37 protein-coding genes and 2 tRNA genes (2 of these 39 running past the window's edge) are annotated in these 57671 nt (G+C 34.3%); 9 read left to right on the plus strand and 30 right to left on the minus strand.

Going from position 1 to position 57671, the window contains the following annotated elements; genetic code table 11:
- On the minus strand, window positions 1-161 hold the 5' end (the start) of the coding sequence (locus tag DKT72_RS07880) for a MerR family transcriptional regulator (protein WP_111308190.1). 739 nt of this gene lie to the left of the window's left edge; only the first 161 of its 900 coding nucleotides appear in the window; the start codon lies at window positions 159-161; its stop codon lies beyond the left edge, outside the window.
- 67 nt (window positions 162-228) lie between these two features.
- A tRNA-Leu gene (locus tag DKT72_RS07885) sits at window positions 229-313 on the minus strand.
- Window positions 314-513: 200 nt separating this feature from the next.
- Here DKT72_RS07885 and DKT72_RS07890 point away from each other — a divergent pair.
- The 3 genes from DKT72_RS07890 (at window position 514) to DKT72_RS07900 (ending at window position 10115) form a co-directional block, all read left to right on the plus strand.
- Complete coding sequence (locus DKT72_RS07890) at window positions 514-4650, plus strand: hybrid sensor histidine kinase/response regulator transcription factor (RefSeq protein ID WP_162623266.1); 4137 nt, start codon at window positions 514-516, stop codon at window positions 4648-4650.
- A 401-nt stretch (window positions 4651-5051) separates the two neighbouring features.
- Complete coding sequence (locus DKT72_RS07895) at window positions 5052-8192, plus strand: SusC/RagA family TonB-linked outer membrane protein (protein WP_111308192.1); 3141 nt, start codon at window positions 5052-5054, stop codon at window positions 8190-8192.
- A 9-nt stretch (window positions 8193-8201) separates the two neighbouring features.
- Window positions 8202-10115, plus strand: a complete 1914-nt coding sequence (locus DKT72_RS07900; protein WP_111308193.1) for a RagB/SusD family nutrient uptake outer membrane protein — start codon at window positions 8202-8204, stop codon at window positions 10113-10115.
- 468 nt (window positions 10116-10583) lie between these two features.
- On the opposite strand, the gene DKT72_RS07905 is transcribed toward DKT72_RS07900, so the two are convergent.
- From DKT72_RS07905 to DKT72_RS08020, 23 genes are all read right to left on the minus strand, one after another.
- Window positions 10584-11741 carry an alpha/beta hydrolase-fold protein gene (locus DKT72_RS07905; RefSeq protein WP_111308194.1) on the minus strand — a complete coding sequence of 386 codons (1158 nt, stop codon included), beginning with the start codon at window positions 11739-11741 and terminating at the stop codon, window positions 10584-10586.
- A 113-nt stretch (window positions 11742-11854) separates the two neighbouring features.
- Complete coding sequence (locus DKT72_RS07910) at window positions 11855-12958, minus strand: alpha/beta hydrolase-fold protein (RefSeq protein WP_111308195.1); 1104 nt, start codon at window positions 12956-12958, stop codon at window positions 11855-11857.
- A 20-nt stretch (window positions 12959-12978) separates the two neighbouring features.
- The gene (locus DKT72_RS07915; RefSeq protein ID WP_111308196.1) at window positions 12979-14145 is read right to left on the minus strand and encodes an alpha/beta hydrolase-fold protein; all 1167 of its coding nucleotides are present in this window, start codon (window positions 14143-14145) and stop codon (window positions 12979-12981) included.
- A 39-nt stretch (window positions 14146-14184) separates the two neighbouring features.
- Window positions 14185-15315 carry an alpha/beta hydrolase-fold protein gene (locus tag DKT72_RS07920; RefSeq protein ID WP_111308197.1) on the minus strand — a complete coding sequence of 377 codons (1131 nt, stop codon included), beginning with the start codon at window positions 15313-15315 and terminating at the stop codon, window positions 14185-14187.
- A 19-nt stretch (window positions 15316-15334) separates the two neighbouring features.
- A complete protein-coding gene (locus tag DKT72_RS07925; RefSeq protein ID WP_111308198.1) occupies window positions 15335-16483 on the minus strand; it encodes an alpha/beta hydrolase-fold protein in 1149 nt (382 codons plus the stop codon).
- 17 nt (window positions 16484-16500) lie between these two features.
- Window positions 16501-17760, minus strand: coding sequence for a family 8 glycosyl hydrolase (locus DKT72_RS07930; RefSeq protein ID WP_111308199.1), 1260 nt, complete (start codon window positions 17758-17760; stop codon window positions 16501-16503).
- An 11-nt stretch (window positions 17761-17771) separates the two neighbouring features.
- Window positions 17772-18692 (minus strand): alpha/beta hydrolase, encoded by a 921-nt coding sequence (locus DKT72_RS07935; protein ID WP_111308200.1) that lies wholly within the window; start codon window positions 18690-18692, stop codon window positions 17772-17774.
- 56 nt (window positions 18693-18748) lie between these two features.
- Window positions 18749-19603 carry a sialate O-acetylesterase gene (locus DKT72_RS07940; RefSeq protein WP_111308201.1) on the minus strand — a complete coding sequence of 285 codons (855 nt, stop codon included), beginning with the start codon at window positions 19601-19603 and terminating at the stop codon, window positions 18749-18751.
- A 35-nt stretch (window positions 19604-19638) separates the two neighbouring features.
- Window positions 19639-21729, minus strand: a complete 2091-nt coding sequence (locus DKT72_RS07945; RefSeq protein WP_111308202.1) for an alpha-glucuronidase — start codon at window positions 21727-21729, stop codon at window positions 19639-19641.
- A 407-nt stretch (window positions 21730-22136) separates the two neighbouring features.
- The gene (locus tag DKT72_RS07950; RefSeq protein WP_111308203.1) at window positions 22137-24518 is read right to left on the minus strand and encodes a glycoside hydrolase family 31 protein; all 2382 of its coding nucleotides are present in this window, start codon (window positions 24516-24518) and stop codon (window positions 22137-22139) included.
- A gap of 30 nt (window positions 24519-24548) precedes the next feature.
- Window positions 24549-26288: a glycoside hydrolase family 43 protein gene (locus tag DKT72_RS07955; protein WP_111308204.1), complete on the minus strand. Its 1740-nt coding sequence runs from the start codon at window positions 26286-26288 to the stop codon at window positions 24549-24551.
- A 31-nt stretch (window positions 26289-26319) separates the two neighbouring features.
- The gene (locus DKT72_RS07960; protein WP_220628099.1) at window positions 26320-27660 is read right to left on the minus strand and encodes a family 43 glycosylhydrolase; all 1341 of its coding nucleotides are present in this window, start codon (window positions 27658-27660) and stop codon (window positions 26320-26322) included.
- A 31-nt stretch (window positions 27661-27691) separates the two neighbouring features.
- A complete protein-coding gene (locus tag DKT72_RS07965; RefSeq protein ID WP_111308206.1) occupies window positions 27692-29044 on the minus strand; it encodes a glycoside hydrolase family 43 protein in 1353 nt (450 codons plus the stop codon).
- A 5-nt stretch (window positions 29045-29049) separates the two neighbouring features.
- Window positions 29050-30981 (minus strand): glycoside hydrolase family 97 protein, encoded by a 1932-nt coding sequence (locus tag DKT72_RS07970; RefSeq protein ID WP_111308207.1) that lies wholly within the window; start codon window positions 30979-30981, stop codon window positions 29050-29052.
- Between the two features lie 15 nt (window positions 30982-30996).
- Window positions 30997-32313: a glycoside hydrolase family 43 protein gene (locus tag DKT72_RS07975; protein ID WP_111308208.1), complete on the minus strand. Its 1317-nt coding sequence runs from the start codon at window positions 32311-32313 to the stop codon at window positions 30997-30999.
- 108 nt (window positions 32314-32421) lie between these two features.
- Complete coding sequence (locus tag DKT72_RS07980) at window positions 32422-34341, minus strand: glycoside hydrolase family 97 protein (protein ID WP_111308209.1); 1920 nt, start codon at window positions 34339-34341, stop codon at window positions 32422-32424.
- A 5-nt stretch (window positions 34342-34346) separates the two neighbouring features.
- Window positions 34347-36638 (minus strand): glycoside hydrolase family 127 protein, encoded by a 2292-nt coding sequence (locus tag DKT72_RS07985; RefSeq protein ID WP_235841644.1) that lies wholly within the window; start codon window positions 36636-36638, stop codon window positions 34347-34349.
- Between the two features lie 109 nt (window positions 36639-36747).
- Window positions 36748-39366: a xylan 1,4-beta-xylosidase gene (gene xyl3A / locus DKT72_RS07990; protein WP_111308211.1), complete on the minus strand. Its 2619-nt coding sequence runs from the start codon at window positions 39364-39366 to the stop codon at window positions 36748-36750.
- 46 nt (window positions 39367-39412) lie between these two features.
- Window positions 39413-40981, minus strand: coding sequence for a glycoside hydrolase family 43 protein (locus DKT72_RS07995; protein ID WP_111308212.1), 1569 nt, complete (start codon window positions 40979-40981; stop codon window positions 39413-39415).
- Between the two features lie 23 nt (window positions 40982-41004).
- Window positions 41005-42990: an alpha-L-arabinofuranosidase family protein gene (locus DKT72_RS08000; protein WP_111308213.1), complete on the minus strand. Its 1986-nt coding sequence runs from the start codon at window positions 42988-42990 to the stop codon at window positions 41005-41007.
- On the minus strand, window positions 42990-45305 hold the full coding sequence (locus DKT72_RS08005) for a glycoside hydrolase family 127 protein (protein ID WP_220628100.1): 2316 nt from the start codon (window positions 45303-45305) through the stop codon (window positions 42990-42992). Before DKT72_RS08005 ends, DKT72_RS08000 begins: the two co-directional genes overlap by 1 nt.
- Before the next feature lie 38 nt (window positions 45306-45343).
- Entirely contained in the window at window positions 45344-47809 is a 2466-nt protein-coding gene (locus tag DKT72_RS08010) for a glycoside hydrolase family 95 protein (RefSeq protein WP_111308214.1), read from the minus strand.
- A 474-nt stretch (window positions 47810-48283) separates the two neighbouring features.
- Window positions 48284-48356 (minus strand) — tRNA-Lys (locus DKT72_RS08020).
- A gap of 126 nt (window positions 48357-48482) precedes the next feature.
- Between DKT72_RS08020 and DKT72_RS08025 the strand changes: the two genes are divergently transcribed.
- On the plus strand, window positions 48483-49004 hold the full coding sequence (locus DKT72_RS08025) for a shikimate kinase (RefSeq protein WP_111308215.1): 522 nt from the start codon (window positions 48483-48485) through the stop codon (window positions 49002-49004).
- Here DKT72_RS08025 and DKT72_RS08030 read toward each other — a convergent pair.
- Both DKT72_RS08030 and DKT72_RS08035 read right to left on the minus strand, forming a co-directional pair.
- A complete protein-coding gene (locus DKT72_RS08030) occupies window positions 48996-49499 on the minus strand; it encodes a phosphoribosyltransferase domain-containing protein (RefSeq protein ID WP_111308216.1) in 504 nt (167 codons plus the stop codon). The genes DKT72_RS08025 and DKT72_RS08030 overlap by 9 nt on opposite strands.
- Before the next feature lie 86 nt (window positions 49500-49585).
- A complete protein-coding gene (locus tag DKT72_RS08035) occupies window positions 49586-49969 on the minus strand; it encodes an RNA-binding S4 domain-containing protein (protein ID WP_111308217.1) in 384 nt (127 codons plus the stop codon).
- 171 nt (window positions 49970-50140) lie between these two features.
- On the opposite strand from DKT72_RS08035, the gene DKT72_RS08040 reads away from it, so the two are divergent.
- Window positions 50141-51154, plus strand: coding sequence for an FKBP-type peptidyl-prolyl cis-trans isomerase (locus DKT72_RS08040; RefSeq protein WP_162623267.1), 1014 nt, complete (start codon window positions 50141-50143; stop codon window positions 51152-51154).
- Window positions 51155-51217: 63 nt separating this feature from the next.
- On the opposite strand, the gene DKT72_RS08045 is transcribed toward DKT72_RS08040, so the two are convergent.
- The 3 genes from DKT72_RS08045 to DKT72_RS08055 all read right to left on the minus strand — a co-directional run bounded on the left by DKT72_RS08045 (window position 51218) and on the right by DKT72_RS08055 (window position 53921).
- Window positions 51218-51832, minus strand: coding sequence for an outer membrane beta-barrel protein (locus DKT72_RS08045; protein ID WP_111308219.1), 615 nt, complete (start codon window positions 51830-51832; stop codon window positions 51218-51220).
- A gap of 173 nt (window positions 51833-52005) precedes the next feature.
- Entirely contained in the window at window positions 52006-52959 is a 954-nt protein-coding gene (locus DKT72_RS08050; protein ID WP_111308220.1) for a transketolase family protein, read from the minus strand.
- A gap of 116 nt (window positions 52960-53075) precedes the next feature.
- The gene (locus DKT72_RS08055; RefSeq protein WP_111308221.1) at window positions 53076-53921 is read right to left on the minus strand and encodes a transketolase; all 846 of its coding nucleotides are present in this window, start codon (window positions 53919-53921) and stop codon (window positions 53076-53078) included.
- Between the two features lie 271 nt (window positions 53922-54192).
- On the opposite strand from DKT72_RS08055, the gene tgt reads away from it, so the two are divergent.
- The 4 genes from tgt to DKT72_RS08075 form a co-directional block, all read left to right on the plus strand.
- Window positions 54193-55323 carry a tRNA guanosine(34) transglycosylase Tgt gene (gene tgt / locus DKT72_RS08060; protein WP_111308222.1) on the plus strand — a complete coding sequence of 377 codons (1131 nt, stop codon included), beginning with the start codon at window positions 54193-54195 and terminating at the stop codon, window positions 55321-55323.
- Between the two features lie 58 nt (window positions 55324-55381).
- Complete coding sequence (locus DKT72_RS08065; RefSeq protein ID WP_111308223.1) at window positions 55382-56458, plus strand: LptF/LptG family permease; 1077 nt, start codon at window positions 55382-55384, stop codon at window positions 56456-56458.
- Between the two features lie 197 nt (window positions 56459-56655).
- Window positions 56656-57336, plus strand: coding sequence for a DMT family transporter (locus DKT72_RS08070; protein ID WP_317048429.1), 681 nt, complete (start codon window positions 56656-56658; stop codon window positions 57334-57336).
- 153 nt (window positions 57337-57489) lie between these two features.
- Window positions 57490-57671 carry the start of an acetyl-CoA carboxylase carboxyltransferase subunit alpha gene (locus DKT72_RS08075; RefSeq protein ID WP_111308224.1) on the plus strand. 772 nt of this gene lie beyond the right edge of the window, so only the first 182 of its 954 coding nucleotides appear in the window; it begins with the start codon at window positions 57490-57492; its stop codon lies off the right edge, out of view.

Here is a 57671-nt window from a genome sequence, read left to right on the forward strand (position 1 = left end):
AGTTTTTGAAAACTCGCTAAACTATAATGTCTTATATTAGTATCGGTTCTATTTGGTTTAAGTAAATTATAGCGTTTTTCCCAGATTCTAATCGTATGTGCTTTTATCCCTGTTAGATTTTCTAAATCTTTTATGCTAAAATTTACCTGGATATTGTTCATTTATACCTTATAACAGTTGAACAATATTAATTAAAATTAATTTAAGAAAAAATTGAATTTATGTAAGTGCGCACGAGAAGACTCGAACTTCCACATCCTAAACGGATACCAGCCCCTCAAGCTGGCGCGTCTACCAATTCCGCCACGTGCGCATTAAGATTTCGGCAAAAATAGAAAAAGTTAATTAATTAAACTTGTTTTTTTATTTTTCACTTTAAAACACTAATTTTTACTCTTGTAATATGATATTTGTCAAGATTGACATATAATAAATTGTCTATATTTATACTATATTGCAATATTAAAAACATCATTTAACTTAATTTTTATAATAATCATAATGATCTTTAAATTGGAAAGAAAGCACTCGTTGTTAAGATTGGTTTTGTGGACTTTTATGTCTTTGGGGTTACATGTCTATTCGCAATCTGAGCGTACTAAGTTCATTCCTGTAGCACCTGAGGAGCTATCGAATTCATTAGTTAGATGTTTTCTTAAAGATAGTAAAGGGTACATGTGGTTCGGTACAAATGATGGACTGATACGCTATGATGGAGTTAATACTTATAATTATGTGCATGACCCAAAAAATAATAAAACAATATCCAATAATACAATAAATACCATTATAGAAGATTCACAACATAAACTATGGATAGGAACTGCCCAAGGTCTTAGTAATTATAATAGGCAAACAGATAATTTTACAAACGTTGATTCAATACCAACCAACAAAAATCACTTAAATAATGGTTATATTACAAGCTTAGCATTTGATGGGGAAGATAAACTATGGATAGGTACTTATGGTGGAGGTATTAATATATATGATCAGAAAAACTCCTTGTTTTTTTATTTAGGGGGTTTTGATATTCATAACAGTCCTCTTGCAAAAAACTATGCAACTTCCGTTTTATATGCAGACGGACTTATTTGGTTTGGAACTAAAGGGGGCCTTGAGGTTTTTGACCCTAAAAAAAAAGCGGAAGTAACAGCTAAGCTTTTTACGGAAAGCTTACCAGATAAACAAATTACTCAATTAGTTCAGGATATTTATGGAAATATCTGGTTTTCAACATTAGGGGGAGATATAACTAAAATAAAAAAAAGCAATTCAAATTACTCATTTGAAAAAATAATTTCTAAAGATTCTTCACCACAGGTGAGATGGAGTGAAATTTTAACGATGGCTACTGATGATAAAGGAAATATTTGGGTTGGTGGGCAAAACTCAGCGTTAAGTTATTTCAATACAAAGACTAAAAAAATTACTTATTTCGATAATAAATATAAAAATCCCCAAAGTATACAAACTAATTCTATAAGATCGGTTTTTGTTGATAAAAACGGACTTACATGGATAGGAACTTTTAATAAGGGGGCTTACCTAATAGATAAGAATGTGGGCAAGTTTGATTCTTATCAATTAGGTGATTTTAAGCAAAGTGATCTTGAAGGTAAAGAAATAAGAGGATTTGTTGAAGACAAAAAAGGAGACATATGGATTGCTTGTGATGGCATTGGAGTTATTAAATTAGAATCTAAAACAAATGAATTAAAACGTTGTGATGACATTAACAGTAAACTGGAAACCAAATCTATTACAGCTATGACGTTTGATAAGCATGGGGATATTTGGTTTGCCTCATGGGCTGATGGTATATATAAAGTTAATTTACAAACTAATAAAACTATTAAGTATTATTTGAAGTCTGGTGGATTTGGTGATAACAAAACATACTTTTTGTATGAAGATAAAGAGGGGACTATATGGGCAGGAAGCAATGGGAGCGGATTATTTTATTTTGATGATAAAAAGGAACAATTTACACTTCTTACTGAAAAAGATAAGACCGATTATATAACTAAGACATCCTATGTTAGTTCAATGGTTGAAGATTCTGAGGGTGTTTTATGGGTGGGTACGATGTATGGTTTATATAAATTGACAAGAACTGGAAAAGGTTCGTTCAATTACAAACTATATAGACAGGATGCAAAGTATGGAAATTTTAGCAGTAACAATATACAATATATTTATGAGGATTCCTCAGCGAACATATGGTTTGCAACAACAGACAATGGTTTGATTTTAAAACCTAAAAACAGTAACGAATTCAAGATTTTTCAAAAGAAAGATGGATTGGTAAGTAATACTATTAGATCCATATTACAGGATTCGATTGGCAATATGTGGATTAGTAGTAATATGGGCATATCCAAGTTAGATCTTCAAACAAATAAATTTACAAATTATAATAAATCAGACGGTCTATCATCAAACAATTATAATTCAAGCTCAAGTATTGTAAGTAGCAAAGGAAAAATATTTTTTGGAAGCAATAATGGATTTAATGCATTTTATCCAGATAGTGTTCAAACTAATTTAGGGCGACCATTGGTCTATTTAACAGACCTAAAAATTAATAACAAGTCCATGGGCATTACGGATACAGGATCACCTCTAGATAAAGATATTAGCCTTACATCCAGTATAAAGCTTAATTACAATCAACGATCCTTTGCTATCGATTTTGTTGCCATTAATTATGGTGAGACCTCTCCTTATGAGTATTGTTATATGCTGGAAGGTTTTGATAAAACTTGGAATTGTGTCGGGGCCAATCATACGGCGACATACACTAATATAGATCCAGGTGAATATGTGTTTTTGGTAAAAGCATCTAATTCAGACGGTATGTGGACCAATACTACAGAGCCTTTAAAAATTAAAATAAAGCAAATATGGTGGAAGACATGGTGGGCCATCTTCATCTATATTATTTTCATTGCTGGAATTATCTTTTTTCTTTTCAGGATACGTATGGAGCGTGTTCGTATGAAGAACCAATTGATTATGGAGCGTTTAGCTCGTGAACAAGAACATGAACTAAGTGAATCAAAAACACAATTTTTTACCAATATTTCACATGAATTTAGGACACCATTAAGCTTAATTTCCATGCCTTTAGAAAGCTTAAGTGCTATGGAGGGGTTGCCAACTAGCGTTAAAGAAAGAATAAGTTCAATTAGATCGAGTTCAGACAAAATGCTGCGTTTGGTTAACGAATTAATGGATTTTAATAAACTAGAAAATACCAAATTAAAACTTCAAATACAACAAGGTGAATTAGTTGAATTCATTACAAACATTGCAGGTACTTTTAATGATATTTCTAAAAAAAGAAATATTCATTTTGGGATTCACAGTATGGTAGGTTCGCTTCATGGGTGGTTCGATCATGATAAACTTGATAAAATATTGGTAAACATCCTTTCAAATGCTTTTAAGTTTACTTCAGACAAAGGGAAAATAAATATCATTATTAATTCAAAAGAAGCTATGATTATAGCAAGTGGAGAGAAGTCACGCTGTTTGGAACTTAGTATTGTTGATAATGGTATTGGTATATCGGAAAAGGAATTACCTTATATTTTTGATAAATTTTATCAAGCTAAGTCTTCGGCAGCTATAGCCAATTCAGGAACAGGTATAGGTCTATCTTTAACAAAAGGGCTTGTAGAATTACATCAGGGAACTATTAAAGTTGAAAGTAAACCTAACCATGAAACGTTATTTGTTATTTTAATTCCTATCGATAAAGAAATATATGCAGATGATTGTATTTGTGAAATTTCAGAATGTATTGATACGGCTACAAAGCCAATCAGTTATATGGAAACAGAAGATGCTCCTGATAATAATTTATATCAAGAAGATGAAAGTCATGATAAGCCACAAATCCTTATTGTTGAAGATAATGATGAACTAAGAACATATTTGGCTTTAGAGTTGAGGGAACAATTTCATGTTATAGAAGCGAATAATGGCCAAGAGGGGTTAGACATGGCTTTGGAAATAAGTCCAGACTTAATTATTAGTGATATTTTAATGCCGATAAAGAATGGAATTGATTTGTGTAAGGATATAAAAACTAATTTAAAAACTAGTCACATTCCCTTTGTTCTTTTAACAGCACGAACAACAGTTGATGACCAAATTACAGGAATTGAGACTGGAGCAGATGTGTATATTACTAAACCTTTTAGTATTCGTTTTTTGATAGCACAAGTAAACCAAATTATTGAATCTCGTCAAAAATTATATTCTCAGTTTAGTAAAGATGTTTATTTGCTGCCTAATAAAGTGGCACAAAATGAAATGGACCAAGAGTTCCTTCAAAAGGCCATTGATTATATTGTTGAAAATATACAAAACCCTCAATTAGGAGTTAACTCCATAGCCGATCTTTTTAATTTAAGCCGTATGCAAGTTTATAGAAAAATTAAAGCGCTTACGGGTAAGTCGGTTGTTAATTTTATCAGAATGGTTAGAATTAAACAAGCTTTAAAGCTTATGGATACTCAAAAATATGCCCTTGCAGAGATTGCTTATCTAACAGGTTTTAATTCTGCTTCCTATTTTACTACATCTTTTAAAGAGGAATATGGTAAAGCACCATCTGAATATTTAGATCAAAATCTTTAACAGCTATTTGGATTAAAAAATTTTCTTTCTTGTTTTTTTGGACTCTAATAGTAAGATGTTATGAATGTTATTTTAATAAAAAATAACGCTATAAATTCCAATAACGTATTTAACAGGGTTTTTTATATCAAATTCTCATCTATGTTTTAAATTTTAAAGAGAATGTTCATTTACTGATAATGCAAACCAATGTTATATATGATATTTGGTAGCCTTTGTTTCTAAAATTTATTCCACCTAAAAATTAAAGAAACGGTAGGAGTTTTTGTGAAGGTTTGTTTGAAATTATATTGTAAAAATTAAATCTGAATTTTAAATAATGTGATTTTATTAACTTTTATGGGACTCTTTTAAAATTGAATTTTAACTAAACTTTATTAATATTAACTAAATTTTATTTTATGCAAAATGTAATTTTACTATTTAATTCAAAGAGAAGCCGTCCTTGGTTTCTCAAAATCATTTGTTCAGCAATCGTATTTTTTACTATGATTGTTAGTGCAAATGCACAGAAAACTGTTACTGGAACAGTAAAAGACGATTCAGGTATACCTATGCTTGGGGTTAACGTTATCGTTAAGGGTACCAGTACAGGTACCAACACAGACTTTGACGGAAATTATTCTCTTAATGTGTCTGGTAATAATGCTGTGTTAGTGTTTTCTTACTTAGGTTATATAACCAAGGAAATGACTGTTGGAGCACAATCCGTCATTAACATTGCTTTAGATCAAGATGTTGCAGCACTTAGCGAAGTGGTTGTGATTGGTTATGGAACTCAAAAGAGAGAATCTGTAACAGGTTCGGTGGTTTCTATTAAAGGAGAAGAATTGGGAGAAGTTCAATCTGCTAACTTCCAACAGGCACTTCAAGGTCGTGCTGCAGGTGTACAAATATCAACAACTGATACCAAACCTGGAGCTGCTCCCCAAATTCGAATTCGTGGTGTGCGTTCGTTATCAGCAACTAATGACCCTTTAATTGTGCTTAATGGTATTCCTTTTTCTGGAGGTCTTAGTGATATCAACATTAATGATATTGAAAGCCTAGACATATTAAAAGATGCATCAGCTACAGCTATTTATGGTTCTAGAGGTGCAAATGGTGTTATTTTAATAACAACAAAGTCTGGTAAACAAGGTCAAAAAGCAAGATTTTCGTACAATACATATTATGCAACTAAAGAGGTTTTTGCCAAGTATCCTATGATGGATGGACCACAACTTTTAGCTTTACGTCAAGCAGTTGCTAATCACCCTGATCGAGGAGGTAGCCCTATTTATGATACTGCAAAAGATGAAGACCCTAATACTAATACTGATTGGCAAGATTTATTTTACGGCCCTGGATTTCAAACCAGTCATGATATAAGTGTGCAAGGTGGTATGGAAGGTGGTTCATACAATTTAGGTATGGGTTATTTTAAAGAAACTTCAGTTGTACCTGGTCAATATTATGAAAGATATTCTTTACGTGCACAGGTTGATCAGGAAATTGGAGCGTTTCGCTTTGGTTTAAACTCTGTAATGAGCTTTAGCAAAGCTGGTTCTATTGCAGATGTTGGAAGTATACTAGGTGCATCACCGCTTCTTAATCCATACAATTCTGATGGAACAATACAAGAGCGTTTTCAAACACAAGCAGAAGACAGTTGGATTCCTACAAGAGACGTAATAAATGGTGTTGGACTAGGTAGAGTAAACGAGCAATTAGATTTTGGTACTTACAATAACATATATACTGAGGTTGAAATACCAGGCGTTGAAGGGTTAAAATACCGAATGAATATTGGTTTGAATTTACGTGTATCTAGAGATGGTGACTTTACGGGTAAAGGAGTATTTAATTATAACGAGAACAATCCATCTTCTGCTAGTTATGGTACTTCTCTTTCACAAGACTATGTTATTGAAAACCAATTGCTTTTTGATAGAACATTTGCAGATAAGCATAAAGTAAATTTTGTTGGTCTATTTTCTTCTCAGAAGTCCAAATATGATAGTTCATATTTAGGTGTTCGAAATGTTCCAAATGAACAATTTTTGTTCTACAACTTAGATGCTGCACTAGCGGAAGATATTACTGGTTATAGAACTGATTTATCAGAAACAGGGTTGCTATCTTATATGGCTAGAGCCATGTATCAATATGATAATCGTTATATGATTACTGGTACAATACGTTCTGATGGGTCTTCTAGATTAGCACCAGGACATAAATGGGTTACTTATCCCGCGGTATCTGTAGGTTGGAATATAGCTAACGAATCGTTTATGAAAAATGTTGGGTTTATTGACCAATTAAAATTACGTGCAGGTTACGGACAAACGTCTAACCAAGCTATTAATGCTTATTCTGTTCAAGGAACATTACAACCAAGAGACTATAACTTCGGTGATACATTTGCAACAGGTTATTATGTAAGTAAACTACCCAATCCAGAATTGGGGTGGGAATTTTCTGAGACCTACAATTATGGTTTGGATTTTGGATTGTTCAAAAACAGACTTTCTGGTACGGTTGAATACTATACTACCAAAACAAATGATATTCTTTATGATCTGGGGCTTCCCATCACATCTGGTGTAAGTAGTGTTTCAAGTAATATTGGTGCAACAGAAAATAAAGGTCTTGAAATAACTCTTAATGGAGTTATTATTGATAATCCTGACGGTTTCTCTTGGGAAGCAGGAATTAATCTGTATACCAATAAAAATAAAATTACATCCCTAGCTAGTGGTGAAACAGAAAATGTTGGTAATCTTTGGTTCGTAGGCAGTCCTATTAACGTAATTTATGACTACAAGAAAATAGGGCTTTGGAACACAACAGATCCAGATTACCAATACTTGCAACAATATGAGCAAGGAGGTAATGCAGGAATGATTAAAGTACAATATACGGGTGATTTTAATCCTGATGGGTCTCCCACTAGATTAATAGGAGCAGATGATAGAATAGTACAAGATCCCACACCTGATTTTGAAGGAGGTTTCAATACCCGATTGACTTACAAAAATTTTGATTTAAGTATGGTAGGAACCTTTAAAAGCGGAGGTATATTGGTTAGTACACTATATAGTTCTAATGGGTATCTTAACCTGCTTACAGGTAGAAAAAACAATGTGAATGTAGATTACTGGACACCAACCAACACGGGGGCTAAATATCCAGCGCCTGGTGGAGTCCAAAGTAGTGATAACCAAAAATATGCTACTACTTTAGGATATTTTGATGCGTCGTATCTTAAAGTTCGTACAATAACTATAGGGTATAACTTTACCCAAGATGTACTTAGTAAAATTGGTTTGGAAAAACTTCGTTTATATGCTACTGTTCAAAATCCATTTGTATTGTTTTCACCATATAAAAAAGAATCTGGAATGGATCCTGAAACGAACTCTGGAGTTAACAGTTGGGATGGAAGTAGACAAAATGTTGCAGTAAATACTGATAGTACTATTTCAAAAGGTATTCCTACGATTGGTACTAACACACCAACCACACGTAACTATATGATAGGATTAAACTTAACATTCTAAAAAAAAGATATGAAAAAAATATTTAAAATTAAAATTTTTGCCACGGTATTAATTGCTGTGTCATTATTAATGGCTTCCTGTACGCAAGATATCTTGCAGGAATCGCCAAGAAGTTCTTATACTCCAGACTATTTCCAGACAGAAGAGGGTGTACAGGGAGGTATTACTTACTTATATTCGCAATTAAGGTATATATATGGACAACCTTATTATTACAATTCGCTTGAAACAGGTACTGATGAGTACACTTATGCGCAAAGTGCTGATGGAAATTTTAAGGATAGTGATTTGTCTGGTGTGGGTGTTATCAATTCAGATAGTCACCCAAGTAGTATTCCTTGGGATAATTGTTTTCCATCTATTAACACAGCAAGTGGTATCATAGAAAATGCTGCTGCAGTTGGACTTAGTGATGCTTTAATTGCAGAAGCTAGATTTTTCCGTGCTTTCGATTACTTTTTGTTAGTACAAACTTATGGAGGTGTGCCATTAGATTTGGGTGCAGGTAACTTAAAATTTAATACGTCGGTATCAAGAACTTCGGTGCGAAACACAGTGCCAGAGGTTTATACTATAGGTGTATTCCCTGATTTAATTCAGGCTGTAAACGATTTGCCAATTACTGCCCGTTTAACAGGAACTGTAACTAAAAATGTTGCCAGATTGTTTTTGGCTAAAGCTTATTTAACATATGGCTGGTGGTTGCAAAATCCAAACAATATTCCAACTTACCCAGATACTCCACGAACAGATCCTGACGGGCATGATGCTGCTTGGTATTTTCAACAAGCTTATGATTTGGCTGCAGAAGGAATTGATAATCCAGGTGATTATAAATTATTGGATTATTTTTACGACGTTCATGTAGCAACTAATGATCGCCATGCAGAAATGATGTTATATGCAGATCATACTGAAGCAAGTACACAATATGGTGGGTATGCCTCAGGTTATAATGGAACTGATCCTGGTACTAATACATCGGTTTGGATGGTAACGTCTAACTACACACGTATAAGTGTAGGTGGGAAATCTATACAACGTGAAGCGGCACAAGATTATGGTCGTCCATGGACACGTATGGCACCAACTATCAATGTATTTGAAGAGACGTTTGCAGATAAAACTTTAGACTCTCGCTATGATGGTACATTTGTATCTACTTATAGAGCAAACTGGGATAAAGCAGGAGATACAAATTCAGCAACAGGTGCAAATGGTTTATCTATAGCTCCTGGTGAAGCTGTGCTTTCATACATAGATTACAATCCAGCAGTAGTTTATGGTGATAATGCCGGTGTTGGTGCAGGTGTATTACCTGGAAGAGCAGATTATGTTATAAACCTAAATGAAATTAACAGAAAAAACTATCCTGGCTTATGGAAATTAGGGACCTATCGTACCGATAATAATGGTGGTTTAGGAGAGCCAAACAGTGCTGTAACACGACCTTACCCAATTGCTAAATTCTCTGAATTTTATTTCATAGCTGCAGAAGCTGCTGTTAAAGGTGCTACCACACAAGGTGGAAAAAGTGCAAGAGAGTTAATTAATGTGATTCGTGCTCGTGCGGGTAAATGGCGTTTTGACCATAACGGAAATGTACCAAAATTAGAAGATAATAGTGCAGCAATGGTGTTAGCAACACCTGCGGTAGTAGATATTGACTATATTTTGGCAGAACGTTCTCGTGAATACTTTGGTGAAGGTTACAGATGGTTTGATTTAGTTCGTACTCAAAAATGGACTGAATATGCATCTAGCTATGAAATAGCAGGTACTAATGACACGGATCATTCGCCAGTGACGGTTAGTAGAACCATAGAGAAGTATCATTATTTAAGACCAATACCACAAGGTCAAATGGATAAAATGCTAGCTACTGATGCAGAAAAAGAAGCTTACCAAAATCCTGGGTATTAATTATAAATCAATATTTTATGTTAAATAGGATTGGGGTTACATAACATTTGTATGTAACCCCAATTTTTTTTAAAGATATATTTAAGTTTAACTTAAGCTGTAATTAAGTTTTGAATATTTACAATAAATCATGTATGCTTAAATGAACTGTCAGGTTGAGCGCGGTCGAAACCCTCTCTTAAAGACGTTAGTTTTTATAACGACCTAAATGCAAAACACATGCAATTGATAAATTTAAAAAATAGTCCTTATTTATTTATTGCCAACAATGATAGACCATTAGTGATTTTCAAAATAAATCAGTAACCAAAACATTATTTAAAATCAAATGTTGGTTAAGCAACATATTTAAGATATTTCTGCTTTTTTAAAGATAAGAAGTAAATGGAGAAGAATAACAAAAGTTTTAAATGACAAAAAAGCCTTGAAAATGCATCAAGGCTTTTTTGCCATTTAGATATGTTTTATTTATTTAAATAATAAACGGGCAAATTCTTTGAGGTCTCGTCTCCAAGTTAACCATTCATGAGCGGTATTAGGCGACTCGTAATATATATATTTAATACCTTGTTTGTCTAGCATAGCTTTAAAAGCACCCACTGATTCTGGGAAAGGAGCTGGTTCTTTGGTCCCTAAACCAAGCCATAAAACTTTAAGTTGCTTGTTTACTATTTTACCGTCGTTAAACGCTCCATTTAAAAATAAAGAAGGATCGATAACCTCTGAACTTGGATAATTTGATGTACCACTAAATCCACCATAATACGTAAATGTGTTAAGATTGTTGATGACGATACGCATGGTTTGGTTAGCTCCCATAGACAGTCCAGCGATTGCTCTATGTTCACGGTCGGGGATGGTTCTAAATTTAGAATCAATCATAGGAATCACTTCATTAATAATCACTTCTTCAAATACTGAAACTGGGCGCGCATTACTTTCTTGAGGTTTATAAGCATAGCCATTGTCCATCACAATAATCATTGGAACAGCTTGTTTTGTAGCAATTAAATTATCAAGGATTAGATTGGCTTTCCCTTGAGATGCCCATCCTGTTTCATCTTCAAAACTACCATGTTGTAAATAAAGAACAGGATAGCGGGCTTTTATATCATTAGTGTAGCCAGCTGGTGTATAAGCAAAACACCTTCTAAAAGAGTTTGTTAATTTGGAGAAGTAAATAGTTTCACTTACAAGTCCGTGAGGGACATCTTTAACAGCATAAAAATCGCTATCTGAAGCAGGGATTTCTATCCCGCTACCCCAATGGCCTGCACCGTAAAAATACAATGTGCCAGGATCTGGAACTGATGCACCGTCAATATTAAGTTGATAATAATGAAAACCTGAGTCTTGAGGTTCTGATTCTCCTGTCCAAACTCCCTTGTCGTCTTTTACCATATCATATTTTACACCACCAAGATCCAGTTGGATTTTATTGGCATTGGGAGCAGAAATACTAGCACGAACACGACCTTCAGAATTTATTTGAGGATACTCTTTACCAGGTTGATTTACCGATGAAGGTTTAAAATTTTCAATGGCTTTGGATTGGTTTGATTGAGCAAGATTGACATTGTAGGTTAATAGAATTAATACAAGGAAAGCGATGCACTTATAATTCATAGAAATGATTTTAGATAATAGAAAAACCCGCAATGTGAAATGGTTTAGTTGTTAGTTTTTTTTTTAGCTTCACAAAGCGGGTTTTAGAAAAAATTTAGTTTAGTTGGAAAAGTTTATTCTTTAAAAAGAAGAGGAGCTAGTTCGTGTAAGCTACGACGCCAAGTTTGAAACTCGTGAGCCGTACCTTCAGAAACGTAAGAAACGGCATTGAAACCAGCTTCTTTAAGAGCAACAGCAGCGCTTTTAACGCCATCAGGTCTCTCTTTGCTACCACAACTCAAGAAAATAAGTTTTACTTTAGATTTATCTTTGATATCCTCAGGAGCATATGTGCCACCACTTAAAAGTGCATAATGAGAGAATACATCTGGATTATTAAGGGTGATCGTTTTAGTTTCCATACCACCCATTGAAAGACCTCCCATAGCTCGGTGTGGTTGGTCTGCGATTGTGCGGAAATGAGAATCTACGTAAGGAATTAATTCTTTTACCAGCACGGTTTGGAATGGATCAATTTTGAAATTTCTCATACCACCCATTCTCACTTCATTTGTCATTCCATAAGTCATAACAATAATGAAAGGTTTAGTTTCGCCTTTTGCAATCATGTTATCCATAATTAGATTGGCATGTCCTTGGTTGCTCCAAGCAGTTTCATCTTCGCCCCAGCCATGTTGAAGGTATAATACAGGATAACGTTTAGATGGATTTTCATAATATCCTGGTGGGGTATATACAAAAGCACGTCTTGATGTTTCTGTACTTGGCGATGGGAAAAGTACTTGCTGAACATGACCATGGGGTACATTCTTTAATGCATAAAAATCTTGATCGTGGGCAGGTATTTCAATGCCACTTTCCCAACGGATAGAACCATAGTAATTTAAAGCTCCTGGATCATTAAATGTTCCACCATCCATATTAATATGGTAGTAATGAAATCCTTCATCCATAGGACCAGCAGTAGTTCCCATCCAAACACCTTCAGCGTTTTTTTCTAATTTGGTACCGCCTTGTCCGCCTAATCCTAGACTTACTCTAACGCTATCAGCAGCAGGAGCTACAATTTTAAAACGCGCATACCCTTGAGAGTTTACTTGTGGATATTCTTGTCCAGGTTGGTTTTTACTCGATGGTTTAAAATCTTCTTTAATTTCTTGTGCCTGTGCTAAAAAAAGCGATCCAGACAAAGCAAGTAGTAATACTAATTGTTTCATAATGTTTAATTTAGTTGTTTTTATTTGAATATTAATTGCGCAAATTCATGTAAACTTCGTCTCCAACTTTGCCATTCATGAGCTGTTTGAGGAGATACATAAAAATGTGTATTCATACCAGCCTTTTTAAGGGCTTCTGTATTTACTTTTGGGTCGGTACTACCTTGTCTTGGGTTTTCTAATTCACGACTACCATAGCTAACAAATAATAATTTAATCTTATCTTTAAAATCAGGTACTTTTTCAATATCTTCTATACTGATACTGCCCCCACTAAAAATACCAACTTGTGAAAATGCATCTGGATTTGCTAATGTAATAGCACGAGTCTGCATACCACCCATAGATAGCCCTGCCATGGCTCTGTGTTGTTGGTCTGCCACCGTACGATAGTTGGAATCAATCATTGGAATGATGTCATTAAGCAGTGTGTTTTTAAATCCATCAGCCCAACCGTCAGGAGGCCAATTACCTGCAGGACGACCACCTCCTTGTTGTGGAGCACCGGCAGGTCTTGGCATTGCCCAAGTTCCGTTATCCATAACAATTATAAAAGGATTGGATTTACCATCTGCTATAAGATTGTCCATAATTAAATCAGCATGTCCCTGACTTGCCCAACCTGTTTCATTTTCACCACCACCATGCTGTAAATATAAAACAGGGTAACGTTTGTTGGGGTTTTGATTATATCCTGGAGGTGTATAAACAAAACAACGACGCATCGCGTTATTGGTTTTAGAAAAATAGTGATGTTCGCGTACTTCTCCATGAGGTACATTTTTTAATGCATAAAAATCCTGATCTTTTGCAGGAACTTCAATACCGCTTCCCCAGCGACTAGCACCATAAAAATAAAGACTTCCTGGATCTGGTACAGAAGCACCATCAATGTTTAGTTGATAATAGTGAAATCCTTCATCTTGAGGCGCAGATTGTCCTATCCACATACCTTTTTCATCTTTTGTTAAATCATATTTTACACCACCAATGTCCAATTGAACTTTGTGGGCTTCTGGAGCTAAAATTTGAGTACGTACACGTCCTTCGGAATTTACTTGAGGATATTCCTTGCCTTCTTGTGTCGTTGCAGATTTTTTGAAATCTTCAACGACTGTTGATTGTGAAAAACTTATTCCGCTAATAAGTAACGATGAATAAATAATTACTAAAGATTTGTAATTCATTTTATTTTTAATTTAGTTTAGAAGTTTTATGATATTAAATTAATCTTTAAAAAGAAGTTGGGCAAAACCATACAAACTTTTTCTCCATGTTTGGAATTCGTGGGCCGTTCCTGGAGCTTCATAGTAAACGTTTTTAATACCCGCTTTATCCAATTCTTCATGGGTACTTCTACCCGAACGCGCTCCTTCTTTAGATCCCATGCTTACATAGAATAATTTCACTTTTTTAGCAAATTCTTCAGGCTTTTTAAGCAAACCATTATAACCTGTTTCAATACCCGGAAATCCAAATGGGGCACTGAAAATTCCAATGTTGCCGAATTTATCAAGATTTGATTGTGAAATTTGATAGGTTTGAGTGCCTCCTAACGATAAACCAGCAATGGCACGATGTGAACTATCACTAAGTGTACGGTAATGGCTATCAATATTTGGGATAAGATCTTTAATCATGATATCCTCAAAACTATCCCAGAAATTTTTGTCTTGAGGTCGTTTTGGGCTACCGAATCCTTGGGCTATACCACCATCTTCCATAACAATAATCATAGGTTTGGCTTTGCCTTCAGCAATTAAATTATCTAAAATAAAATTAGCACGTCCTTGATTACCCCAAGCTCTGCGGTCTTCACCCATACCATGTTGTAAATATAAAACAGGGTAACGTTCTTTGGTGTTTTTATCATATCCAGGTGGTGTGTAAACATATGCCAAACGCATGTTTCCAGTTGATTTTGCTAGATACCAATGAGACTCAATATTCCCATGAGGCACATCTTTAATATCATAAAAATCGACACCATCTTCTGGTATTTCAATACCACTTGCTATACGACTCATACCATAGAAGGTTTCACTGTTAGGGTCGTCAACATCGACACCATTAATTTTTAAAGTATAATAATGAAAACCAGGGTCTAAAGGTTTTGTTACTCCTGTCCAAACACCTTTTTCATCTTTTGTTAATGCAAGGTTTCCCAAGCTGACAGAGATACTATCAGCGGCAGGAGCATTAATTCTAAAGTATGCTTTGCGCTCTGAGTCTATACGTGGATATTGAGCACCAATCACATTTGTTGATGCGGGTTTTGTGCCTTCAGGAAATGTGTTTTCTTGAGCATAAGAACTTATAACTCCTAAAAAAGTTATGATTAAAAATACGTTTTTCATTTTTAAGTTTAGTTTTATATTATTTGAAAAGTAATTGTGCGAATTGATTGAGCGATCGTCTCCATGTTAACCACTCGTGAGCTGTTCCTGGGGATTCATAATAAATATGTTGAATACCTGCTTTTTCAAATTCTTTATGAACATTATTGACCGTTTGATACATACCAGCAGGTTCTTCGGTGCCTGTGCTTATATACACTAATTTAGCTTTTTTATTAAACGCATCTACATCTGCATATATACCATTATATACATTTTGGATAGTAGTATCAGGGCCTCTCATTAAGGCAGGGCCGCTAAAACCACCTATGTAGGCAAACTTATCAAGATTGTACATTGTGGTATGGAATGTTTGAAAACCACCTAAAGAGAGTCCTGCCATAGCTCTGTGGTCTCTGTCGGCAATAACTCTAAAGTCCTTTTCAACCATGGGGATAATGTCGTTTATAAACACTTTTTCTAGCGTTTCGAAATTAAAACTAATACCAGATCTTTGTCCTTCAACAGGTTTTGTATTTGGATCGGTAGCTGCGCCTTTATCCATAACAATCAGCATAGGTTTTGCTTTTCCTTCAGCAATTAAATTATCTAAAATAAAATTGACTTTACCTTGATTTGCCCATCCTGTTTCATCTTCACCACCACCATGTAAAAGATAAAGTACTGGATATTTTTTATTGAGATCTTTATCATATCCAGGTGGTGTATATACAAAGGCTCTCCTCCAATCTTGGGTAATTTTTGAATAATAATATTTAATTCTGATATCACCATGGGGAACATCTTTTGGAAGATAATAATCTACATTTTTTTCAGGAATTTCAATTCCACTAGCCCAACGGCTCATTCCATAATAGGTATTACTATTTGGATCTGTTGTGGCTACTCCGTCAGCAATTAATGAATAATAATGGAAACCTTCAACGATAGGATCGGTGGTTACGGTCCAAATCCCCTTATCATCTTTTACCATATCATATTTTTTGCCTAAGTCAATCTGTAAACCTTTAGCATCTGGTGCATTGATTTGAAAGATGACACGATGGTCCGGTAATACTTTAGGGTACTCACGACCTTGAACATTGGTTGAAGCTGATATGCCATTATCTTGGGTATAGCTTTCAAAAAACGATATAAAAGTGATTAGTATTAAAAGAGTTTTTTTCATTTTATTAAGTGCGAAATTTAATTAGGCAATATAATTTGGTAGTTACCACTTAAGTGCATTAAACTAAAAAGATATAATAAACCATCATAGTAGGGGTCAAAATAACCGTCTTCATATGGCTCCAGTTTAGCATCCCATATAGCATGCACAAAATCTAGACTACTTTTATCATTACTTATAAGAGCCGTAGTGGCTGCAGTAGAAACTAAACCAATAGAATGTCGTAGTTTTGGTTCTTTACCAGCTTTAAGTATGAATTCAGGTCGTGAGCCATCTAAGTTAAATTGGTCTTCATAAGTGTCTAATCCTTTAGATCTTAAGAAATTTTGAAAGCGTTTAGCATACCCTTTTTGCCAGTCTTTATCTTTACCAAACCAAACATAATCCATTGCAATATTCATAGGAACACGCCAAGAGTCGTAACGAAAGCCCGCCGGCATCCAACGAGTGGGATGTGGTTCTCCACTAAACTCCGTGTAATCAGAATTTAGAGCTGTTACTGGATGTGTAGCTCTGTGTAAAAATACGCGAGAAGTATCGGCACATGCTTTATAAAATTCTTCATGACCATCTTTAGCATAGGCTGCCCAAATTTCATAAAAAGCAGGTAGATGATACGATGGATCTGTCCAATTATAATTGTTGCCTTCTGGAACAAATGAAATCTGCTTATGCTCCGTATTAATAAGGTTATAGATGTTTCCAGTGCCATCTTTTTTCCACATAGCATCTAATATTCTTCTTGCTTCTTTATAATAATTAATGCCAGTGTTATTTCCCCATTTGTTTGAAGCGAAAATGAGGCTAGTGATATAATATAACTCCCCATCAGAAGCTGAGCCAGGTGAATTTTTCTTCATGGTTACGGGATTAAAACTCCATGCAAAATAGCCTTCTCTTGGTCCCGATTGGTGCTGCATATACGTTTTGGAAAACCTCCAAATACGATCAAAAACTTCTTTTTTATTTAGTTGCACGGCAATCATCATACCATAAGACATGCCTTCCGTTCTAGCATCTTTATTTTTGACATCCGATACGTAAGCCATGGAATCACCAACCTCAAAGTAGACACGGTTTGGTCCTTCAAAAATATCATAATAAGCTTTTGAGAGTTTTTTATTAATATCAGATTTTTTGTAACCAGCTTCTAAAAAGAGATTTTTATATTTAACATTTTTAAAAGTTGACTCAGCCTTGTTTTGCGAAGTAACTACTAAGGAACTTAAAGTGAATATTATAAATATTGAAAAGATATTTTTATTAAATATTTTCATCTTCTTAGTTTTTAATTCGTCCAGTTATTTCGTTTCAACCATGAAAACAAAGGATCCATCCATCCTTGATGCCTAAAAATAAAGCCGTGTCCACCTTTTGGATAAATATGCATTTCTGCATCAACTTTTTTGTGTCTCAGGTGTTCAAAATATTCAATAGTGTTATCTACATCAACTGTGGTATCATCTGCGGTATGTGTTAGGTAAGCAGGAGGTGTGTTTTTATTTATTTGTAATTCATTTGAAAAAAGTTCAATATCTTCTTTACTTGGGTTTTTACCTAATAAAGCATCTCGAGAACCTCCATGTGTTAAGCTATCGGTCATACTAATTACGGGATATACCAAAATTTGAAAGTCGGGACGTAAACTAGTATTATTTGAATTTTCAATGTATGATTTTTCAAAATGAGTCGCAGCAGTAGATGCTAAATGGCCTCCAGCTGAAAAACCCATAATGCCTATCTTATTTTTATCTAATGCCCATTTTTCAGCATTTTCTCTAACTAATTTTATAGCTTGTTGAGCATCTTGTAGGGGACCAATTTTTTTATTAATCATGATGTTGTCGTCAGGCAAGCGATATTTCAATACAAAGGCAGCAATGCCTTTTTCCGCAAGAGCTTTCGCATTGACAACACCTTCGCCTTGATAAACTACAACACTATAACCACCACCTGGCACAAGAATAATGGCAGTGCCTGTTGCTTTTTCTGGATTTGGTTTGAAATATTCTAGTGTGGGATGGGTAACATTTCTATACATGCCCTCTCCAGATTCTTTTATATCTGAAGGTTTTGAGTTTGGTATAGTTGAAGGATATAGATTGATGATTTCTTGAGCATGAATCAATTTACATGTAAATAAAAATAAAACAGTAAATATAAAAACAACCGATTGCTTGCTGATGGAAATGTTAGCCGATTTTTGCATGGTGGTATTTTTAGTTTAGTTGGTTTTTTAGGTGGTAGTTTTTAAATGTTTTAATTCTAGTCTGTGGTAATGTTATTGTAACCTAATAAAGATAACATCTTTGCAGCATACCTCTTCCCAAACATTCTATAACCTTCCGCATTAAAATGAAGATTATCAGGGCCATCGGGACAACCAGCAGAAGAAATAACGAAGGAGTTAGGAATAGTTTCTGGTAATGTTGCTATAATTTTATTCATGCTAGCACAAACACCACCTTGGTCTTCATTAACAACTTCACCAGCTAATAAGGGAACGTCTTTTGGATTAAGATTTAAATCTTTAATTAAATTATCATATACGATTTTCACTTTTTTGGTCCAAAGTGTATCATTGGTATTTGATTCTCCTTGGTGCAAAAGAATGCCTTTAATAACACCATCTTTTTGCGCTATTTTAGCCATTTCAACAAGTCGTCCATAAGGATCGCCATCATATTCATTTACCATATTGGTCATCCATCCTGGTACATCAGTCAAGTATTCTTTATACTTGTCTTTATCAAATAATTCAATTTTACAACCTCCTATGGATACATTGATAACACCAACTTTAACATTTTCCGGAAGATTTTCAATCATAGTTCTGCCAAAATAATCAGTAGGGGTAAGGCCTGTTCTGCAACGACATAAAGGAGGAACTGCTGTGTACCATTTCCCTTTTTCTCGATTTAGATTAGGACAGTCAACAGCCTCTAGAACCTGAAAACGCTCATTGATGTTTACAGTGTCTTGGGGTTGAATACGTGCATTTCCTTCCATATTAGATTGTCCGAAACTTAAATAGATCTGGAAATTTGTGTCTTGGGAATACATGGTGCTAACTGATGCTAGCAAAAACGTAAATATGAATGATTTTAGATTTTTTTTCATTTTAAAATAATGTTTTACAGACTTGCTTAGTATTGTTATTTATAGTTTAAAGGTCTTTTCATGGTGCTGATTTTTAAATCTTCCAAATCATGTATAGGACGTTCAATATCATATGGTATGGGCATCTTACTGAATTCTTGGAAATACAATAAACAGCCATCTTTCCATACTTGGGCATTTCTGCTTTGGTCACGAAGCTTGCTTTGAACTTCATAAAACCGTTCGCTATCTACATAAGGCTTTGTCTTATCCCATATTTTTTGAAATTCTCTAACTTTTTGTAATCCAGCATCATAATGATAACACAGATTATCCCAAAGTGTTTTGCCATTTTTCATTTTATAATCCCATGATACATGATGAAACCAAAGTAGTAGATTTTCTGGACAAGTTTCTATATTATTGAATTCTGAACGAAGTGGTTCTTCATATTGGCTAACGGCGTTGCTCCCAGTTTCAGTTCTATCAAAACCAATTCCTAAACTATCAGCTTTGTGATAATAAGGAGGTGTCCAGTCCTTTCTTACCCTAGCTGGAGCATACCAAGGCCCTGGGCCATAATGCTCATTTGCTGAGAAAATATGATGTAAACCAAGTGGCATCATATAATCTACAACGGCTTCTCGGCTATCAAGCATCATATGTTTTACTGGTTTAAGAAAATGATTGCTCCAATCTTGTTTTGAAAAATCGATTTTTACTTGACTATTTTCAACATCAAAAGGAGAGAAAGTTAATGTAATCCATTCCTCGGTAATTTGATCATTTGTTAATTCATGATTCCATGCCAAACGACCAAACGCATACCAGTTAGATTGTGCAAAGGTATGCCCCGTCCAATTAGTGTCTAGACCTATATTTGAAACGCCTGCGATAGCAGATATTTTTTGATTATAAAGACTACCATCTGTAGATTTTGCAACCGTGCTGCCTGGTCCTTTTTGATATGTATCACTTTCTAAAAACTCTTTCCACATGGTACCTAAGTAAGCTAAATGCGTGGAGTGTCCCAAATATTCTTGAGTAATTTGTAGTTCGGGCATGATGATTGTTTTTTTAAGTGCTCCAAAAAGCGAGCTAAATGGTTCTCTAGGTTGAAAATCAACAGGACCATTTTTAACTTGAATGATCACATTATCACGAAATTGACCATCAAGAGGAACAAACTCTGTATATGCTTGTTTTGCTCTATCTACATCATTGGAACTATAAACAAATGCTCGCCACATTACAATACCTCCATAAGGTTTAAAAGCGTCTGCCAACATATTGGCACCATCGGCATGTGTACGACCATAATCTTGTGGCCCTGGTTGCCCTTCGCTACTAGCTTTTACCAAAAAACCACCAAAGTCTGGAATTAATTTATAGATTTCTTTTATTTTATTGTTCCACCATGTAATGACTTCTGTATCCAATGGGTCTGAGGTTTTTAAACCACCAATTAAAGAAGGTGAAGAAAATTTAATGGATATATAGGTTTTAACACCATATGGACGTAACACTTCAGTAATAGCTTTCACTTTTTCTAAGTACCCAGCAGTTAGCATCATGGGAGATGCATTTACATTATTAAGAACAGCACCATTAATACCAATTGAAGCGTTTATTCTGGCATATTCTTTCCATAATTTTATGTCACCATCTGTGACAGCTAAAGAATCTTTACCATAATGCCAGAATATGGATTTTCCAGCATAACCACGTTCTATACTTCCATTTGGGTTGTCCCAATGGTTTAGAATTCGTCTGTCGTAAGAAGGATTAATTATTTCTTCTTTAATGGAAACACCTGTTTGTTGTCTTCTTAAAAGTTCATAAACACCATATAAAAGTCCTAAATCTGTATTGGCTTGGATGCTATTTTCACTGATTTTAAAACCATCAGATTTTAGAGATTTATTGCGTTTAATCCTTAAAGTGACCGTCGCACCTTCGGTTCCTTGCCAACTTTGTATAAGTTCATTTTTAGCAATAGAAATGGTAGGTGATTGTTTTGAGGTTATGACATTAACTGTTTTTGCTTTTTTTGGACGAAGCCATGCATCATGGCCGTTTTCTGAATGACCAACAAAAGATAAAACTATGATTGTAAATAAAGAGATAATTTGTTTTGAGAAATTCATTTAAAATTTTTAATTAATTATCGTTTGAATTCAATTCTAATAGCAAATCCAAAAATATTTAGTAGGTAGCTAAGACATGGTATATATTAGACTGTTAATTTTAATAAAAGTCAATTTTAATTCTTGAATTTTAACAAATTAATTATTTATTGTAGGTATTTAAACTTACCAAGTTAATTGGATGAGCGAGACACTTTGTCTTGGTAAATCAAATTTTAAGTATGTTTTATAGCTTAACCTATCAATAATTTTGCTATGTATGTTTTATGATACCATTACGTTTTTTGTAATCAAAAAGAGATCACAAAGGTTTATCACCCTACAATTTTATATAAGCTTAGAATCATATTTATAGGCTTTTTATGAGTAATTGCATATTGAAAAAAAAGTTGTAAGAATCAAAATTCTTACAACTTTACTTCTAACCTTTCACCGTTGTAATCAATAGTTTTAGATAAGGGTTCATTGTGTGAATTTATAAAAACAATATTAAAAGATCGGTTTTTCAACATACCATCAAAAGTGCCTTCTCTTTTATTTATTGTAAGTTTTTTATTGGAATCATCCCATTCAAAACTGATTAGAGAAAATGCTCCTTTTTCGTAATTATAATTGTCTTTTTCATCCTCATATAAACTGAATTCACCATTGGCTCCAGTGTAAACTCGTATTTCTAGATTTGACCAATCTTTTTCTTCAGCAAATTGGACTTTAGGACCAAAAGGGATGATACTACCAGCTTTAACATATAGCGGCATCATATCAATAGGTGTTTCTTTACTAATGGTTTTACCGCCTACCAATTTTTCGTTAGTCCAGAAATCATACCATGTAGTATTTGCAGGTAAATAAATTTCAGTCGATTTCGTTGTGCTAAAATCTTGAACTTTGTTATGTTCATTAACATCTTTTGTATACATAGGGTCTGTCACAGGAGCTACTAATATGGATTTTCCAAACATATACTCATTATTAATATCATGCGTGTTCTTATCTTCAGCAAAATCCATTACTAAAGCCCGAGTTATAGTGGACTGATTCGCCGTTACATCATATGAAGTCGCATAGATATATGGTAATAGGCTATAGCGTAAGTTGATAAACTTATCGATAGCATCATAAATAGGTTCCCCCTTTTTTCCAAATTGATATATTTCACGTGGGGCATCGGCTCCATGTGAACGCATCATAGTACTAAAGGCTCCAAACTGAACCCAGCGCGCATAAAGCTCCTTGTAATTTGGGTCGTCCAGTTTTTTTGGAAATTTTGATAGGAAGAAGCCTCCAATATCTGTGTTCCAATAAGGTATCCCAGTCATTGAAAAATTGAGACCCGCTGGAATTTGATTTTTAAGAGCTTCCCAAGAAGACGTAACATCTCCAGTCCATGTATTGGATCCATATCTCTGTTGTCCTGCAAAAGCTGAACGTGTTAGGATGAAAACACGTTTATCAGATGTTTCTTTGCGTTGATGATCGTAAACACCACCAACGGTCATTAAAGGAAAGGCATTACGTACTTTCCTGAAAGAACCAAGGTAGGTTTTATTGTCTAAATCTTCAGGTTTGGCATTCATATGGTCAGGTTCTGTGGAGTCCATCCACCAGCCATCAATGCCTAAAGAAAATAGACCTTTTTTAAGATATTTCCAATAAATATCTCTTGCCTCAGGATTATAAGGGTCGTAAACCACAACGCCAGATGGATAATTCATATCTGGAGGCCAAACATCTTTGCCCGATAAGGGCCACGTGCCAAAATCCATCAACATACCCTTATCTTTTAATTCTTTATATTCATTAGTTTCAGGACCAAAAGAAGACCAAATGGAAATAATCATATGGGCATTTAAATTATGAACATCATTGACGAATTTTTGTGGATTTGGGAAATTCGGGTTTAAAAATTCCATAGCATTCCAATGGTAATTATCGCCCCAATATTGCCAATCTTGAATAATACCATCAAGAGGCACACCCAATTCACGATATTTTTCTACAACACCAACAGTTTCATCTTGACTTTTGTAACGTTCCTTACTTTGCCAGAAACCAAATGTCCATAAAGGAAACATAGGTGCCTGACCCGTAAGATTTCTCATTTCAGCAATAACGCCATCTGCATTACCACCAAGCATGAAATAATAATCAATGCATTTGCCAACTTCAGAACTAAATTGAGTCCCATTCTCATCATCTTTAAACGTAGTGGGTGAGTAATTATCCCAAAAAAGACCATACCCTTTTACCGATTGGAAAAAGGGTACGTAGTCTTGAGTATTGCCTTGAACCATGAAGACTTCTTGGTTTCTTTGAGACATTTTACCTTGTTGAAGAATACCTAAGCCATAAATGGCTTCATCTGGCTCTAATTTGAATGATTGAGTCACTTTAAAAGTGTTCTCTCCTGCATCACTGGTAGGAGTAAAGTCGTAACTAGGTGCTTCAGTAAATAGTAAATCACCATTTAAATCAGAATATGAAATTTCACCCGATTTTCTGTTTAATCTTACTTTTAAGCTATTACTACTTATAGTGAAAAAATTGTCATCTTCAGAAATATTTAAATCTAACTTTTCTGGAGATTTAATAACCGAAAGACTTTTTTTATCAATGACTGAATCTTGTGGGTATTTTAAAACTCTAATAATTTTAGGGGAAAAAAATTGAATGTCTACAGTAGTAGAATCAATAATTGTTTTTAACCCTAAGTCTGTTTTGTCATAAGCTTTTGTACCACAGCTAACTATAAATAATGACAGTAAACCTATCCAATAAATGCATTTCATATTTATTCAGTTTAATTATTTTTTACATTTCTATTCTGGTACAGCATCGTTTGATGAAGTAACATAAAGACCTAATAAAGCGCCTGTAAAACCTCCAGCAACATCTGTTGAAAGAATATCACCAGAAACAGTACCTCCTACATTTACAAAATCGATTCCATTTGTTGAGTAACTAAACTCATACTTATCTCCATTCGCTTTTACTTGAAGTTTTATAGGATTTTTTAAATCAATTTTAGTACTGCCAATAATAGTAGATTCTGTATCACGACTTCTAGGTTTTCTATTGTTCTTTTGTAGCAATAAGAAATAATCACTGCCTTTTTTTGTTACACCAAAAGCATAGTTTGAATTTTCGTTTTGATAAGCTACAATACCAGCTAAATCTTTTTCTGATTTTGGTTTATATTCTAAAGTTGTAGTAAATGAAAAACTATTATGTTGTTGTCTAAGAAATAGAGTAGAAGTAGGTTTCAACTCTTTGATGTTAGTATCAAACGGATTGATTTGTAAGCCTTTTTTTGTTGTTGAAATGAAGGCTTCACGTGGCCCTCTTAAACCAATCCAACGATAATCTAGTTTGTCGGAAGTAAAGTTATCTGTAATTGTAAAGTTGCCATTAGGTACGAATCCGTCTTGTCCTGTTTTGTTTTCAACACCCTTAGGCATTTTAAGTTTGGGTTCTATTGGAATTAATCCATTTTCAAAAACAGGAAATTCTCCAGACCAATCTACTGGTAATATAAAAGTTTCACGACCTGTGTTTACTCTGTTTTCTTCATTAGGTCGAACCGCTAAAAAGACACCATAATATTTGTCGTTCGGTCCTTTAACTAAATCGGCATGTCCAGCCCAATCCACTTTGTTTTTTCTGTCTCTAGGAAAAAATCTTTGTGTTAAAATAGGGTTGCTTGGTGCTGGAATAAAAGGACCTTTAGGGCTATCACTTTTGAAAATAACTTCCGTATGATTACCACCAGTGCCACCTTCGGCACACATTAAATAATAGCTGCCATCTTTTTTATAAAGATGAGGTGCTTCTATCCAAATTGGTTTTTTTGAAAGATCAACACCACCATCAACAATAATTTTATCTGTTCCAGGAATCACCTTGTCATTTTCAAGATCATATTCCCAAACTTTAATGACGCGATGCCCATTGTATAGCTCTTTTCCTTGATCAGGGGCATCGTTATGCACAATGTAGCCTTTGCCATCATCATCAAAGAAAATAGAGGGATCTATACCGCCAAAACCGAGTTTAATTGGGCTTCCCCAGCCTTTCATAGGGTCTTTTGTTTTTACAATAATATTTCCAAGACCACCTGAAAATGCTGTTACAATCATGTAGAAGGTATCGTTATGAGGATTGTAAGTAATGCCAGGAGCATAAACACCTTGGCTAATGCCAGTATCGTGAGGATTGAATTCATCAACATTATTTAATATTCCTCCTAAGTCTGTCCAGTTAACTAAATCTTTTGAGTGGAAAATTGGCACACCCGGAAACATAGCAAATGAAGAACAAACCATGTAATAGTCATCACCTTTTCTAGTAATGGCAGGGTCTGGATAGCAACCTTGTAAAATAGGGTTGTAAAACTCATCTGGTTTTAATGGATTGTCTATGTACACTTTATCAGTTCCTTCATAAACAGCATTTGAAAAAATGGCTGGATTTTTTGATGTCTTTTTTGTTTGACTATTTACTCCAGTAAAGGATAATAACCCCATAAATGAAGATAATAGTATTAGTTGCGTTTTTTTCATTGTTTAATATATTAGTAATTGTTTTATAATTTTATTCAAATTTTACCCAGTCTGTTTCTATTTCATTATCATTTTTTGAAATAGTGAAAAGGTTTTGATTATTAGATTCATATTTTTTTAAAGGTACTTTTATTTCTTTCCAATCGGTGCTTTTAGGTATGTTTACTTCAGCTATAACAGGACCATTTATAGCTTGACTTCTAATTTCCAGCATGCCACCAGTATCAGATTTCGCTTTTACAATGATGGATTTTAATCGTTTTTTACCAAAATCAACATCATTGTATTTTGTCCATGCTCCAGATTTATTGAATACCGTTTTCCAACCTTTAAAAGTATTCAAAGTATCTAAAAAAGCAATAGAAGTACCTTGTTCACTTATGTCACTATATCTATCAATTTGGATTTCTTTTTTAGCGTCTGTAATACCAATGCCTCTTAAAGTAGGAATCACTTTTTGAATCGTACCATCGGCATTAAAGTTTAATTTATCTGCTCTAACCGACCGGGCTTTATCAAAACTTGGTGAATAATCATTATGATGGTAAAAGAGATACCATTGGTTTTTGAATTCGAGGATAGAATGATGATTGGTCCAACAACCTGTTGGCGATTCATCCATAATAACCCCTGTTACTTTAAAAGGACCAAGTGGATTATCTGAAATAGCATATTCCAAACGTTCTATGGTATTTTCAACATGTGGATAGGTTAGATAATAAATCCCGTTTCTTTCAAACAGATAGGGACCTTCTTTCAATCCTTTAGTTGGGAGTTCTCCAAGTGTTTTCACTTCAGAATCTAACTCCAGCATATTGTCTTTTAGTTTAGCCGCAAAAATATTTCCTTGGGACCAATACAAATAAGCTTGTCCATCTTTATCAATAAACACATTAGGATCTATTCCCCTTACACCAGCGATAGGCAAGGGTTCCGTAGTATAAGGTCCTTCAGGTTTATCGGCAATAGCAACTCCAATGGTAAAGCCTCTTGCATTTGTTAATGAATCTTTAACTGTAGAAGGAAAATAAAAATAGTATTTGCCATGTCTTTCAATACAATCCGGAGCCCACATGCTGTAGCTGTCTGGTTTTACCCAAGGTACTTTATTTTGTTGTACAATAGCACCATGATCTGTCCAATCTGTTAAGTTTGCAGATGAAAACACATGGTAATCTTCCATGCAGAACCAATCTTTACGCCCTTTGCCTTCGGTTGCTAAAATGTCATGCGAAGGAAATAAATACACTCGATCTCCAAAAACCCTTGCCGAAGGATCAGCGGAAAATTGATCTCTAATGACTGGGTTTTGTCCAAAAGAATAACCGATTGCAAAAATCAGTAATATTCCACTTTTTAGATGTTGATTCATATTTTTCATTTTAATTCAATTGATTCATTTTTTAATTAGAAAACATCCAATAATCAAAGTACATTATTTGACTTGCAGCTTTCCCTTTGAAAATAAAGTATAAATCGTGAACTCCTGAGATTCTTTTAATATCAATTGTTCGTAGTGCCCATCGGTCATTACCACCTGTCATTGGTACTTTTACCGTTCCAAGTAGCTCTCCATTTCTACTATCTGCTCGTATTTCCATGGATACATTCCCGTTATGCGTTGTGCCAATTCTTGCAGTAAATTTTGAAGCTCCTTCTTTACGGAAATCTACTTGTTTGACTGTGGTGTATGCGTCATTGTATTTTGCTGTTATAAAATTACCAACGACATCGTTCTTCATAGACTTTACGCCTTCCGACCGAGCAATCGTTTCTGCTTCATTTTTAGCATAGGGGTTTAGTGGACTCAAACTTTGTTTGATACCTTCGGTCATATTCATTTGTACAATAGAACCGTCTTTATTGAATTTAAGTTCTTCTACACATACGGAACGGGTAAAACCACCACCACCTGGCAATGCTGCATTATGATAGAAAAAATAGCTTTTCCCTTTAAAATCGATAACACCTGGATGGTTTGTAAAAGCACCCCCTTGTGTAGCCATGACAATACCTTGGTATTTCCAAGGTCCCATTATACTTTTACTGGTTGAATAACCAATATGTTCCGATATGGGGCCGGCGGCAAAAAATAAGTAATATAGATTATTGCGTTTATAGAGCCAAGGACCTTCTTCATAAGTTGTTGGCCTTTTAGCATCTTCAACAGTACGTTGGCCGAAAGATTCTATTGTGTTGGGTATTTGTTTAATTTCATCATTAAAAGAAATCATATCCTCATTCAACTTTACATAATGACATACGGGATTTCCCCAAAATAAATAGGCTTGTCCATCATCATCAATAAAAACAGTAGGATCGATATCGGCATTGCTATTGGAAATTAAAGGTTTCCCTAAAGGATCTATGAATGGTCCATACGGGCTATCGGCTACAGCAACCCCAATTCCATTCTTTCCTTCGCGATCGGTAATGGGTACGTACATATAAAATTTTCCTTTTCGCTCAATACATTGAGGAGCCCAAGCATTCATTTTTCCCCAACTAAATTCTTTATAAGACAATACAGCTCCGTGATCCGTCCAATTGACCATATCTTCTGTAGTATATAATCGCCAATCGTTCATAGTGAACCAAGTGGATTCGTCTTCATCGTGGCTCGTATATAGGTACACTTTCCCATTATATACCATCGGTGCTGGATCGGCAGTATAATTGGTTTGTACAATAGGATTTTGTGCCTCTATTATAGAATAACTTAAAAGAATTATAAGGATGACTATTATTTTTTTCATTACTCCTAATTAGTTAATACAAATCCTCCATTTGGTTGTATTGTTATTGAAACTTCTCCTTTTTTAGAAATTTTCACATCCTCCATAAGCGGGTTTTTATTTTTGTCGTCGTTATAAAGGGTTGCTTTGCCTCCCGTAAGCATAGGAAGTTTTAATTTTAGTGTTTTTGCAGTTTCTTCTGCATTCACTCCTGCTATATACCATTTTTGATTATGTCTGCGAGCCACGACACTATATTTGCCAGGGTAGCCATCAATAAAAACCGTTTCATCCCAAGTGGTTGGTACATTCCTAATAAAATCTAATTCAAATGCCGGTACGTCTTCAAGATTATTAGGCGTTAATCCAAACATTTGCACTGGGTTTTGAAAAAGCACACTCGTTGCCAATTGAAAAGCATCCGTTGTTAAGCGTTTTTGACCTTTTTCATTTCCTTTATTAAGAAATTTATTTAGTAAAACTCCTCCAAATTCCATACTGGCTACCGAGTTACGGATAAAAGGGTGTAATGTAGCATAAAAAGCTTCTTTATTTCTAACATCTTGGGAGAAAATAAGCATTTCTGAAGCTGTAACAGCTTCACTTCCAACAAAATTAGGATACATGCGTTCCCACCCACGAGGTAAAGTAGCCCCATGGAAAATTATCATTAAACCATAATCATTCGCATCTGAAAGAATATCTTCATACAAACGCATGGTTTCTTGTTTATCTCCTCCAAAAAAATCAACTTTTAAACCTTTTACACCAGCTTCTTTGAGCCATTTCATTTCTTTTTTTCTGGTTATTGCGGTATTCATTTTATCCTTTGGAGTTTGGAAAGCATCATTGGCACTTCCGTTGGAATTGTACCAAAGAAAAACATCCACACCTTTAGATTTGGCATATTGAATAAGTTCTTTCATTCTGTCGTAACCAATATTCTTATCCCACCATGCATCAATTAAAATATATTCAAAATTCATGGCTGCGGCCAGGTCTATATACTTCACCTGATCTTCATAATTCATACTGTTATCTTGCCAAACAATCCAACTCCAACTTCCTCGTCCATATGTGTAATCTTGAGAAGCTTCATAAAGCGGTTCTACTACACTAAAAGGGATGGTGGTTTCTACAATAGGCTTTAATGTTTCTCCAACGGTAATGGTGCGCCATGGAGTAACCCCTGGAAGACCAATTTGAGCTCCTGTGCTACCAAAGCCATTGTTGTTTTTTATGTTTGGGTATTCTACACTATAAATACCATTACGATATTTACTTAAATGGGAGCCACAATAAAGACTTGATACCCCTGTTTCTGATAATAAGGCCCAACCATTTTCTCCTACATGAAATAATGCTGGAAATACATAACCATCTTCCGCTGTGTTTGTTTCCATTGGAGAATCTGAAGTGTAGCCACTTTCATAACTAGGAGCGGTACGTGCAAATCCTGTCATGGACTTCATCATAGAGGAAAGAAAGGTGGTTGTTTGAGAAGGGAATTTATAACCTGTAGCCTCTTTCTCTACCACGCAGGCCATGGTTTCACCCCAAATAGGAAGTTCGTATCTAAAAGCAATGTCGTTATTGCTTACTTGAAATAAGATTGATATTTGTTTTTTGTCAGTATTAACAATCGTGAATTTTAAAGTGTTGGCTTTATAGTTTATAGAAGATTGTTTTATTTTTTCTTGCTCATAACTTTTATCGACCTTTCCAAGTGTAGATTCCACAAAACTCATGTTTTTTGTAAAATCACCTTCATTGGTAATTAAACCTAAAGGTGAGTTTTCCAGTATCCCTTTATTATTATAAGTTACCGAATATATTGGGTTGCCATTTTCAACAGCTACCTTTAATTTTAGTTTTCCATCAGGACTTACAACTTCTGCATTCTGTGAGATAGCGATTGCTGAAATTAATAAGCAGTATAGAACAATTAATTTTTTCATGTTATTTTTATATATTTAGTTGTTAAATTTCCAAGCGTCTAGATTTAGTAATTCGTCTTCTGTAGTTCCTTTGAACACGAAAAATACATCATGTACCCCTTTGGTTTTTTTAATTTTAGTTGTGAATGTTTTCCAAGTATTCCAACCGCCAGTGCTATTAATTCTACAAATGCCAATGGGAGCATCATCTTTATTATCTATATGAATCTCTATAGTTCCGCTATTCATTGAAGCGGCAATAGCCTCAAATTTTTTAGCTCCTTTGCCAAAATCTACCGATTGTATTTCTATAAAATCCTTATTATTGATATCTGTAACATACACTCCTGTTTCGGTGTTTTTTTCAGATTTTACACCTTCACTCCATGCCATGGTTTCTGCTTCTACACGTTTAAAAGGATTAATGGTGTCAACAGGTTCTGGACCACCATTAGACCAATAGGGAAGTGTTTGGATGGTACCATCTTCATTATAAATTATTTCATCCATATCGACGGAACGTCTTTCATAAAAAGTGGATGTCTTACTTTTTATAAGATCGTAACTGTGTCCAAAACAATATGATTTCCCTTTGTAATCAATAATTCCAGGATGATTGCCCCTCGTTTTATCACTTGCTTCCACAATCATTCCTTTATATTCCCAAGGTCCCGTTGGGGAGTCGCTCATTGCATAACCAATTCCTTCAGGACAACAAGTGGATGCATAGGCCAGATAATAATGTCCGTCACGCTTATAAACCCAAGGACCTTCTTGATAGTTTGCTGGTTTTGTGGATTCTTTTATAATGTCTCCCGAAGTAGAAATCATGTCTTCATTTAATTTAACGTAATAGATGTCTGGATTACCCCAATACAAATAAGCTTGTCCATCATCGTCAATAAAGGGGGTTGGATCAATGTCATTCCAAATATGATCGGAGTCTATTAACCTTTTTCCTAACGGGTCTTTAAAAGGTCCATAAGGGCTATCAGAAACCAAAACCCCTATGCCGCCACCATGCATGGGGCAGTACATATAAAATTTACCATTACGTTCAATTGTTTGAATAGCCCAGGCTCCGTTATCTTGTCTGGCCCAACTAAAATCTTTTAAAGAGGCAACAACGCCGTGTTCTGTCCAATTCACCATATCTGTCGATGTGTAAAGTAGCCAGTTTAACATTTTAAAACCTTTGGCATCATCTTCGTCGTGAGATGTATATAAATAAACGGTGTCATTATAGACCATAGGGGCAGGGTCTGCTGTGTATTTGGTTTGAATAATTGGTTTTTGGGCATTACAAATAAAGCCCGCAATTGTAAAAACAGATATAATAATTTTAAATTTCATGAGTTAATATATTATTGATAATTATTTTGAAAACAAGTTTTTTTAAGTAACAGCGAAATGCTATTTCTTTGACATATGATATAGATAATGGTTTAAACGTCATATTTCTTATTCAATAGGATGTATGTATGCTACAAATCCACCACGACGAAGCATTTTTACATCAATAGTGGTTGATGTATCAATTACCATATATTTGGTTAAAAATGCTTTATCATGTTCTCCATCAGAAATTAATGTTAATTTATATGATTTTCCTTCAGGTAAAAAGTCAAATTTTAAATTTTGATTTTTTTCCCTTCTACCATCAGAATTTATGGCTCCAATATACCAATCAAGACCTTTTCTACGAGCCATAACGGTAAACTTACCTGGATAGCCATCCAATAATTTGGTGTCGTCCCATGTGCTCGGAACATGTTTGAGAAACGTTTTAGGGGCATCCGGCAGATTTTGATAGCCTTCAGGTCTGTCTGCCATATGTTGCATGGCAGATTCAAAAACCACACTTAAAGCTAATTCATGCCCGTAAGAAGTAATATGAGCAAATTGTGAATTGGTAAAAGTAACAGGGGTATAGTCCATAGAACCTATTACATTTCTTGTAAAAGGTAAAACATTGTTGTGTTCTGGAGCAGTTGTAGTTAGTTCTGGACCATTATTGTACCATTCGGCTCCTCTAACGGCCTCATACGTCATAAGGTGTGGATAGGTTCTTTGCCAACCACGAGGTACGATGCAACCATGAAAATAAACCATTATTTTAAATTTAGCGGCATCATCAAGTATGTCAAGATAATACTTTATCATCTCTTGTTTCTCACTAAGGAAAAAGTCTATTTTCACCCCGTAAACACCAAGTTTGTTCAGTTTTGTAAATTCTTCTACTCTGTTTTCGTGAGTTTTCATACGGTCAACTGGGGTCGAGGTGATCCATTTAAACATGCTTGAATTGTACCACATAAGAGGTTTTACTCCAATGGAATGTATATAGTTTACCGCATCTTCTAAATTGCCTCCATTTGCCATTTGATCCCATTCCCAATCCAAAAGGGTATATTTCCAACCCATTTCTGCAGCTAAATCGGCAAATTCAGTAACTATTTTATAATCTTTTGTGCCATGATTATTTGACCAATAATTCCATGAGGCCACACCCGGCTGAATCCAATCTGTATCTGTTAAAACCGAAGGTGAAGACACATCATCAACTAATGTTGATTCCACAATATCGGCAAGGCTTCCCATAATAATAACACGCCAAGGCGATTTCCAAGGCAGATTAATAATTGGTAATGGCTCGCCAACACCTTCATCTTTACCTGGAAGTGTTACTTTATATTCTGAATTGGTAATTGTGTTACTTAGTTTTGTTGCTGTATAACTTCTATCTACATCTGCTTCATGGATAAGATACCAACAAGAATTGTCCTTTGTATTAAAAAGTGCGGGATAACACCAGTCTTGTTGCATGCTCGCATCATTCATGGTATCATAAAGTCCTTCATTGGAAAGATCGAATTTTTCCAACCAACGTTTAGTACTATCAGCCACCTTGTATGCTGTTAATTCATCTTTGATTGTGAATGTTCCATTTTTTTCTGGAAATTCATATCTAAAAGTAATCCCATCATTATAGGCCCTTACAATTACATTTAATTTAGCTTTTGAAGGATTTTCAAAATATAAAACTATCTCGTTAGCGGAATTAGTGCGTTGCGATCGTTTTCCATGCAAAGAAGTGTATTGGTCCTTTACTGATAATGGTTTGCTTGCTTTAAGAAATTTAAGGTCTTTAGAGAAATCTTGATCGTTTCTGGAAATTCCTAAATCAATCTTCTGTATAACTTCAGACGGGTTATCAGCATTAAAATAAGTAACTTGAAGATACCAATTACCAGTATCTTTGTTTTGATCATTGAATACAGATACGCTATTTTTTTTATTAGGTGATACCACAGTTGTTTTCTGGGCAAAACTTAACATTACTGTAAAGAAACATAAAGTGGTAATAAATTTTAATTTCATAAATCCTAGTTTGTTGTTTTTGTTAATCGAACAGAATAAATATCACTTGTACTGTTTTTTGGAAGTGCCTGAAAACGAACTCTAATTTTATTTTTCCCTTTTACCATACTATTTGGTATGGGGTAAGTTGTTTCAATAAACTGACTAATATTGCTGTAGTTGGAAGTATCTACAGAAGTTAATTTTTCATCATCGATATAAATATCAAACTTTTTTGGTCCCCAATAAAATCCCCAATAACGAACAATAAGATTTAGGTTGATAGCAGACTGGGTTGACATTAAATAACTAAAGTAACCTTCATCTCTGGCAGCCCTCCAAAATTCATCTTGTGAATTCCCTGTGGTTGAATTGGAACTTTCCATATAATGATCGCTTTCTGGTTGTTGTTCGCCTGTACCTACATAATCGATTGTACGTTTTTCAAGTTCCAACTTTTCTTTTTCAAGAGTTGCTAAAGAATCTATATAGGTCTTATACCCTGACTTGGTTAATGATAACCAGTACATCATATATCTTGCATCATGAATTTTGTAAAAAGGTTTTAAACGACTCTCAATAGGATTTTGCATGTTGACATTGAGTTTAAAATTTAAAGGTTTGCCTTTTACTGGCTCCAATTTATTTGCAATATGTTGGATATCATCTTCAACTAAAATAGGTGCTTTGTTCAGGGGCAATCTTTCACCACTTGGATATTGTCCAAAACGGCTATCATCTGCGATAAGTCCTTTTAAATCTTCTGTACCAGTTTCTGCTCCCAATAAAATAGGGCCATGTAAGAAAGCAATGTATTGAGAGACATTAGGGACTTGTTCAACGGTATTTTGCATAGGCAACATGATTTGAACCACATCGCCTTTTTTCCAAGTTCTATGAATGCTTATGTATGAAGACGGTTTATTGAAATAGTTGACATTTTTACCATTGACCAGAACTTTTAAAGCTCCTTCTTTGACCCAAATTGGATAACGCACTAATAAATTGAAATTTGATTTGCCTTGAGTTATCGTTAGTTTGGTTTGCTCTTCATAAGGGAAATTTGTTTCTTGTTTAATTTTTATACCTTTTTCTTTCCAGTTCAATTCTGAAGCCACAAACAAGTTTAGATATAAAGAATCTTTTGAGTGAGTGTAAATAAATTGATTGTATTTGCCATGGTTTTCCATTCCTGTACCTACACAGCACCACATTGCCTCATTTGGGGCGGAATATACTCTATAATGGCGAGGACGGGCAGAGGTAAAATATACATAACCACCATTTTTGGGGTGTTGTGTAGAAAGAATGTGATTATACAATGTTCTTTCATAGTAATCTGCATATTTGGCTTCTGGATGTACTCTAAATAAATCTTCAGTCAATTTGAGCATGTTATATGAATTGCAAGATTCTGGGCCATCATCTTCATTGATATAATCAATACTTGCGGCTTTACTGGGGAAATGTTCTTTTCTACTGTTCCCACCAAAAACCAACGTGCGATTATTGATGACAGTTTCCCAGAAAAAGCTTCCTGCATTGTTATATTTACTATCATTACTCAATTCAGCTATTCTTTCAAAACCTACAAATTTGGGTATTTGGGTATTAGCGTGCTTGTTGTCTAAATTATCGATTCCTTGCGATAAGGGATCAAGTAATGCTTTGTGCGAAAACCGTTTGGCGGCAACCAGATATTTGTCATCACCGATTATTTGGTATGCATCAGCAAAAACTTCTGGCATACCGCCATGTTCCATATTAAGCATGGATTGCATTTGTTCGTTAGAAAGGGCAGAAGTAATAGCAATACCCCAATCGCAGAATTTTAGAAAAATGGTTTTAGCTTCTTCACTGTCACCGTATAACCAAGCATCTCTTAAACCTGCATACATTTTGTGCAAGTTGTAGAAAGGTGCCCACGCTGAATTATAAATGCTAAAATCTCCTTTTTTAAATGCTGGCCATAATTTATCACTATTAGGAAAACCTCCGGCATAACCAACACCCCATTCTTTATGAAGGATGGCATTTGCTTCTTGACATGCTTTAATTTCAGAAACAATATAATCCATTCGTTTTTTACATTCCTTATTACCAGTGGCAGCATAGTTCATAGCCATAGCCGACAGATAGTGGCCACCAACATGACCATCAAGTCCTTCCCAGTTTGGGTATGATGGTGCTTTAGGTTTTAAACCCGCTTCTTTTCTGTAGGGAGCCATAAATCGATCCACATTATACTTTAAAAGAACCTCAATATTAAGGTCGCGAGCATGTTTGAAAGGCCCATCAAATAATGTTACGTCTTCCAAAGGAAATTCGTTCGGATACAATTTTTCCTGTGAGTGAACTTTAGGCGCAAGGAATAAGCAAAAAACAAAAAATTGTATTAATATATTTTTGGGTTTATGTAACATATTTTTATTGAATTACAACTTTAGTCATTTTCAAATCTTTGGCATCTGAACTATCTCCATAATAAACTTCATATTCGCCAGCAGTTACTTTCATTCCCATGCTATTCCAATCATAAAACTCAAAGGAAGATGAAGGTAAATCAATAGTAACGCTTTGCGTTTTCCCAGCTCTAACATCAACGCGTTTAAAACCTTTTAACGTTTTTAAAGGACCGTCAGGATCATTCAACTTATGCACATAAACTTGAACTATTTCTGTACCATCGCGTTTACTCGAATTCGTTACAGGGATAGTTAATTGAACAGACTCATCAGTTTTAATATTGGTTTTATTCAGTTTAGCTAAGCCAATATTGAATTTTGAATAACTCAACCCGAATCCGAATGGAAACAATGCATTATCCATATAACGGTAGGTGCGACCTTGCATAGAATAATCTTCAAAATCTTTTAATTGATCAGAATTTTTATAGAATGTAATAGGCAGTTTGCCAGAAGGGTTATAATCTCCAAAAAGAACATCTGCAACGGCTTGTCCGCCAGCTTCGCCGCCATACCAAGCTTGAAGTATAGCGTCACAACTTTCTGTTTCTGGGGCTAAGGCAATAGCTGAACCAGAGCAATTAACAAAAACTACTTTTTTACCAGCATCTTTTAATGCTTTTAAGCATTTTCTTTGAACTGCAGGCAAATCAATATTTGTTCGGTCTCCTCCTTTAAATCCTGGGTATGAAACCGGCATTTCTTCGCCTTCAAGCAATGTTGATAATCCCCCAACAAATACTACGGTATCGATGCCTTTTAATTTTTGAATCAATCCACTAAAATCAATATCATATTCTTTTCCAAAATCAAATTCAAGATTGGCTTGCCAATTATTAGATTGCGCAAAAAGAATTTCAATTTTATAGGTTTTGCCAGCTTCAACTTTAAAGGGAATTCTAGCAGGTATAGTTCGCCAGTTGGTATATTTACTTAATGACTCACCATTAACTAATAACTCAAATGTTCCAGTGGCTCCTGTTTTAAAAACCAAGTCATCACTTTCTGTAGCGACAAATGTTCCTTCATATTTTCCAGAAAATCCTTCTAATTTTACGCCTGTTGCAAATTCATGTTGACCAGCAGTAGTTAATTTTAAAGGATTAATTATTTGTGTAGTAGCGACGATATCACCTGTTCTGTCTGGAGTATTCCAATAGGTTGCTTTGAATCCTTTTTTTTCATCGAAAGTAATTTGAGGGAAATAGGTAGTTGTTACTTTGTCTTCTACCAAATCGCAAGCCTTATCATAAAAAATACTGCTTTCTGAAACTTTTGATTTTATACCATCCAGAATAGTGATGGTTTGATTTGGTGTGCCATTATAATTTCCCCAAAGCATTGGTTCATTATCGGCATTTGGGCCAATAATGGCAATTTTGTTTGCTGATTTATTTAAAGGAAGTACATTGTTTTTATTTTGAAGCAGTGTCATAGATTTTCTGGCCATTTCAAGGGCTAGTTCTTGATGTTCTTTACTATTCAGAACAGATGTTGGAATTTGAGCCCAAGGCACTATGGAATCATCGTCCATCTCACCTAAATCGAAACGCCCTTTTAATACACGGGTTAAACTTTTGTCAACATCGGCTTCTTTTATCAAATCATGTGCAACGGCTTCTGGTAATGTTTTAAACGGATAATTTTCCCATACACATTCTACATCAGTTCCAGCTAATACAGCTTTTGATGCGGCATGTGTGGCATCTGATGATACATTATGAGTCGTGAAAAAATCAGTGACGGCACCACAATCTGATACCACCATATATTTATAACCCCATTCATCTCGAAGAATTCGTTGCAACAATCTGGTATTGCCACAACACGGTTCATCATCCAGCCTTTGATAGGCACACATAACTTGACGCACATCAGCATCTTGAACCAATGATTTAAAAGCGGGTAAATAAGTTTCGTATAGTTCACGAGGATTGACATCATTTAAATTCAATTCATGTCGACTCCATTCGGGACCTGAGTGCACAGCATAATGTTTAGCACAGGCTAACAGCTTACGATATTTGGAATCTTCAGGCCCTTGTAAGCCTTTAACAACCGAAACACCCATAAGCGATGTTAAATAAGGATCTTCCCCATAGGTTTCTTGTCCACGACCCCAACGCGGATCCCGAAAAATATTCACATTTGGTGTCCAAACGGACAGACTTAAAAAGCGTTTGTTTTCATTGCCGTCTTGAATCCATTGATTGTATTTCGCACGTGCTTCATCAGAAACCGCATCAAAAATATGATAGACTAATTCGTTGTCGAATGAAGCTGCCATTCCAATAGGTTCGGGAAAAACAGTCACATTATCATTATTTGCAAAACCATGAAGGGCTTCACTCCACCAATTAAACTTTTTAATTCCTAATCTAGGTATGGCATCGGATTGATCACACATCAAGGTCGCTTTTTCCTCAATGGATAGGCGAGATATTAAATCTTTAGCTCGGTCTTCAGAACTTAATTCTGGATTTTGAAAAGGGAACTGTTGGGCATTCAAGTTTAGAAAACCCAATAAGCTTATGAAAAATATCCATAGGCATTTAATTGGTAGTTTAGTTTGAGAGTTCATAACTCTTAATTTTTATAGTGAAACATTAATGTCAATTTTATTAATATTAATTCATTCTAGATATTTGTTCGCTAATATGGAAATAATCAAAATCCACATACCCACCTACATTTTTGGTAGCATAATTAAAGAGTCCAAATCTATAACCCATAAAATGAGGTAGCGTGTAAGGCATATTTATGGTATCTCCAATACGTGTCCAAGATTTTCCGTCCAGACTATAAAAGAAATTAGCTTTATCCGTTTTGTCTTTAAAATCACATTCAGCTTTAAAATAGATGTTATTTTGATTTAAAGGAACACTTTGCACTTCTTTTGGTTCTCCTTTCGGAGCACTCATCATAACTATTTTTTTAGTGCCATTTTCTAATTTGATCCCAACCAATCCAAATTCTTTTTGTAATAAGCATAAACCTGCAAAATCGCCTTCTTTCATATTGGATACGTCCAGTAACGTGGAACCCGTGCTTTCTGGCCCAATGGTACGTTGGGTTAAGGTGTTTTTAGCTTGAAAAAATGTAGTGTCAATTCTACCCGTTTTTAATCTTAAATAGCCTTTACGTTCTTTAACAGACCAAAGTGAATTATCAGGATTATGATTCCATTGCCAAACTAGGGGTAAATCTTTTTCTTTTTTCTTGCGGTTGAAGTCATCAGAATTTACTATGCCTGGAATTAAAGATTTGTTAGCTGGTAAATCTAATGATTGCGGCACTTTACCATTTTCGCCCAAAACAGGCCAACCATCTTCCCATGTTACAGGAACTATGTATGGAATACGACCAACGCCACCATTATCTCTAAATAAATAAGAGAACCATCTGCCGTCTGGAGTATCAATTAGTCCGCCTTGTGCCACACCTAAATCTTGTAAACCAACACGTCCTTCCCAAGGTCCATTGATATTATCTGCACGATGAATAATGACGGTGCGCATGCCACCTCTTGGCCACGTGATATTAAATAGGTAATATTTTCCATTGATTTTAAAAAGTTGGGAACCTTCTGCACCAAGCATAATGTTGTCTCCAGCGGGAGCACTCGCATTTTCTATTAAAACACGTTCTGTTCCTTCTTTAATACCTGAAAGGTCTTCTTTAAGTTCTGCTATATTAAGTTTTCCAGCGGCCCAAACCATATAAATTTTACCATCATCATCAAATAATATAGAATGATCGTGATACGCAGGTTTAAATTCTATAATTTCCCATGGACCTTTTTCAAGATTTTTAGTAATAAAAATATGTGTTTTGCCCGATGTTGCTGAAAATGTACTTACATAAAATTTACCGTTGTGGTAACGTAAACAGCTAGCCCATGAGCCTCTGCCATACATGTTTTTTCCATTTTCTAAATCAAGTTCATCATTATGCCCAAGCGTATCGTAAGCATAATTTATAAGTTCCCAATTCACTAGATCTTTAGATTTCATGATAGGTAATCCTGGGCTCATATGCATAGTTGTACTACTCATATAATATGTGTCGCCCACTCGAACCATAGAGGCATCTGGGACATCCGCATATATTATAGGGTTTTGTGCTTTATTTTCTTGTGCGTTTGTTGTACAAATAATTATACTGCTTAAGATGATGGATTTAAAAAAATTATTCATTAGTTTAATATTTTGTTTTAGCTTTAATTGGTTTTAATTCTTATAACTGTTAAAGATGTGGGAGGGGCTATGTAATCAAATGATTTACTTACTTTAATAGTCGAATTTATTGGAGCTATATTATTTGGATTTTCTAAAGTGTTTTCGGCTATTGCATCTCCAGTTAATATAATTTGTTCTGCATCAAATAGCAAGTTTTTAAACTTGTTCAAATTCACTTTCATACTTTTTTCTTTAGTTCCTGTATTTACCATTTTTAAAATAATATCACCAGTTTTACTATCTTTTAAACAGGAAGCACTCAGGGTTGAATCTTTTTTTGTTGAAATGATATTTTTGTAATAAGTGTCTCCATAATTGGTGCTAAACATTTTTTGAACATAATAATTGGGGGTTAGGCTATAAGTTTCATTATCAAAAAATATCATATCTGTTGTCCATTGTGTATGATTTTTTTTAGCAAATAATGGAGCATACGAAGCCATTTTCACGATGTCGGCATTGCGTTCTAGAGTTGTCATATAAGCAGCTTCAGCAATGGCATTTTTTAATTTATTTCCCCAAGAAGCATATTCACCCAAATAAACCCCCGGTTTTTTCCTGTCGTAAGAATCATAGCGGTTTAGATTGGAAAGAAACCATTCTGGTTGTTTGTAATAATGTTCATCTACAAGAGCTATGTGATTGTCATTGGCGATTTCCCAACCTTTTTCAAAGTCTTCTCCATCGGAAAAAGGGCCAGATGTGCCAATAAGTTGAATTTCGGGATATTTTGCCTTAACGGCTTTAGATATCATATTAAATCGCTCTTGAAATTCTGGTGTAATTTTATCTTCATTTCCAATGCCAATAAATTCTAAATTAAAAGGTTCAGGATGACCAGCAGCAGCACGAATAGCCCCCCATTCTGATGTAGGAGAACCATTTGCCCACTCCACAAGGTCTAAAATCTCTTGAATGTATGATTCCATCTCTTCCATAGGTAATGCTTGTTGGCCTGTGCCACCTATTCGCCAAGTGCCTCCCGAGTTTTGACAACTAACAGCTGCGGGCAATACAGGGACTGGTTTGGCACCAATGTCTTCGCAAAATTGAAAATATTCATAATAGCCTAAACCCATCGTTTGATGATAGCCCCAAAGATTTCTTTGCTCAATGCGTTGTTCTATAGGTCCTACTGTGTTTTTCCAACGGTACATATTATCAGTGCCGTCACCGTGCGCTAAACATCCGCCGGGGAAACGAACAAAGGCTGGTGTCATATCGGCCAATAATTTTGCTAAATCTGGTCTCAAACCATTTTTACGATTTTTGAAGGTTTTTTGAGGAAAAAGTGAAACCACATCAATGGCTAATTTTCCTTCTGAAGTTCCTATAACCAAAAGAGAAGCTGCATCACTGTTTTCTGAAACAGTTAACGTTACGTTGTATTTTTTCCAATCTTTTGAGTCTACAGAGATGTTTTCTTTAGCTAATATTTTACCATCAGTTCCTTGTAAAATAATGGTTATTGGAATAGGATGATCTGAAATTTGACGGCCAAACATAGACAAATCATATTTCTCACTAGCCTTCACAATCATAGTATCATAGCCTGAATTTTTAATTCCAACTCCAGGTATACCTTTGTTTTCAGGAATGTTTGCAAATTCTCCAGTGGCATGCTCCCCCACATGTTTAATATCCAACACTGCATAATGTGGATTGTTTGAATGTATGGGATCGTTGGTTTCTATGTTTAAAGAGCCGTAAGAAAACACCTGTTTAACAAACTCCCAAGAGGTGAATGAATGCCATTGTGGATTGTCTGTTGGGGAATATTCAAATGAGCGGTTTTGAATCATCTCGGCATACAATCCGCCATCTGCTGCATAATTGATGTCTTCAAAAAATAGGCCAAATAAGTATGGGCTGATTTTTTTGCTTTGCTGGGCATTGGCTAGATTAATTCCTATAGTTAATATAGCTACTACTAAAGATAACTTGTTCTGATTTATTCTACTATTCATTATTTTTTCAAAATTCTTAATTCGTAAAATCTGGGCGTTGGTCTATCATTGGTTGAAGTGATTTTTACATTTACAATTTCCGTATCCCTCAATTTTATCCGAATGGTTTTGTTTTCTGTTGAAATGATTTCAGCAGGTTGGTCATTAATAGAAATTTCAATAGCATCTAATTTCAATTCATCTAATGCTGAAATATCTAAAAATTTACCTTCTGAATTTTTGTTCGAAAGTTGATAAGACATATAGCCTCGAGTATTCCTCCAAAATTTGTCATCACTATAGCCGGAGTTACTTTTCTCTCCTTTATATAAATGACCGACTTCAGGTTGTTGTTCCCCACAGTTTACTTTGTCAATGGTTTTAGCTTCAAGAGCGGCTGCAGCCATTTCTTGCTGTTTCAGTATGGCTTGCTTTTCTTTGTATTCATCTGTACTATACGTTTGGAAATACATTTGATAACGCGCATCATGAACTTCAAAAAACGGTTGAAGTTCTAAAGAATCTAAACTGAAATGAAGTTTTCCTAAATCTTTGGGTTTGGAAAGATAGCTATCTTTATCACCAACTAAAGCGTAGGCTTCATCTAAGGGAAAGTATTTACCATGAGTAGCATGTCCCATACGACTATCATCAGCAAATAAACCGTCCAAATTTTCTGTTGAGGTTTTTGCTGCCAGTACTATAGGACCATCAACGTAAGCAACCCAATTAGAACCATCAGGTAAATTTTCTAAATGTGTTGAAGTTTTAAATTTGATAGTTATTTTATCTCCAGATTTCCATTTTTTATTTATTGATATATAACTAGAAGGCGTTTCTTGTGTTTTTTGAAGGGTTCCATTCACTAAAATTTCAAAATTTCCAGCCCATTTTGGTTGACGAATATTTATTGCAAAAACTTGTTTCTTTTTAAGGTTTAAAACTATTTCCGACTGATTTTCATAAGGGAATTTGGTGTTTTGAGTTAGCGCTATGCCTTTTTCTTTCCAATTCAAAGTAGATGGAATAAAAAGATTCACAAATACATCATTTTCGTTATGGCTATAAATTAATTCACCATATTTCGTATGGTTTTCTAATCCAGAACCCACGCAACACCACATACTGGTGTCAGGTTGCGAATACACTCTGTAATGATTAGGGCGTATGGATGTAAAATATACAAAACCACCTTTTTCTGGATGCTGACTTGATAAAATATGATTGTAAAGCGTACGCTCATAAAAATCTAAATAACTCACATCATTATTGTCAAGAAACAATGCTTTACTTAATCGAACCATGTTGTAAGAATTACAGGTTTCGGGTCCTTGATTGGATTTTATCATACTGCTAAAATCGTCTACAGGATTAAAATGCTCAGCAACACTGTTACCTCCGAAAGCAACACTTCTAGTTTGCGCAACATCTCTCCAAAAAAACTTCACAGCTTCAGATAATTCTTTGTTATCGGTTAATTCTGCTACTTTTTCATAGCCAATAATTTTTGGTATCTGGGTGTTAGCATGTAATCCTGTTAACTTGTCTTCTTTGTGTAATAAAGGTTCTAAGAAACTTTTATGAGTCAATTTTTTAGCGGTTTCTAGGTATTTTTTATCTTTTGTAATAGTATATAAATCGGCAAAGGATTCTGTAATACCGCCATGTTCTGTTCTTAAAATGTTTTGTATTTGTTCGTCAGAAAGTGGGGCAATCAAGTCAATAAACCAATCACCTAATTTAATGACAATAGTTTTAGCTTTTTCGCTACCTGTAAAATGGTAAGCATCAATTAAGCCTGCAAATAATTTATGGATATTATAAAGAGGCACCCAAGTATTATTTAAACCAAATCCGCTACCATCAATATCGCCTTTATGAATCCGCTCCCAAAATATTTTGCCCTGCGGAATACCGCCTACATAACCATTGCCATTTTTGTTTTGGCAACGTTCCAATTCAGAAAGCATATAATCTAAACGTGTTTTAAGCTCTTCGTTATCTGTAGAAGCATATAACATGGCTAAAGCCGATAGATAGTGTCCAGCAATGTGGCCATCTAATCCTATACTTTCCCAGTTACCATAACGGTCTTCTTTTGTTGGAAATCCAGCGTCAATTAAATAAGGGGCTAAAAGACGATCTGGTTCTAAATCAAGAATGTATTTCATGTCCACATCTTGAGCATTTTTGAACGGGCCGTCTGTAATTCTTACCTCTTGTAATTTAAAAGTTTGCATTTGGGCAAATCCAGCGTAGGAAATAAGTAAAAAAAACAAATAGCTCGAATTTTTAACTAGAAAGGGAATGGTTTTTTTAAAATGTTTAACGTGCATTTAATTATGTTTTAATTTTATCGTTCGTCTGTTTTTCTCTATTTCATAACAAAGGTGTATGATTTGCCTTTTTGAGTAGGCATATCATATAGAAATGTTTGTTTTAATGGTAACGGCTGAATATCTGATGCGTCAGAAATAATAGGGTCTTTAATTTTACTAACTACAAAAAAGTCATTAGGATTTTCACCAGAGGCGTTTTTTAGTTTTTTTCCGGATTTCGATTTCATTTCATTGGGGGTTCTTAATCTTAAGTTACCACCTAAAGTTGATGTGATTTTCACAGATACCAATTCGCCATTTTCCCAAGTCATATTATCAATTGTAAAACCACCTCTTGTTTTTAAACCACTAATCATACCATTTTTAAAATTATCTGGTAATGCTGGTATTAATTGTATGGCACCATCTGAACTTTGCATTAACATTTCTGTGATTCCAGAAGTGCAACCAAAGTTACCATCAATTTGAAAAGGAGGGTGTGCATCAAAAAGGTTGTTGTATGTGCCACCACCACCACGAATAGTTCCAAGTGGCATTAATTGATTTTGAATTAATTTGTAGGCATGATTACCATCTTGCATTTTTGCCCACCAGTTTACTTTCCAGCCCATACTCCAGCCAGTTGATACATCTCCTCTTTGTAAAAGTGTGTTTTTTGCTGCTGCAAAAAGTTTAGGATTTCTATAAGGCGAAATTTGGTTTGATGGATATAACCCATATAAATGGGAAATATGACGGTGATTGTCAGTTGGGCTATCAACATCGTCTAACCATTCTTGTAATTGATTGTGTTTGCCAATTTGCATGGGAGGTAATCTTTTTTTGAGGCCTTCTAATTTCTCAATTAAATCTTTATCTTTTCCAAGTGCTTTAGCTGCGTTAATAGTAGCACTGAAAACATCAAACGCCAGTTGATTGTCCATGGTCGATCCTGCAGTTATGGAAGCACCTTGGTGTTCTTTGGGGGCATTTTCTGGAGAATTTCCAGGGGCAACTACTAACCATTTGTATTTTGGGTGTTCTACTAAAAAATCGGCATAAAATTGAGCGGCACCTTTTATAGCAGGATATACAGATTCTAGATATATTTTGTCACCTGTATACAAATAATGTTCCCATAAATGTTGACTTAACCAGCCGCCGCCGCCATTCCAAATGCCCCAGAAAGAACCATCTATGGGGCCTGTTATTCTCCATATATCTGTATTATGGTGTGCCAGCCAACCATGGGCACCGTACATCACTTTTGCTGTTTCCTTGCCTGTTTCAGAAAGTTCCATAATCATTTTCAAAAGCGGCTCGTGCATCTCTGATAGATTGGTTTTCTCTGCAGGCCAATAATTCATTTCTGCATTAATATTGATTGTGTATTTACTGTCCCATGCAGGCTTCATATTTCCATTCCAAAGACCTTGGAGGTTTGCGGGTTGACCACCGGGTTGCGATGAAGAAATTAACAAATATCTTCCGTACTGGTAATAAAGAGTGACAAATGAAGGGTCTTCAGTATTATTGAAGTTTTTAAGCCGTTCATCTGTTGGTAATTTACTTGCTTCTGTAGAGCCTAGATCTAGGTTTACTCGATTAAAATAGTCTTGATAGGCGGCTATATGTTCAGCTTTCATAGTTTCGTAATTCTTATTGAAAGCTTTGTCCATATAATCTTTAGCACGCTGATTTTCGTCGCCAGTTATATCATGATAATTATTAAAGTTTGAAGCAATAGAAATAAATATAGTTACAGAATTTGCATTCTTTATATCTACTGAATTATCGGTATGGCTCATATTACCACCATTCGTTTTTATTCTGGCCAGTGCATTAAATTCTACTTTACCTTCTACACCCTCATGGTCGCTGGTAGTTCCCCAAAGAGATAACTCGTTGTTTCCATTAATTTTAATCTTCTGTTTAACATGTTGTGTGGTTAGTGATGCTGAAAAAGAAATCTTTTCAGGCTTATCTGCAGAAAGTCTAACAACCATTACTCTGTCTGGAAAGGAAGTAAAAGCTTCTCTAACATATGTGACACCATCAACCGTATACGTAGTTTTGGCAATGGCATTTTCAATATCTAATTCCCGATAATAGTTAGAATAATTTTCATGACCCGCAAACGTCAATTCCAAATTGCCAACAGGTTGGAACATTTGGCCGTGAGATTTTTTGGTGATTATTTTTTCATTCGCTAAGTTCTCAGCTGCTTTGTATTCTCCTTCAAAAATGAGTTTTCTAACTTCAGGTAATGCTTCTAAGGCATTAGGATTATCGTTTCTATTCGGGCTTCCACTCCAAACAGTATGCTCATTAAGTTGGAAAATGTCTTTTTCAACATTGCCATAAACCATGGCTGCTTGGAAACCATTCCCAATAGGTAGCGCATTTTCCCAAACTTTTCCAGAGGGTGCATTATACCATAATTTCATGGTATTTGTGTCTTGAGCAAATCCTGATGTTGAAATTCCAATTAGAAATAAAAAGATGGTTAAGCTTTTCTTCATGTTCTTAGTTATGTTTTAGATGGTAAAAATTCAATTAATAAATATATTGAATAAAGTGTAAATATTACACTTTTAAAGTTTAAATATTTTTTAAAACTTGTTTAAATTTTTGCATGGGATTGAATAACAAGAGTGTGTGATGTGTTTTTATGATTTTTTTATGATTTTTTTTAGGTAAGTGATTATTCTTTATCGATTGACAACAATTGTTCCTGGTTCACAGAAATACAAATGCATCGGCAGATTTCTTCAATACAAAAATAAAAGTTTTTAGGGCGCAGTTCAGAGGTGTAAGAAATACAAAGTTCTTCCTCTTTAGGTTAACTCAATTATTTACATAAATTTTCAAAATATCCAGAAATTAGGCTTAATCCCTAATTTGGAACTCCGAAAGTTGAGTTCTTAAAAAAGTAAAGCCTTGAAAATTTTAATATTTTCAAGGCTTTGTAACAACTTGTTGAAAGTTAATTAAAGTGACCGGGCTGGGATTCGAACCCAGGACCCTTTCATTAAAAGTGAAATGCTCTACCAACTGAGCTACCAGGTCTGTCTCTTTAATGAGGGTGCAAATATAAAATGTTTAATTAATAAAACAATGCTTTTTTTGTAGATTTTTTTGTTTTTTTGCGGAACTAATGTCTATGTTTTTAATAATCAATTTAAAAGCTAAAAAATGAATGTAATATTAATAGGGTATATGGCTTCAGGAAAGTCCACAATAGGTAGGGTTTTAGCTGAAAAGTTGAATCATCATTTTATTGATTTGGATGATTATATTGAAAAAAAGGAGCAAATATCTATTGGGAATATTTTTAAATCTAAAGGTGAAATATATTTTAGAAAGCTAGAAAAAAAATATTTGAAAGCTATTTTAGAAAACGAAAATCATGTGGTTTTATCTTTAGGAGGTGGTACGCCATGCTATGGAGATAATATGAATCTAATTTTAAATGATGCTAATTCCATAAGTATTTATTTAAAAACGAGTATTGCAGCATTAGTGAGTAGATTAAAGAATGAAAAATCTAAACGCCCTTTAATTGCTCATATTGAAACGGATGATTTACTTGCAGAATTTATAGGAAAACATCTGTTTGAGCGCTCCCAGTATTACAATCTCGCTGAAACAAAAATTGTTACAGATGGTAAAGCAGGAACAGAAATTGTAGAAGAGTTGATGGCGACTCTACTTTAAAAAAGCTTCAAAAACTTTACCTTCTAAATTAATATATACATGCTCTTGCAAGGATGTAGATAATGAGATGCCTTTAAAATCGGCTTTAACTGGATATTTTTTGTGGTTTCTGTTTACTAAAACAGCTGTTTTAAATTGTTTTAATGGTACGTCTAAAAAATGTTTAACACCATAAATTAAAGTAGTGCCAGAGTTTAAAACATCATCCACTAAAACTAAAGATTTATTTTTATAATCTTCTTTAGTAAGCGAGGTTTTAATATCTAACCAGGGATTTTTTTTGTCAATACTAACTTTACAAAGAATCACATGTAAATCAGATATTTTTTGTAAAACTGTTTTTAATTTTTTTGCAAAAATATAGCCATTGCCTTCTATACCAGCTAAAATCACTTCATTTTCATTCACATTTGTTTCATAAATTTGAAATGCAATGCGTCTAATTTTATGATTGATTTCATCATGGTTAAGTATAATGTTGTTTTTAACTTCCATAAGTTTTGGTTAAAAAATTAAAAGCATAAAATTACTCATTTTTATCCGTTTAGATTGTTTTTTTCAAATCACATACGAAAATAAAATTAAATATCACTATTAGACGCTTCCTCATTATAGTCCTCTATATCCCTTCTGTCTTTTTTGGTAGGTCTTCCAACACCTTTTTCTCTATAATAATCTTTAGCGTATTTTAAAAGTTCCTGTGCTTCAAACTGTTCTTTAGGGGTATGGTCCGTTCTATATATATCAACTAATTTGGCTCCAACTCTGCTTTCGGGTAGGTCATTTACCGTAATTTGATATTTTATTTGATTTAACCGTATTTCAATTTTATCTTGAGGATAAACATCTCTGCTAGGCTTTACAATATCATTATTAATCCTGATATGCCCTTTTTTGCAAGCAGTTGTCGCTAAAGTTCTTGTTTTATAATACCTCACACACCATAAATACTTATCAATTCGCATATAATTATTTATAAAAACTACGTTAATGTTCTTGTACAAGATTATATTAAAATTGTATCTTGCGACCTCAAAAATAAACAATAATGTCACATTTATTATTTAAAATTGTAAATGTTGAAAGATTATATATTGTATGGTATGAAATTAGAAAAAAACAATAAAAAAAGACAAATGAATTTAGAAAAAATAGGATTGCTTATTTTATTTTTGACCCTAGGTTTAACGTCTTGTAAAAAAGATGACGACGAAGTTACACCTCCAACACCTCCTAGAGATCGAGGCGAACAGCAGATAAGAGACAAAGACTCTTTGATTGGATATTTAGAAAGCCATTATTATAATTCTGATGATTTTGTATCAAATCCAAATCCAAGCATATCAGATCTTATCATTACCAAATTAAATGATGGAGAAGCTGTGCCAGATGGAAAAACTTTATTGAAAGATGCGGTAGGAAGCTCTAAAAAAACAACTTATGCAGAAACTGAATATGAGTTTTATGTTCTTAATTTAAATCAAGGAGGTGGAGATTCTCCAACTTTTGCTGATGATGTATTTGTGACCTATGAGGGTTTTACTTTAGATGATAATGTTTTTGATAGCGCAGTAACACCAGTAACGTTTGATTTACTATCAGTTATTTCTGGGTGGGGAAAAGTTTTTCCAGAATTCAATACGGCTGAGTCTTTTGTTGTTGGTGATGATGGTAGTGTTAGCTTTATGAACCATGGATTGGGTGTTATGTTTTTGCCTTCTGGATTAGCATATTTTTCTAATGCTCAAAGGGGGATTCCTGCATATTCTCCCTTAATCTTTAAGTTTGAATTATTACAAATGTTTCAAAAAGATCATGACGGAGATGGCATTCCTACATATTTAGAAGGAACGACAGAGAATACTGATGATGACACTTATACAAGTTCTGGTTATATATATCCATTATATGATTATTTAGATACAGACGATGATGGTGATGGTATTTTAACGAAAGATGAAATTGAAATTACAACAGTTAACAAGCTAACTAGACAAGAAGTTCTAGATATAAAAACTTCTTTAGCCTACAATCAAGTGCTTTTAAATAAAATAAAAAAAGAAGAAGATAATAGCTATACAGGAACTATAATTACCTTTACCGATACAGATGGTGTTAAACCTTTTGATTATTTAGATAAAAATAACTAATAATATTAAAAAGCCTCACTATTTCAGTGAGGCTTTTTAATATATGTGTAGAATACGGTTCTATTATAATAGCAGTGATAAACTTAAAATAAGTTGATCTGGTCTAGTATCTAATCTACTTGTTCCTATGCCATTATTTCCAATAAAGGTGGCTTCATTATCACTAAAACCTCTTTCATATCTTAGGTCTATACCAAGTTTATTGATGTTAAGTCCAATACCAAAATTTAATCCAACGGTAAAATCATTTTTCACATCATTAATGGCAATGCCATTAAAATCGGAATCTAAAATATATTGAAATGAAGGGCCGGCAAAAACACTAACAGGCCCTAATACTTTAATACCAACTAATAAAGGCGCATCTAGTTTTTGCATTTTAAAACTATCATTATCATAATCACTTTTGGTACTGGTGTATACTAGCTCTGGTTTAAAATATATTTGATTTCCTATTTTTCCAAATAAACCAATATGATATCCAACGTTTCTATCTGGATGTTTGGCATTACTGCCTATAGACTCAAAATAGTCACCATTGGCATTGTAGTTTAAACCTCCTTTAATACCAAAACCTGTAGCAGATTGCGCAAAAGTAAATGATGATATCGATACTAAAAATAATGCTAGTAAAATGGTCTTTTTACTAGCATATAATTTGTTCTTTAAATTTTTCATAAAATTCGTTTTTAAATTTGACTTGAGTTTTTGATTTTTCAAAAATATATATCCCTTTATAGTTACCTATTATATAATTTTTTCAGATTATTATATAATTCGATAAAATGAAATTGATATATTAATTGACATTCGATATATGTCTAATCAAAAACGTTGCCAAACGAATTTTATTACTTTCTTTTTATAACATTAAGAGCTTTTTCAACAATGGCAGCACTGTTTAATCCGTATTTGTCCATAAGTTGCGCTGGTGTACCAGATTCTCCAAATGTATCATTAGTAGCCACAAATTCTTGCGGGGTTGGGTTGTTTAATGCTAAAACTCTAGCAACACTTTCCCCTAAACCACCTAAATAATTATGTTCTTCAGCAGTTACAATACATCCAGTTTTTGCAACCGATTTAAGAATGGCTTCTTCATCTAAAGGTTTAATGGTGTGGATGTTGATAACTTCAGCAGTAATGCCTTTTTCAAACAATACTTTAGAAGCTTCTAAAGCTTCCCAAACCAAATGTCCAGTAGCGACGATAGTAACATCGGTACCTTCCGTAAGCATGACAGCTTTTCCAATTTCAAATTTCTGATCTTCTGGTGTGAATATAGGCACTACAGGTCTTCCAAAACGTAAATAAACAGGGCCGTGATGAGCGGCAATAGCAATAGTTGCTGCTTTGGTTTGGTTGTAATCACACGTATTGATAACGGTCATGCCAGGTAACATTTTCATTAAGCCAATATCTTCTAAAATTTGATGGGTTGCACCATCTTCACCTAATGTTAAGCCAGCGTGCGATGCACATATTTTTACATTCTTATCTGAATAGGCGATAGATTGACGAATTTGGTCGTAAACACGACCTGTAGAAAAGTTTGCAAATGTACCTGTAAAAGGTATTTTGCCACCAATGGTTAAACCAGCAGCAATCCCCATCATATTAGCTTCTGCAATTCCTATTTGAAAAAAACGCTCGGGGTTTTCTTCAATAAATTTCTCCATTTTTAAAGATCCAATTAAATCGGCACAAAGAGCCACCACATTCGGGTTTGTCCTTCCTAGCTCAGCTAAACCTGCTCCAAAACCACTTCTAGTATCTTTTTTTTCTGTATATGTATATGTTTTCATAAGCCTCCCTAATCCCTCCAAAGGAGGGACTTTTTTCAGGTATTATTTAAATTTAGTAATCATTTTTTATAGGTTGTCTAAACATTCCTCCCTTTTGGGGAGGTTAGGAGGGAATTTTAATAGTCTCCTAGAGTTTCTGGATTTTGTGCTAAACCTTTAGCTAATTGCTCGTCGTTTGGTGCTTTACCGTGCCAAGCATGCGTGTACATCATAAAATCGACACCATGACCCATAATGGTTTTTAATAACACACAAACAGGTTTGCCTTTTCCAGTTTTAGATTTAGCTTCTGCCATGCCTTTTAAAATAGCGTCAATATTATTGCCTTCTTCTATTTCGACTACAACCCAACCAAATGCTTCAAATTTAGCTTTAATGCTTCCCATTGGTAATACTTCGTCCGTAGAACCATCAATTTGTTGTCCGTTTAAATCTATGGTAGAAATAATATTGTCAACTTTTTTGGCAGCAGCATACATAATGGCTTCCCAATTTTGGCCTTCTTGAAGTTCACCATCACCGTGTAGGGTATAAACTAAATGTTTATCACCATTAAGTTTTTTTGCTTGAGCCGCTCCTAATGCTACAGACATACCTTGCCCTAAAGATCCAGAAGCAATTCTTACCCCTGGCAACCCTTCGTGAGTAGTTGGGTGACCTTGTAAACGAGAGTTTAATAATCGGAATGTATTTAATTCTTCAACAGGGAAATAACCTGCTCTGGAAATAACACTATAAAAAACCGGTGAAATATGTCCATTTGATAAAAAGAAAAGATCTTCACCAATACCATCCATATCAAAACCTTCTTTTCTTTCCATAATTTCATTGTATAATGAAACCAAGAATTCTGTACAACCTAATGAACCTCCTGGATGACCAGAGTTTACTTTATGAACCATTCGTAAAATGTCTCTTCGAACTTGAATAGTTAAATCTTCTAAATGTTTAGTGTTTGGCATATCTAATTTGTTAATTTTGCTTGACAAAAATAGGCTATTAAGATAGTTTTACAAAAGATTAATGTTCTATTTTTAAGTAAAATGCGAGTTTAAAAAAAATTTAAAAGGGCTCTAGTTATTTTAAATTATTAAGGAATGTACTTAATATATGGTTACTTTTGTGTCTATACCATTCATTTTGTAAATAGTAATAATTATGCCTAGTTAAGTTGTATAAAATCATTTTAAAATTAAAAAAATATGTAGGTTTGCCGACTTATTATTTCTCAATATGATATTTGAATTAAAAGCCAAAGACACACAAAGTAAAGCAAGGGCAGGTGTAATGAAAACAGATCATGGTGTGATTGAAACGCCTATTTTTATGCCGGTTGGGACAGTAGCTACTGTAAAAGGTGTGCATCAACGTGAACTTAAAAATGATATTAATCCAGATATTATTCTTGGCAATACCTATCATTTGTATTTACGTCCGCAAACCCATATTATAGAAAAGGCTGGGGGATTGCATAAATTCATGAATTGGGACAGAAATATTTTAACAGATTCTGGAGGCTATCAAGTGTATTCGTTGTCAGCTAATAGAAAGATAAAAGAAGAAGGAGTCAAATTCAAGTCGCACATCGATGGGAGTTATCATGTTTTTACGCCAGAAAATGTGATGGAAATTCAACGAAGTATAGGTGCGGATATTATTATGGCTTTTGATGAGTGTACTCCATATCCATGTGAATATAATTATGCAAAACGCTCAATGCATATGACCCACCGTTGGTTAGATAGATGTATTAATCATTTAGAAAAATTACCATTTAAATACGATTATAGTCAGGCATTTTTTCCCATAGTTCAAGGAAGCACTTATAAAGACCTAAGAATACAATCCGCTGAATATATAGCCAATGCAGGAGCTGTTGGTAATGCTATTGGTGGTTTATCAGTAGGAGAACCAGCTGAAGAAATGTATGCTATGACCGAAGTTGTTTGCAACATTTTGCCAGAAGACAAACCTAGGTATTTAATGGGGGTTGGTACACCAATAAATATATTAGAGAATATTGCGTTAGGTATAGATATGTTTGACTGTGTGATGCCGACAAGAAATGCTAGAAATGGGATGTTATTTACGGCTTATGGCACTATAAATATTAAAAACAAGAAGTGGGAAGACGATTTTTCGCCTATTGATGATATGGGAATAACCTTTGTAGATACAGAATATACAAAAGCATATTTGAGGCATTTATTTATTGTTAACGAGTTGTTAGGAAAACAAATTGCGACCATTCATAATCTAGGATTCTATTTATGGTTGGTACGTGAAGCCAGAAAACATATATTAGCAGGAGATTTTAAAGATTGGAAAGATAAAATGGTCAAACAAATGGATAATAGATTATAAAGTTAAAAGTTACTTCAATTATAAATCGTCAATAAAAATCTAATACCAAATATCAAAATTGAAAATACTAGACTGGTACATATTAAAACGTTATCTTTTTACATTTTCTGCAATGTTATTGCTGTTCATCCCTATTGGTATTACCGTGCATCTTGCCGAAAAAATAGGAAAGATTTTAGACAATAATGTGCCAATTGGTGAAGTGCTAGTTTATTTTTTGAACTTTACTATATATTTTGCCAATTTACTCTTTCCCTTATTTTTATTTTTATCGGTTATTTGGTTTACTTCTAAACTTGCCAATAATACAGAAGTGGTCGCCTTTTTAAGTTCTGGCGTGTCTTTTTCAAGATTTCTAAGACCCTATATCTATGGAGCATCTATTGCAGCTATTTTTGCTTTAGTATTAGGTTTATACTTAGCACCTATTGCAAGTAAAGGTTTCAATGAATTTGATTATAAGTATTTTAAAACAGGAAGAAGTGCTGTTGAAAACTCCAACGTTTTTAGACAAATTAATGCTAAAGAGCTTATTTATGTGAGTAGTTTTGATCCTAACAATAAACAAGGAACAAATTTTATTTTAGAGCATTTTGAAGATAATGTTATGACTCATAAAATAACGGCTGATATTATAAAATATAATGATGAAGACACATTATATACCTTGACTAATTATACGAAACGTATTATTGGCAATACTACAGATAAATTAGAAATTGAAAGAAAGAAAGATACACTGTTTGCTTTTGATGCAGAAGATTTAACACCTGTGATATACATTGCTGAAACCAAAATGTATGGCGATTTAAAACAATTTATAGATAAAGAAGAAGCTAGAGGATCTTCTAACGTAGGTCGATATAAATTAGTGCTTTACAGAAAATGGAGTTTGCCTGTTTCTGTATTTATTTTAACGATTATTGCTGTTGCGGTATCGTCTATAAAGCGACGAGGCGGTATGGGGATAAATTTAGCCTTAGGTATTTGTATTGCTATGGTTTTTGTATTTTTTGATAAAATTTTTGGCGTCATGGCAGAGCAATCAGATTTTTCACCTGTAATAGCCACATGGTTTCCCAATGTTATTTTTGGAATAATAGCTTTATTTCTTCTTCGAAATGCTAAACGATAGGTTCAAGAATTACCTGCATCTACATTTTTTGGTTTTTATAGCTGGTTTTACTGCCATTTTAGGTCAACTAATTACAATACATGCAGTACCGTTGGTGTGGTTTAGAATGACTATTGCATCTATTTTAATATTCATTTATATTAAAATAGCCAAAATTCATATTAAAATACCTCTTAAATCAGTTTTAAGACTGTCTATTGCAGGTATTATTATTGCATTGCATCACTTTTTTTGGCGCTATTGATGCATCCAATGTTTCCGTCACCTTGGCGGTATTTTCATCAGGAACTTTCTTTGCATCTATAATAGAGCCCATTATATATAAACGCCGTATTATTTGGTACGAAATTTTCTTTGGAATCTTTGTAATACTTGGAGTTTTTGTAATCACCCAAAGTGAGATTAGCCATATTAAAGGAATTGTACTTGGTATTTTAGCAGCCTTTTTCTCATCATTATTTGCTGTGCTAAATGGTGATTTTTTAAAGCAGCATACGGCAACTGTCATTTCATTCTATGAATTTATAAGTGGTGTAATATTTATCACGCTTTTTATACTCATTTTTGAAGATGGTTTTTCATGGTATTTTTTCGATATAAGCACTGTCGATTTTTGGTATTTGTTCATTTTAGGGTCTATTTGTACTGCTTATGCATTTATAGCGGCAATTTATGTTATGAGGCATATAAGTCCATATACCGTTGTTCTTACTTATAATTTAGAGCCTATTTATGGTATTATGATGGCCATTATTCTTTTTCCTGAAAAAGAAAAAATGAGTCCTACATTTTACTATGGTGCATCAATCATTATAGTTACCGTTCTATTAAACGCCGTGTTAAAAAACATGCGGAGGCTGAAAAGAAAACATGCTTAGCTCTCAATCTGGATTAAAGTTTTTATATTTTCTTAGATGTTATTATTTTTGTAATTCGGGCAAAGAGAACCTATATTTCGTAATTTTACTTAAGTTAAATTGAAAAAAATATGTAGGTTTGTAAGCTAATTAAAAATAGAATCATAAATTCTTATGGAATATTTAGAATTTGAACTTCCCATTAAAGAGCTAGAAGAACAGCTTCAAAAATGTCAAGTAATTGGAAAAGAAAGTGATGTTGATGTGTCTGGAACTTGTTCACAAATTGAAAAGAAACTTATTGACACAAAAACCAAGATTTATAAAGATTTGACGGCTTGGCAACGCGTTCAATT

Origin of the sequence: Confluentibacter sediminis, assembly GCF_003258355.1 — a bacterium.
GTDB lineage: Bacteria > Bacteroidota > Bacteroidia > Flavobacteriales > Flavobacteriaceae > Confluentibacter > Confluentibacter sediminis.

Excerpts from the sequence above, each read along its gene's own strand:
- DKT72_RS07955 (WP_111308204.1), bottom strand. The coding sequence starts at position 26,288 with ATGAAAAAAACGCAACTAATACTATTATCTTCATTTATGGGGTTATTA.
- DKT72_RS08045 (WP_111308219.1), bottom strand. The coding sequence starts at position 51,832 with ATGAAAAATTTAAAGAACAAATTATATGCTAGTAAAAAGACCATTTTA.
- DKT72_RS07930 (WP_111308199.1), bottom strand. The coding sequence starts at position 17,760 with ATGAAAATATTTAATAAAAATATCTTTTCAATATTTATAATATTCACT.
- tgt (WP_111308222.1), top strand. The coding sequence starts at position 54,193 with ATGATATTTGAATTAAAAGCCAAAGACACACAAAGTAAAGCAAGGGCA.
- DKT72_RS07915 (WP_111308196.1), bottom strand. The coding sequence starts at position 14,145 with ATGAATTACAAATCTTTAGTAATTATTTATTCATCGTTACTTATTAGC.
- DKT72_RS07960 (WP_220628099.1), bottom strand. The coding sequence starts at position 27,660 with ATGAATCAACATCTAAAAAGTGGAATATTACTGATTTTTGCAATCGGT.
- DKT72_RS07895 (WP_111308192.1), top strand. The coding sequence starts at position 5,052 with ATGCAAAATGTAATTTTACTATTTAATTCAAAGAGAAGCCGTCCTTGG.
- DKT72_RS08000 (WP_111308213.1), bottom strand. The coding sequence starts at position 42,990 with ATGAATAGTAGAATAAATCAGAACAAGTTATCTTTAGTAGTAGCTATA.
- DKT72_RS07970 (WP_111308207.1), bottom strand. The coding sequence starts at position 30,981 with ATGAAAAAATTAATTGTTCTATACTGCTTATTAATTTCAGCAATCGCT.
- DKT72_RS07935 (WP_111308200.1), bottom strand. The coding sequence starts at position 18,692 with ATGCAAAAATCGGCTAACATTTCCATCAGCAAGCAATCGGTTGTTTTT.
- DKT72_RS08050 (WP_111308220.1), bottom strand. The coding sequence starts at position 52,959 with ATGAAAACATATACATATACAGAAAAAAAAGATACTAGAAGTGGTTTT.
- DKT72_RS07965 (WP_111308206.1), bottom strand. The coding sequence starts at position 29,044 with ATGAAAAAAATAATAGTCATCCTTATAATTCTTTTAAGTTATTCTATA.
- DKT72_RS08025 (WP_111308215.1), top strand. The coding sequence starts at position 48,483 with ATGAATGTAATATTAATAGGGTATATGGCTTCAGGAAAGTCCACAATA.
- DKT72_RS07980 (WP_111308209.1), bottom strand. The coding sequence starts at position 34,341 with ATGAAATTAAAATTTATTACCACTTTATGTTTCTTTACAGTAATGTTA.
- DKT72_RS07945 (WP_111308202.1), bottom strand. The coding sequence starts at position 21,729 with ATGAATTTCTCAAAACAAATTATCTCTTTATTTACAATCATAGTTTTA.
- DKT72_RS07905 (WP_111308194.1), bottom strand. The coding sequence starts at position 11,741 with ATGAATTATAAGTGCATCGCTTTCCTTGTATTAATTCTATTAACCTAC.
- DKT72_RS07940 (WP_111308201.1), bottom strand. The coding sequence starts at position 19,603 with ATGAAAAAAAATCTAAAATCATTCATATTTACGTTTTTGCTAGCATCA.
- DKT72_RS07995 (WP_111308212.1), bottom strand. The coding sequence starts at position 40,981 with ATGAATAATTTTTTTAAATCCATCATCTTAAGCAGTATAATTATTTGT.
- DKT72_RS08055 (WP_111308221.1), bottom strand. The coding sequence starts at position 53,921 with ATGCCAAACACTAAACATTTAGAAGATTTAACTATTCAAGTTCGAAGA.
- DKT72_RS07975 (WP_111308208.1), bottom strand. The coding sequence starts at position 32,313 with ATGAAATTTAAAATTATTATATCTGTTTTTACAATTGCGGGCTTTATT.
- DKT72_RS08040 (WP_162623267.1), top strand. The coding sequence starts at position 50,141 with ATGAATTTAGAAAAAATAGGATTGCTTATTTTATTTTTGACCCTAGGT.
- DKT72_RS07920 (WP_111308197.1), bottom strand. The coding sequence starts at position 15,315 with ATGAAAAACGTATTTTTAATCATAACTTTTTTAGGAGTTATAAGTTCT.
- xyl3A (WP_111308211.1), bottom strand. The coding sequence starts at position 39,366 with ATGAACTCTCAAACTAAACTACCAATTAAATGCCTATGGATATTTTTC.
- DKT72_RS08005 (WP_220628100.1), bottom strand. The coding sequence starts at position 45,305 with ATGCACGTTAAACATTTTAAAAAAACCATTCCCTTTCTAGTTAAAAAT.
- DKT72_RS07900 (WP_111308193.1), top strand. The coding sequence starts at position 8,202 with ATGAAAAAAATATTTAAAATTAAAATTTTTGCCACGGTATTAATTGCT.
- DKT72_RS07950 (WP_111308203.1), bottom strand. The coding sequence starts at position 24,518 with ATGAAATGCATTTATTGGATAGGTTTACTGTCATTATTTATAGTTAGC.
- DKT72_RS08030 (WP_111308216.1), bottom strand. The coding sequence starts at position 49,499 with ATGGAAGTTAAAAACAACATTATACTTAACCATGATGAAATCAATCAT.
- DKT72_RS08035 (WP_111308217.1), bottom strand. The coding sequence starts at position 49,969 with ATGCGAATTGATAAGTATTTATGGTGTGTGAGGTATTATAAAACAAGA.
- DKT72_RS08010 (WP_111308214.1), bottom strand. The coding sequence starts at position 47,809 with ATGAAGAAAAGCTTAACCATCTTTTTATTTCTAATTGGAATTTCAACA.
- DKT72_RS07910 (WP_111308195.1), bottom strand. The coding sequence starts at position 12,958 with ATGAAACAATTAGTATTACTACTTGCTTTGTCTGGATCGCTTTTTTTA.
- DKT72_RS07925 (WP_111308198.1), bottom strand. The coding sequence starts at position 16,483 with ATGAAAAAAACTCTTTTAATACTAATCACTTTTATATCGTTTTTTGAA.